At 71.3% G+C, this 53,632-nt stretch carries 41 protein-coding genes (1 of these 41 only partly in view); 23 read left to right on the top strand and 18 right to left on the bottom strand.

Annotation, left to right across the window (positions count from 1 at the left end):
* Positions 1–906: acyl-CoA carboxylase subunit beta (locus ACFYQA_RS22090; protein ID WP_388920353.1), on the bottom strand; the 906-nt coding region annotated here is incomplete at its 3' end.
* A 204-nt stretch (positions 907–1,110) separates the two neighbouring features.
* On the opposite strand from ACFYQA_RS22090, the gene ACFYQA_RS22085 reads away from it, so the two are divergent.
* Entirely contained in the window at positions 1,111–2,007 is an 897-nt protein-coding gene (locus tag ACFYQA_RS22085; RefSeq protein WP_388920350.1) for a biotin--[acetyl-CoA-carboxylase] ligase, read from the top strand.
* A gap of 211 nt (positions 2,008–2,218) precedes the next feature.
* Entirely contained in the window at positions 2,219–3,379 is a 1,161-nt protein-coding gene (locus ACFYQA_RS22080; RefSeq protein ID WP_388920347.1) for an adenylate/guanylate cyclase domain-containing protein, read from the top strand.
* A 34-nt stretch (positions 3,380–3,413) separates the two neighbouring features.
* On the opposite strand, the gene ACFYQA_RS22075 is transcribed toward ACFYQA_RS22080, so the two are convergent.
* Positions 3,414–4,115 (bottom strand): hypothetical protein, encoded by a 702-nt coding sequence (locus ACFYQA_RS22075; protein WP_388920344.1) that lies wholly within the window; start codon positions 4,113–4,115, stop codon positions 3,414–3,416.
* A gap of 213 nt (positions 4,116–4,328) precedes the next feature.
* Here ACFYQA_RS22075 and ACFYQA_RS22070 point away from each other — a divergent pair, with 213 nt between their 5' ends.
* The 3 genes from ACFYQA_RS22070 to hutH all read left to right on the top strand — a co-directional run bounded on the left by ACFYQA_RS22070 (position 4,329) and on the right by hutH (position 8,233).
* Positions 4,329–5,129 (top strand): enoyl-CoA hydratase/isomerase family protein, encoded by an 801-nt coding sequence (locus ACFYQA_RS22070; protein WP_388920341.1) that lies wholly within the window; start codon positions 4,329–4,331, stop codon positions 5,127–5,129.
* A 193-nt stretch (positions 5,130–5,322) separates the two neighbouring features.
* Positions 5,323–6,474: a diguanylate cyclase domain-containing protein gene (locus ACFYQA_RS22065; RefSeq protein ID WP_388920338.1), complete on the top strand. Its 1,152-nt coding sequence runs from the start codon at positions 5,323–5,325 to the stop codon at positions 6,472–6,474.
* A gap of 133 nt (positions 6,475–6,607) precedes the next feature.
* Positions 6,608–8,233: a histidine ammonia-lyase gene (gene hutH / locus ACFYQA_RS22060; protein ID WP_388920336.1), complete on the top strand. Its 1,626-nt coding sequence runs from the start codon at positions 6,608–6,610 to the stop codon at positions 8,231–8,233.
* 58 nt (positions 8,234–8,291) lie between these two features.
* On the opposite strand, the gene ACFYQA_RS22055 is transcribed toward hutH, so the two are convergent.
* Positions 8,292–8,630: an LAETG motif-containing sortase-dependent surface protein gene (locus ACFYQA_RS22055; protein ID WP_388920333.1), complete on the bottom strand. Its 339-nt coding sequence runs from the start codon at positions 8,628–8,630 to the stop codon at positions 8,292–8,294.
* A 108-nt stretch (positions 8,631–8,738) separates the two neighbouring features.
* On the opposite strand from ACFYQA_RS22055, the gene ACFYQA_RS22050 reads away from it, so the two are divergent.
* The 4 genes from ACFYQA_RS22050 (at position 8,739) to ACFYQA_RS22035 (ending at position 13,145) form a co-directional block, all read left to right on the top strand.
* Positions 8,739–9,197, top strand: a complete 459-nt coding sequence (locus tag ACFYQA_RS22050) for a hypothetical protein (protein WP_388920330.1) — start codon at positions 8,739–8,741, stop codon at positions 9,195–9,197.
* 333 nt (positions 9,198–9,530) lie between these two features.
* Complete coding sequence (locus ACFYQA_RS22045) at positions 9,531–10,784, top strand: Ig-like domain-containing protein (protein ID WP_388920327.1); 1,254 nt, start codon at positions 9,531–9,533, stop codon at positions 10,782–10,784.
* Between the two features lie 174 nt (positions 10,785–10,958).
* Complete coding sequence (locus tag ACFYQA_RS22040) at positions 10,959–12,422, top strand: ABC transporter permease (protein WP_388920324.1); 1,464 nt, start codon at positions 10,959–10,961, stop codon at positions 12,420–12,422.
* Between the two features lie 39 nt (positions 12,423–12,461).
* A complete protein-coding gene (locus ACFYQA_RS22035) occupies positions 12,462–13,145 on the top strand; it encodes an ABC transporter ATP-binding protein (protein WP_388920321.1) in 684 nt (227 codons plus the stop codon).
* A 345-nt stretch (positions 13,146–13,490) separates the two neighbouring features.
* On the opposite strand, the gene ACFYQA_RS22030 is transcribed toward ACFYQA_RS22035, so the two are convergent.
* The 5 genes from ACFYQA_RS22030 to ACFYQA_RS22010 all read right to left on the bottom strand — a co-directional run bounded on the left by ACFYQA_RS22030 (position 13,491) and on the right by ACFYQA_RS22010 (position 21,080).
* Positions 13,491–16,508, bottom strand: coding sequence for a hypothetical protein (locus tag ACFYQA_RS22030; RefSeq protein ID WP_388920319.1), 3,018 nt, complete (start codon positions 16,506–16,508; stop codon positions 13,491–13,493).
* Positions 16,505–17,626, bottom strand: a complete 1,122-nt coding sequence (locus ACFYQA_RS22025) for an AAA family ATPase (protein WP_388920316.1) — start codon at positions 17,624–17,626, stop codon at positions 16,505–16,507. Before ACFYQA_RS22025 ends, ACFYQA_RS22030 begins: the two co-directional genes overlap by 4 nt.
* 105 nt (positions 17,627–17,731) lie before the next feature.
* Complete coding sequence (locus tag ACFYQA_RS22020; protein WP_388920313.1) at positions 17,732–19,186, bottom strand: VWA domain-containing protein; 1,455 nt, start codon at positions 19,184–19,186, stop codon at positions 17,732–17,734.
* Positions 19,183–20,577 (bottom strand): hypothetical protein, encoded by a 1,395-nt coding sequence (locus ACFYQA_RS22015; protein WP_388920310.1) that lies wholly within the window; start codon positions 20,575–20,577, stop codon positions 19,183–19,185. Before ACFYQA_RS22015 ends, ACFYQA_RS22020 begins: the two co-directional genes overlap by 4 nt.
* The gene (locus ACFYQA_RS22010) at positions 20,577–21,080 is read right to left on the bottom strand and encodes a hypothetical protein (RefSeq protein ID WP_388920307.1); all 504 of its coding nucleotides are present in this window, start codon (positions 21,078–21,080) and stop codon (positions 20,577–20,579) included. The genes ACFYQA_RS22015 and ACFYQA_RS22010 overlap by 1 nt, the downstream gene beginning before the upstream one ends.
* Positions 21,081–21,506: 426 nt before the next feature.
* Here ACFYQA_RS22010 and ACFYQA_RS22005 point away from each other — a divergent pair, with 426 nt between their 5' ends.
* A complete protein-coding gene (locus tag ACFYQA_RS22005) occupies positions 21,507–24,809 on the top strand; it encodes a S8 family serine peptidase (RefSeq protein WP_388920304.1) in 3,303 nt (1,100 codons plus the stop codon).
* Between the two features lie 81 nt (positions 24,810–24,890).
* On the opposite strand, the gene ACFYQA_RS22000 is transcribed toward ACFYQA_RS22005, so the two are convergent.
* Complete coding sequence (locus ACFYQA_RS22000) at positions 24,891–26,009, bottom strand: hypothetical protein (RefSeq protein WP_388920301.1); 1,119 nt, start codon at positions 26,007–26,009, stop codon at positions 24,891–24,893.
* A 106-nt stretch (positions 26,010–26,115) separates the two neighbouring features.
* On the opposite strand from ACFYQA_RS22000, the gene ACFYQA_RS21995 reads away from it, so the two are divergent.
* On the top strand, positions 26,116–27,273 hold the full coding sequence (locus ACFYQA_RS21995; protein WP_388920298.1) for a cystathionine gamma-synthase: 1,158 nt from the start codon (positions 26,116–26,118) through the stop codon (positions 27,271–27,273).
* A gap of 113 nt (positions 27,274–27,386) precedes the next feature.
* Here the strand turns inward: ACFYQA_RS21995 and ACFYQA_RS21990 are convergent, their stop codons facing one another.
* The gene (locus ACFYQA_RS21990; protein WP_388920365.1) at positions 27,387–27,887 is read right to left on the bottom strand and encodes a MarR family winged helix-turn-helix transcriptional regulator; all 501 of its coding nucleotides are present in this window, start codon (positions 27,885–27,887) and stop codon (positions 27,387–27,389) included.
* Positions 27,888–28,055: 168 nt separating this feature from the next.
* On the opposite strand from ACFYQA_RS21990, the gene ilvA reads away from it, so the two are divergent.
* From ilvA to ACFYQA_RS21975, 3 genes are all read left to right on the top strand, one after another.
* Positions 28,056–29,285 (top strand): threonine ammonia-lyase, encoded by a 1,230-nt coding sequence (gene ilvA / locus ACFYQA_RS21985; RefSeq protein ID WP_388920295.1) that lies wholly within the window; start codon positions 28,056–28,058, stop codon positions 29,283–29,285.
* 200 nt (positions 29,286–29,485) lie between these two features.
* Entirely contained in the window at positions 29,486–30,541 is a 1,056-nt protein-coding gene (locus ACFYQA_RS21980; protein ID WP_388920292.1) for an ATP-binding cassette domain-containing protein, read from the top strand.
* Positions 30,538–31,383, top strand: coding sequence for an ABC transporter permease (locus tag ACFYQA_RS21975; protein WP_388920290.1), 846 nt, complete (start codon positions 30,538–30,540; stop codon positions 31,381–31,383). The genes ACFYQA_RS21980 and ACFYQA_RS21975 overlap by 4 nt, the downstream gene beginning before the upstream one ends.
* A 100-nt stretch (positions 31,384–31,483) precedes the next feature.
* On the opposite strand, the gene greA is transcribed toward ACFYQA_RS21975, so the two are convergent.
* Together greA and ACFYQA_RS21965 are read right to left on the bottom strand one after the other, a co-directional pair.
* Positions 31,484–31,981, bottom strand: a complete 498-nt coding sequence (gene greA / locus ACFYQA_RS21970) for a transcription elongation factor GreA (RefSeq protein WP_388920287.1) — start codon at positions 31,979–31,981, stop codon at positions 31,484–31,486.
* Between the two features lie 183 nt (positions 31,982–32,164).
* A complete protein-coding gene (locus tag ACFYQA_RS21965; protein ID WP_388920284.1) occupies positions 32,165–32,563 on the bottom strand; it encodes a DUF4307 domain-containing protein in 399 nt (132 codons plus the stop codon).
* Between the two features lie 207 nt (positions 32,564–32,770).
* On the opposite strand from ACFYQA_RS21965, the gene mca reads away from it, so the two are divergent.
* Both mca and ACFYQA_RS21955 read left to right on the top strand, forming a co-directional pair.
* The gene (mca, locus tag ACFYQA_RS21960) at positions 32,771–33,652 is read left to right on the top strand and encodes a mycothiol conjugate amidase Mca (protein WP_388920281.1); all 882 of its coding nucleotides are present in this window, start codon (positions 32,771–32,773) and stop codon (positions 33,650–33,652) included.
* Positions 33,645–33,905 carry a hypothetical protein gene (locus ACFYQA_RS21955; RefSeq protein WP_388920278.1) on the top strand — a complete coding sequence of 87 codons (261 nt, stop codon included), beginning with the start codon at positions 33,645–33,647 and terminating at the stop codon, positions 33,903–33,905. The genes mca and ACFYQA_RS21955 overlap by 8 nt, the downstream gene beginning before the upstream one ends.
* 53 nt (positions 33,906–33,958) lie before the next feature.
* On the opposite strand, the gene ACFYQA_RS21950 is transcribed toward ACFYQA_RS21955, so the two are convergent.
* Positions 33,959–37,177, bottom strand: a complete 3,219-nt coding sequence (locus tag ACFYQA_RS21950) for a tetratricopeptide repeat protein (protein WP_388920275.1) — start codon at positions 37,175–37,177, stop codon at positions 33,959–33,961.
* Between the two features lie 617 nt (positions 37,178–37,794).
* Here ACFYQA_RS21950 and ACFYQA_RS21945 point away from each other — a divergent pair.
* The 5 genes from ACFYQA_RS21945 to ACFYQA_RS21925 all read left to right on the top strand — a co-directional run bounded on the left by ACFYQA_RS21945 (position 37,795) and on the right by ACFYQA_RS21925 (position 46,936).
* Entirely contained in the window at positions 37,795–39,846 is a 2,052-nt protein-coding gene (locus ACFYQA_RS21945; protein ID WP_388920272.1) for a thioredoxin domain-containing protein, read from the top strand.
* A 265-nt stretch (positions 39,847–40,111) separates the two neighbouring features.
* Complete coding sequence (locus ACFYQA_RS21940) at positions 40,112–41,380, top strand: glycosyltransferase (RefSeq protein ID WP_388920269.1); 1,269 nt, start codon at positions 40,112–40,114, stop codon at positions 41,378–41,380.
* A 35-nt stretch (positions 41,381–41,415) separates the two neighbouring features.
* Positions 41,416–43,176 (top strand): glycosyltransferase family 39 protein, encoded by a 1,761-nt coding sequence (locus ACFYQA_RS21935; protein ID WP_388920362.1) that lies wholly within the window; start codon positions 41,416–41,418, stop codon positions 43,174–43,176.
* A complete protein-coding gene (locus tag ACFYQA_RS21930; RefSeq protein ID WP_388920266.1) occupies positions 43,173–44,492 on the top strand; it encodes a glycosyltransferase in 1,320 nt (439 codons plus the stop codon). Before ACFYQA_RS21935 ends, ACFYQA_RS21930 begins: the two co-directional genes overlap by 4 nt.
* Positions 44,489–46,936, top strand: coding sequence for a galactose oxidase-like domain-containing protein (locus ACFYQA_RS21925; RefSeq protein WP_388920263.1), 2,448 nt, complete (start codon positions 44,489–44,491; stop codon positions 46,934–46,936). The genes ACFYQA_RS21930 and ACFYQA_RS21925 overlap by 4 nt, the downstream gene beginning before the upstream one ends.
* 39 nt (positions 46,937–46,975) lie before the next feature.
* Here the strand turns inward: ACFYQA_RS21925 and ACFYQA_RS21920 are convergent, their stop codons facing one another.
* Both ACFYQA_RS21920 and ACFYQA_RS21915 read right to left on the bottom strand, forming a co-directional pair.
* Positions 46,976–47,707: a Mut7-C RNAse domain-containing protein gene (locus ACFYQA_RS21920; protein ID WP_388920260.1), complete on the bottom strand. Its 732-nt coding sequence runs from the start codon at positions 47,705–47,707 to the stop codon at positions 46,976–46,978.
* A gap of 81 nt (positions 47,708–47,788) precedes the next feature.
* The gene (locus ACFYQA_RS21915; protein WP_386395686.1) at positions 47,789–48,520 is read right to left on the bottom strand and encodes a hemolysin III family protein; all 732 of its coding nucleotides are present in this window, start codon (positions 48,518–48,520) and stop codon (positions 47,789–47,791) included.
* Positions 48,521–49,026: 506 nt separating this feature from the next.
* Here ACFYQA_RS21915 and ACFYQA_RS21910 point away from each other — a divergent pair.
* Entirely contained in the window at positions 49,027–50,847 is a 1,821-nt protein-coding gene (locus tag ACFYQA_RS21910) for a phosphoenolpyruvate carboxykinase (GTP) (RefSeq protein WP_388920256.1), read from the top strand.
* 370 nt (positions 50,848–51,217) lie between these two features.
* Here ACFYQA_RS21910 and ACFYQA_RS21905 read toward each other — a convergent pair whose 3' ends face one another.
* On the bottom strand, positions 51,218–51,583 hold the full coding sequence (locus ACFYQA_RS21905; protein WP_388920253.1) for a hypothetical protein: 366 nt from the start codon (positions 51,581–51,583) through the stop codon (positions 51,218–51,220).
* Positions 51,584–51,847: 264 nt separating this feature from the next.
* Here ACFYQA_RS21905 and ACFYQA_RS21900 point away from each other — a divergent pair, with 264 nt between their 5' ends.
* Positions 51,848–52,672: a DUF3152 domain-containing protein gene (locus ACFYQA_RS21900; RefSeq protein WP_388920250.1), complete on the top strand. Its 825-nt coding sequence runs from the start codon at positions 51,848–51,850 to the stop codon at positions 52,670–52,672.
* 295 nt (positions 52,673–52,967) lie between these two features.
* On the opposite strand, the gene ACFYQA_RS21895 is transcribed toward ACFYQA_RS21900, so the two are convergent.
* A complete protein-coding gene (locus ACFYQA_RS21895) occupies positions 52,968–53,390 on the bottom strand; it encodes a hypothetical protein (RefSeq protein ID WP_388920247.1) in 423 nt (140 codons plus the stop codon).
* A gap of 95 nt (positions 53,391–53,485) precedes the next feature.
* Positions 53,486–53,632: the 3' end of a pyridoxal phosphate-dependent aminotransferase gene (locus ACFYQA_RS21890; protein WP_386395693.1), read on the bottom strand. The gene runs 1,065 nt beyond the window's last position; 147 of the gene's 1,212 nt are visible here — the last part of the coding sequence; the start codon falls outside the window, past its right edge; its stop codon occupies positions 53,486–53,488.

Genomic DNA, 53,632 nt, shown 5'->3' with positions numbered 1-53,632 from the left:
GAGCACCGTGTGCATGTCGTAGGGCTGGTTCGCGCTGTCCGGGACGATTCCGTCCAGCTCGCGGTCCTCGTCGGTGACGGTGAGGTCCGCCTCCTGCGGGTACGCCGGGGGGTCGCAGAGGTTGTTGGACGGCAGGTAGGCCAGCAGCTGCCTGACGTACTCGATGGCGTCCTTCTCGTCCCCGGCCAGGTGGTGGGCCACGCCCGAGGCGGTGTTGTGGGTGCGGGCGCCGCCCAGCTCCTCGAAGCCGACGTCCTCGCCGGTGACCGTCTTGATGACGTCCGGGCCGGTGATGAACATGTGCGAGGTCTGGTCGACCATGACCGTGAAGTCGGTGATCGCGGGGGAGTAGACCGCGCCGCCCGCGCACGGGCCGACGACCAGGCTGATCTGCGGGATCACCCCGGAGGCGTGGGTGTTGCGGCGGAAGATCTCGCCGTAGGCGCCCAGCGAGGCCACGCCCTCCTGGATCCGGGCGCCGCCGGAGTCGTTGATCCCGATGACCGGGCAGCCGGTCTTCAGGGCGAAGTCCATGACCTTGACGATCTTCTGCCCGTACACCTCGCCCAGCGCCCCGCCGAAGACCGTGAAGTCCTGCGAGAACACGGCGACCGGACGGCCGTCGACCGTGCCGTACCCGGTGACGACGCCGTCGCCGTAGGGACGGTTGTCCTCCAGTCCGAAGCTGGTGGAACGGTGCCGGGCGAACTCGTCCAGCTCGGCGAACGACCCCTCGTCGAGCAGCAGATCGATCCGCTCACGGGCCGTCAGTTTGCCCTTGGCGTGCTGCTTCTCCACGGCACGCTCCGAACCGGCGTTCGTCGCCTCGTGAATGCGCCGCTGGAGGTCCGCGAGCTTGCCCGCGGTCGTACGAATATCGGGCTGCTGCACTTCCGGCTCGGACATCGGGATACGGCTCCCTGCCTGCTCAAAAGGGGGGACGGTTACTCATCCGTAGCGTAGTGGGGGCCCTGCGGATCGGCAGTGCGGTGTTTCCCACACCGCTTTCCCCTTCACAGATCGGGTAACGGACTCGGGCCCGCCCCGATGATCTGTTCTCCTGATCCGTCCCCGCTGCGGGACGGAGGATGTCGTACCTAGGCTGGCGGCATGACGAAGCCACCGGATGACGATGACCCGACCGGCCCGGCCCGCCCGCCGGCCTCGGGACGCTGGACCGACCTCGACCGCCCGCCGCTGAACACCGCCGGTCTGCGCAGAGGCCTGGTGCGCGACGGCGGGCTGTGGCGGCAGATCGACGTGGTGCAGCGCACCGGCTCCACCAACTCCGATCTGGTGGCCCGTGCCGGGAAGGGGACGGCCGACGAGGGGTCCGTGCTCGTCGCGGAGGAGCAGACCGCCGCGCGGGGCCGCCTGGACCGGCAGTGGACGGCCCCGGCCCGCTCCGGCCTCTTCTTCTCCGTCCTGCTCAGGCCCGCCGAGGTGCCGGTGGCCCGCTGGGGCTGGCTGCCCCTGCTCACCGGCGTCGCGGTGGCCACCGGACTGTCCCGGACGGCGGGCGTCGACACGGCCCTGAAGTGGCCCAACGACCTCCTCGTCACCGTCGGCGGCGAGGAGCGCAAGGCCGCCGGAATCCTCGCGGAGCGGGCCGGGGGCGACGGGGTGGTGATCGGCGTCGGCGTCAATGTCAGCCTGCGCGCCGACGAACTGCCGGTGCCCACCGCCGGGTCCCTGGCACTGGCGGGCGCGGTGACCACGGACCGGGACCCCCTGCTGCGGGGCGTGCTGCGGTCGCTGGAGGACTGGTACGGGCGCTGGCGGACGGCAGGCGGTGACCCGGCCGCGAGCGGCCTGCAGGAGACGTACACGGCGGGGTGCGCGACCCTCGGGCGGGCGGTGCGGGCCGAGCTGCCGGGCGACCGGGTGCTGGTGGGCGAGGCGGTCGCCGTCGACGGGGACGGGCGCCTGGTGCTGGCCACGGAGGAGGGGGTCCAGGAACCGGTGGGGGCGGGCGACATCGTGCACATACGCCCTGTCGTCCCGTAGGCCCCGTCGTCCCGTAGACCCTGTTGACCCGGGGGGCGGGTGAGGGGCGCACGCGGGCACGGGTGCGGATGCGTACGGTGGGTACCCCGATGCCGGGTGCGCCGGTCGTGCCTCCCGTCGGCGCGACCGAACGGAGTGAGCTGGGGCACACCTGCCGTAGAGTTGAGGCCGGTCGAGACATGGCCGTGGCAGATCGGAAGGGCAGCAACGCGTGACCGTCGACGACTCGGGCTCCGGAACGGAAGCGCAGGGCCGCGCGGAGCCTCCGCCACCCTCGGCCTCGCGCGAGCGGGGGGACGACTCCCGTCCCCCCGACAACGGCGAGGACCCGCTCGCTCTGCGTCTTGAACAGCTCATCCTGGGTGCCGAGCGCCGTTACACCCCCTTCCAGGCGGCCCGCAGCGCCAGCGTCACGGTGGAACTGGCCACGCGCTTCTGGCGGGCCATGGGGTTCGCCGACGTCGGACAGGCCAAGGCGTTCACCGAGGCCGACGTCCTGGCGCTGCGCCGACTGGCCGGTCTGGTGGAGGCGGGGCTGCTGAGCGAGGCCATGGCCGTGCAGGTGGCGCGGTCCACGGGACAGACCACCGCGCGACTGGCCGAGTGGCAGATCGACTCCTTCCTGGAAGGGCTGACCGAGCCGCCCGAGCTGGGCATGACCCGCACCGAGGTCACGTATCCCATCATCGAGCTGCTCCTGCCCGAGCTGGAGGAGTTCCTCGTCTACGTCTGGCGGCGGCAGCTCGCCGCCTCGGCCGGGCGGGTGCTCCAGGCCGCCGACGACGAGGAGATGGTGGACCGGCGGCTCGCCGTCGCGTTCGCCGACCTCGTCGGGTTCACGCGGCTGACCCGGCGGATGGAGGAGGAGGAGCTCGGCGAACTCGTCGAGGCCTTCGAGACGACCGCCGCCGACCTGGTGGCCGCGCGCGGCGGGCGGCTCATCAAGACCCTTGGTGACGAGGTGCTCTACGCCGCCGACGACGCGGGGACGGCCGCGGAGATCGCCCTGCGGCTGATCGAGACCATGGCGAACGACGAGACGATGCCGGAGCTCCGGGTCGGCATGGCCTTCGGCACCGTCACCACCCGGATGGGCGATGTCTTCGGTACGACGGTGAACCTGGCCTCCCGGCTCACCTCGATAGCTCCTCGGGACGCCGTACTCGTGGACACGGCCTTCGCCGAGGAACTGATCCGCACCGGTGACGCGCCCGCCTCCGAGGCCGCCGCTGCCGAGGCGGCGGCCACGGCGGAGAAGGAGGGCGAGGAGCCGCCGACGTACCGCTTCGGGCTGCAGCCGATGTGGCAACGGCCCGTGCGCGGTCTGGGCGTGGTGGAGCCGTGGCTGCTCACGCGCCGGGACAATCCCTAGAGGTTCCGGGAGTTCTCCGACTGACCTTGGGGGGTCAGCCCTTGAGATGGGGTCCGCCGCCCACGCACAGGCCGATGATCGGTACGCAGAGGACGGGGTCGTCGTCCGGTTCGCCCGGCCGGTCCGGCGGTGGGGGCGGGGTCTGCCGGTCCGGGGGCCGAGGCCGCGGCGGTGTGCGGTCCGGAGGCGTCGGCGGGGGAGTGGGGCCGTCCGGCGGGGCGCCGGTGGGGGCCGGCGGCTTCGGGGCCCCTGGCGTGTCCGGGGTGCTCGGGACGCCCGGAGTGGTGGGGGGCGAGGTCACGGCGGTCGGGGCGGCGTTGCTGCCCGGGGTGGCCGGGGTGAGCAGCGGCGCGCTCTGACCGCCCAGGGCGGTGGGCGAGGAGGGACCGGCCCTCGGGGCCGGGACGGCCGGAGCAGTGGCGCCGCCCGTGCCGCCCGTGCCGGGGCTCGTGGCGGTCGAGGGGTCCGGGACGACCGGGTGGGGGCCGGTCCCCGCGCCGATGTCCGCGGGCCCCGGGCCGGACGCCAGGCGTACGAGGCTCAGGGCGCCCGCGGTCAGCGCCAGCCCGCCGCCGGCCAGCAGGAGTTTCCGGGGGCGGGGTTTGCGGTGGCGGCCCCGGATGCGCGCGCTGAAGAGGCCGAATCCGGTGTGTACCGGCGCGCCCTCGGCCGTCTCCGGCCCGGTGGACCGCGGTTCGGCCGCTTCGGTCGTTCTGGTCGGCGTGTTCGTCGGCATGATGATTCCTCCCCCTGCGTACGCGCCCCCACGCGCCGCGGTGCATCGCACGCTAGGCCTTCCCGTACGGGACCGGACCCGAGTGGCCGGAATGTCACTCGAACGGGTGGACGGGGGGTGATGAGGGAACTGGACGTGCGCCCTTTTGCCGGGGGGTGTTCGACTGCGATGATCGGGACGACGGATGTTAGCCAGCGTTAACCGGAGGCTGTCGTGAGTGAGGAACGGTTCGGGGAGTTCGTGCTGGTGCGGCGGCATGAGCAAGGGCATGTCGCGGAGCTCGTCCTCGACCGGCCCAAGGCCATGAACGCCGTCTCGACCGGGATGGCCCGGTCCCTCGCCGGAGCCTGCGCGGCGCTGGGGAAGGACCCGGCCGTACGGGTGGTGGTGCTGACCTCGTCGCACGAGAGGGCCTTCTGCGTGGGGGCCGATCTGAAGGAGCGCAGTTCCTTCAGCGACGCCGATCTGGTGCGCCAGCGGCCGGTGGCGCGCGGGGCCTACACCGGCGTGCTGGAGTTGCCGGTGCCGACGGTGGCGGCGGTGCACGGGTTCGCGCTCGGCGGCGGATTCGAACTGGCCCTGTCCTGCGATGTGATCGTCGCCGACCGTACGGCCGTGGTGGGGCTGCCCGAGGTTTCCGTCGGGGTGATTCCGGGCGGCGGCGGTACCCAGCTGCTGCCCAGACGGGTGGGCGCGGCGCGGGCCGCCGAACTGATCTTCACGGCGCGCCGGGTGGAGGCCGACGAGGCCCGGGAGCTGGGACTCGTCGACGAACTGGTGGAGACGGGCCGGGACCGGGAGGAGGCGCTGGCCCTGGCCGCCCGGATCGCCGCCAACTCGCCGGTGGGGCTGCGGGCGGCCAAGCGGGCGCTGAGGCTCGGGCAGGGGCTGGACCTGCCCGCCGGCCTCGAGGTGGAGGACGCCGCCTGGCGGTCGGTGGCGTTCTCGGGCGACCGTGCGGAGGGCGTCGCCGCCTTCAACGAGAAGCGCAGGCCGAACTGGCCGGGAGAATAGAAGCGGCGCCGGGCCGCGAGAGCGGGGCACCCGCCACCGAGTGGAGCGTCGCCGGTCCGGGAGGGAGCGGCAGGAGAGGCAGGAGCGGGAGGAGAGGCAGGAGGGGCGGGGCGGCGAGGTCCGGGGCATGGTGATGCTTCCCGTTTGCTCATTAAATACCCCTGTTCACGCTGAATGTCCTTAGCCTGGAGGGATGGGTGAGGACAGCCGGCTGGCGGCGGTGGTGGCGCTGGCACAGGGCATGGCCGCCGCGCACAGTTCGCGGGAGGTCTGGCGGGCCGCGGCCCACGGGGCCCGCCGGGCGCTCGGTGGGGGTTTTGCCGCACTGTCGGTGTGGGAGCGCGAGCTGGGGCGGCTGCGGGTCCTGGTCAACGTCGGTGAGCTGGCCGAGGGTGAGGAGGAGTTCCCGGACGACGAGGCCTACCCCGTGCACCAGTTCGCCGAGATCGCCGAATTCCTGCATGAGCGGTGGGCGGCCGGTGGCGGCGAGCCGGACGCCTGGGTGGAGACCGCCCGGGGGCCGACGGAGGGGCAACCCGGCTACACCCACCAGAGGGTGGCGGCCCTGCGCCGGAGGGGGCGCGGCTGCTGCGTGGTCGCCCCGATCGTGCTGCACGGGCGGGCGTGGGGCGAGCTGTATGTGGCCCGGCCGGTCGGTGCCCCCGTCTTCGCGCGGGGTGACGCCGACTTCGCGACGGTGCTGGCCGCCGTCGTCGCCGCCGGGATCGCGCAGACAGAGCGGTTGGAGGAGGCGCGGCGGCTCGCGTACACGGACGCGCTCACCGGGCTGGCCAACCGCCGGGCCGTGGACGTGCGGCTCGACGAGGCGATCGAGCGGCACCGCCGGGACGGAGCCGTCGTCAGCCTCGTCGTGTGTGATCTGAACGGGCTCAAGCGGGTCAACGACACGCTGGGGCATGCCGTCGGCGACCGGCTCCTCGAGCGGTTCGGGACCGTGCTGTCCCTGTGCGGGGCCAGGCTGCCCGGTGCCCTGGCGGCGCGGCTGGGCGGGGACGAGTTCTGTCTGCTGGCGGTGGGGCCGTCCGCCGACGAGGCCGTCAAGGCGGCCGACGAAGTCTGCCGTCGCGCCGTGGAGTTGGAGATCGGGGACGGTGTGGCCTGCGGTGTGGCCTCCACCGGGGACGACATCGGGCCGGTGCGCTCCGCCCGGCGGCTCCTCCGGCTGGCCGACGCGGCGCAGTACCGCGCGAAGGCCGAGCGGGCGTCCCGTCCCGTCGTCGCCGGGCGAGAGGGCCCGGGTGACCCGGTCGTGAGCCTGGTGGACGAGCCGGTAGGGAGGCCGGACGGGGAGCGGCGCCGGTTCCGGGGGCGGCACTCGCCGTAGGGCCTGTCCGATATGCGCCCGTCGTTCGCCTGGAGGGCGGGCGTATCGGTGACAGGGGGGCGGGCGTGTCGGTAAGGGGTGACCGCGGTTCCCGGTGATGACATCATTGAATTCACTGCGTACGCTCCTGAATATGGATATGCACACCGTGGTGAACGGGGAAGACGTGAAGCGCGGCCTTGAAAGGGTGGTGGTGGGTGACGGACGGGCGTCCGGAGTGACCGTGTCCGACGTGCTCGCCGTGGCGCGCGGCGGTGCCCGCATCGAGCTCTCCGGCGAGGCGCTGACCGCCCTCGCCGCGTCCCGCAGGATCGTGGACGCCCTGGCCGCCGAGCCGAACCCCGTGTACGGGGTGAGCACCGGCTTCGGCGCCCTGGCGACCCGGCACATCGGCCCCGAGCTGCGTGCCCGGTTGCAGCGCAACATCGTCCGCTCGCACGCCGCGGGCATGGGGCCCCACGTCGAGCGCGAGGTCGTCCGCGCCCTGATGTTCCTGCGGCTGAAGACCCTCTGCTCCGGGCACACCGGCGTACGTCCCGAGGTCGCGCAGGCGATCGCCGACGTGCTGAACGCCGGGATCACCCCCGTGGTGCACGAGTACGGTTCCCTAGGCTGTTCCGGCGATCTGGCTCCGCTGTCCCACTGCGCGCTCACCCTGATGGGGGAGGGGGAGGCCGAGGGGCCCGACGGGGCACTGCGGCCCGCCGGCGACCTGCTCGCCGAGCACGGGATCCGGCCCGTCGAACTGCGCGAGAAGGAAGGACTCGCCCTCCTCAACGGCACCGACGGCATGCTCGGCATGCTGATCATGGCCCTCGCCGACCTCGACACCCTCTACCGGTCCGCCGACGTCACGGCCGCGATGAGCCTGGAGGCACTGCTCGGCACCGACAAGGTGCTCGCCCCCGAACTCCACGCCATCCGCCCCCACCCGGGCCAGGCCGCCAGCGCCGCCAACATGCTGGCCGTGCTCACCGGTTCGGGGATGACGGGGCATCACCAGGACGACGCCCCCCGCGTCCAGGACGCCTACTCGGTGCGCTGCGCCCCGCAGGTGGCGGGCGCCGGACGGGACACGATCGCGCACGCCCGGCTGGTCGCCGAGCGCGAACTCGCCGCTGCCATCGACAATCCGGTGGTGCTGCCCGGCGACACGGGTTCGGGGGCGTTCGGCTCCGAGGGCGGGCGGGTGGAGTCCAACGGCAACTTCCACGGTGCCCCGGTGGCCTATGTGCTGGACTTCCTCGCCATCGCCGTCGCCGATCTCGGCTCCATCGCCGAGCGCCGTACCGACCGGCTGCTGGACAAGAATCGCAGCCACGGGCTGCCGCCGTTCCTCGCCGACGATCCCGGTGTCGACTCCGGTCTGATGATCGCTCAGTACACGCAGGCCGCGCTGGTGAGCGAGTTGAAGCGGCTGGCCGTACCGGCGTCGGCGGACTCGATCCCGTCCTCCGCGATGCAGGAGGACCACGTCTCGATGGGCTGGTCGGCCGCGCGCAAGCTGCGTACCTCGGTCGACAGCCTCACCAGGGTCCTCGCCGTCGAGTTGTACACCGCCGCGCGCGCGGTGGAACTGCGCGAGGGGCTCACTCCGGCACCCGCGACCCGGGCCGTCGTCGAGGCCGCGCGACAGGCCGGTGTGGGCGGGCCCGGCCCGGACCGTCATCTCGCGCCCGACCTCGCCGCGGCGGAGGCGTTCGTACGGGACGGACGGTTGCTGACGGCGGTGGAAAAGATCACAGGCCCGCTGCGGTGACGTGCCGGGGCCGCCCGGGGATCACGGTCAAGGTCATCTCAAGGCAACGTCAAGCGAGTTAAAAGTCGAGGCGCTCCCGGCGTATCGAGTAGACGACGAAGCCCGCGCCGAGGGTGAGGCAGGCGGTGCCGCCGGCGACGTACGGCGTGCTGTTGAAGCTGCCGGTGTCGGCGAGCCGGACCTCACCGGCGGTGCCGGCGTACGACGCGGTCGAAGTGCTGGTCGAGGTACTGGAGATGACCCTCGCCTGCTCTGTGACCTGCGGAGACGGGCTTGCCGGAGTGCCCCCTTCAGCCGGGGTGTCCGAGGTCGCGTTGGCGGACGGGACGAACCACAGGGCGCACAGGAGGGTGCCTGCGGCGGTGGCGGTCAGCAACGGGCGGAGAGCGGATGACACGGAATATCGATCCCCTTGTGGCGCTGGCGAATTGGCCGTGTGGACTGATGTTAGTGAAAATCGCGGGTCACGGGAAAGTCACGGGAGCGGGAGCCGTACGCTCCGGGCATGAGTACTCCAGAGACATCGCGATTTGTACGGCTTCGGGTGGACCTCGTTCTCGAGGTCGATGACGTGGACGCCGTGATCGGCGCCGCGCTGGCCAGGGTCGCGGACGACGACGACCTGTCCGCGGAGGAGCGGGTGCCTGCTCGGGACGCGGTGGCCGCTGACACGGCCGAGGCGCTCGCGTACCTCGTCGACCCGTTCGGTCTGGTCGGCGACGTGCCGGGGGTGGAACTCCAGCAGGCATCGTGGAGCAGTGAGCGCATCGACTATGACCCGGACTCGCCCGAGTGGGACCTCGACGAGGACCTCGGCGAGGACCTCGACGGGGACGGCGACGAGGGCCTCGACGGGGACGGTGGCGAGTTCTACGGGAACGGACCCGATGAGGCATCAGATGATGACACGAGTGATGTTTCGAGCGAAAGCGACAAACGGGTCAAAGTCGGCATTGCACATTAATCCCTCAATGGTGATGAAGTGTTGAATATGGTGCAATACGCTCAAATCAGTGGCATGGAGGGCGGGTTGCGTCGAGCGGAGGTGACTGACCGGCACGGTTTGGGGAAATCGTGACCCCGGGCGGCAACCGTCGCCCGGGCTGTGACGTCTCAGGTGACGCACGGGCCGAACAACCCCTTGCCCGGCCGCGACGGACGTGGTGAGCCCCACATTCGCGGCCCATATGGAACGGGATCTACCGGTCGTAGCGTTGAAGTGTTTGACGGGGACTCTCAGCTTCGGGTGCGGGGGCCCGCGGGGTTCGGGGAAGCGGCGACGATGGAGAAGTGTGTGATGACGGACGGTAAGCGGCGCAGGGGTCTGATGGCTGCGTCCGCTCTGCTCGGTGGAGTGATGGTGCTCTCGGCGTGTTCCGGCGGCGGTGAGGACGCCGGTTCCGGTGGGGGCGGCAAGGGCACATCGCAGGCCCAGGTCGACGAGGCGGCGGCCAAGAAGACCTCCGAAGCCCAGATCAAGATCACGCCGAAGGGCGGCTCGACCAACGCCTCCATCAACAACTCCGCCGCGGTCGCCGTGACCAAGGGCACGCTCACCGAGGTCACGATGACGACCTCCGACGGCACCGCCGTCGAGGGTGAGATCGCCGCGGACAAGAAGAGCTGGAAGCCCACTGTTCAGCTGGAGCGCGCCACCGCCTACAAGCTGACGGCCACCGCCGAGGACTCCGAGGGACGCGCCGCCCACGAGAACGCCTCGTTCACCACGGTCTCCCCGGACAACAGCTTCATAGGCAACTTCACCCCGGACGACGGCTCGACCGTGGGCGTCGGCATGCCGGTGTCGATCAACTTCGACAAGGCGATCGCCAACAAGGCCGAGGTCCAGAAGGGCATCACCGTCTCCAGCAGCAGCGGCCAGGAGGTCGCCTGCCACTGGTTCAACGCCAACCGCATGGACTGCCGTCCCGAGGACTACTGGCAGGAGAACTCCACCGTCACCCTGAAGCTGGCGCTCGACGGGGTCGAGGGTGCCGAGGGCGTCTTCGGCGTCCAGCAGAAGACGGTCACCTTCAAGATCGGCCGCAACCAGGTCTCGACCGTCGACGCCGAGACCAAGCAGATGAAGGTCACTCAGGACGGCAAGACCGTCCGGACGATCCCGATCTCCGCCGGGTCGCCCGAGTACAAGACGTACGAGGGTCAGATGGTGATCTCCGAGAAGTTCAAGGAGACCCGGATGGACGGTGCGACGGTCGGCTTCACCGATGACGACGGCAAGGGCGAGTACGACATCAAGGACGTGCCCCACGCCATGCGCCTGAGCACCTCCGGCACCTTCCTCCACGGCAACTACTGGGGCGCCAAGTCCATCTTCGGCAGCGCCAACACCAGCCACGGCTGCGTGGGTCTGGCCGACACCCAGGGCGCCAACGACCCGAACACGCCGGGCGCCTGGTTCTACGACAACTCGATCGTGGGTGACGTCGTCGTCGTGAAGAACACCGGCGACAAGACCATCGCCCCGGACAACGGCCTCAACGGCTGGAACATGGACTGGGCCCAGTGGAAGGCGGGCTCGGCGGTCTGACACCGGCCGCCCGGCACGACCCGGTACCACTGCTCGCCCCATCCGACCGATGCCGCCGTCCGCCCTTCCCGGGCGGGCGGCGGCATCGGTCCGTTCCGACGGCCCGGTCCTCTTCTCATGCGTCTCTTATCCCGGGCTCAACACTTCATCACGAGGCGTCCCTAGCTTGCCCTCATGTACTTCACCTACCTGAGGCGCGAACTGCGCCGCCGCAGAAAAGTGGCCCTCGTCGTCGCCTCCGGTCTCGCACTCGGCATCGCGCTGGTCATCGTCGTCAGCTCCGTGTCCTCCGGGATGGGCAAGGCGCAGGAGAAGGTCCTGCAGTCGTTGTACGGACTGGGCACCGACATGACGGTCACCAAGGCCATGGAGTCGTCCGAAGAGGGCGGAGAACGCCCGGAGCGGCCACGCTTCAGCTTCGACGCCCGGGACGAGGACTCCGGCGAGGAGCAGAGCACCGACCGCGTCATGGTGCAGGGCTTCCAGAGCCTCGCCGGCTCGACCGTGGACAAGGTCGGCGAGCAGAGCGGTGTCGCCGACGCCGTGGGCGGGCTGAGCCTCCAGGTCGTCAAGGTCAGCGGCGAGTTCACCCGCGGCCAATTCCAGCAGGACGGACAGGGCGGCGGGCAGGGCGGGCCCGGCGGGGCCGAGCCGCCGGAGGGCGGCCGGGTCCAGGGCGGCGGCGCCGACTTCGACGTCAACAGCTACTCCGTCTACGGCACCGACGTCACCGAGCCGGAGCTCGGCCCGCTGACCTCCTCCAGGATCACCGACGGCCGTACCTTCAAGGCGAGCGAGACCGGCGCGAAGGTGGCCGTCGTCGACTCCGCCCACGCCAAGGAGAAGGAACTCGAGACCGGTGACACCGTCACGGTCAAGGGCACCGAATTCAAGATCATCGGCATTGCCACCGCCGAGAGCGGAGACGCCGCCGCCGACCTCTACCTCCCGCTGAAGCAGGCCCAGACCCTCGCCGACGCCAAGGACAAGGTCACCACGATCTACGTTCGCGCGACGGACTCACAACAGATCGACAGCGTCAAGTCCGCGATCCGGAAGAACGTTTCGGGGACGACCGTCACCACCTCCGCCGACCTCGCGGACACCGTCTCCGGCTCGCTGTCCACCGCCTCCTCCCTCGCCACCGGTGTGGGCAAGTGGCTGTCCGTCACGGTGCTCGTGGCCGCGTTCCTCGTCGCCGGGCTCCTCACCTCCTCGGCGGTGTCCCGCCGGGTGCGCGAGTTCGGCACCCTGAAGGCGCTGGGCTGGACGTCGGGCCGGGTGACCGGACAGGTCGTCGGCGAGGCGGTCGTGCACGGCCTGATCGGCGGCGTCCTCGGCATCGCGCTCGGCCTGGCGGGCGCGTACGCCGTCACCGCGATCAGCCCCACCCTGCAGGCCGAACTCGGCAGCGGCGGCACGGGCGGTCCCGGTGGTATCGGCGGCCCCGGCGGCGGTGGCCCCGGACAGGAAACGGCCGCCAAGACCCTCGAGGTCGCTCTCACCGCACCGGTCGGCCTCACCACCGTCGCCCTCGCGGTCGGCCTCGCGGTGGCCGGCGGTCTCGTCGCCGGCGCCTTCGGCGGCTGGCGTGCCTCCCGCCTCCGCCCGGCGGACGCGCTGCGCCGCGTCGCGTAGCGCCGCCCCCATCCTCGTACGCAATCCAGGAGTTGAGCCATGTACGAACTCAAAGGCGTCACCCGGCGCTACCCCCGGGGCAAGGAAACCGTTCACGCCCTCGACGGCGTCGACCTGACGATCCCCGACGGCGACCGGCTCGTCATCCAGGGCCCCACCGGCGGCGGCAAGTCCACCCTGCTGCAGATGCTCGGCGGACTTGACCGTCCCAGCTCCGGCGAGATCCTTCTCGACGGCACCGACCTGGCCAGGCTGCCCGAGGCCCGGCTCACCCGGGTGCGCAGCGAGAGCATCGGCTTCGTCTTCCAGTCCTTCAACCTGATCCCGACCCTCACCGCACAGGAGAACGTCGAGACCGCGCTGGTCCCGCTCGGGGTGAGGACGAAGGAGCGGCGTGAGAAGGCGGCCGAGGCGCTGGCCGCGGTCGGACTCGGCGAGCGGCTCGGGCACCTGCCCGCCGAGATGTCCGGCGGCCAGCAGCAGCGGGTGGCCATCGCGCGGGCGCTGGTGAAGGAGCCGAAGGTGCTGCTCGCCGACGAACCCACCGGAAACCTCGACGAGTCGATGCGCGACGAGGTCATGGAGGTCCTGATCCGGATGTGGAAGGAACTCGGGCTCACCTTCGTCATGGTCACCCACGACTCGACCCTGGCGAAGCAGGCCCCGCGCGTGGCGACCATCCGCAAGGGCCGCATCACGGTCAAGGAGAACCCGGGCGCCTGACCGCCACCGCCGCGCAGCAGCGTGGACGTACGCGGAATGCACGGGGAACGACGCCCGCTCCCGGTCCGGGGTATGAGCCCCGCGGCCGGGAGCGTGTGGCCGCCCGTCACCGTCCTGCGGGGAGCTGTTCGTTCGCCGTCGCGGGGTCCGGGCATGGGGCGCAGGGTTCGCGCGTTCCGGCGCGACGGCCGGCGGCCGTGCCTGCGTGCGGTCGTCGGCCGTGTCGGACACGGGGGCCGCGTGCGCGGGAGGCCCGAGCGGGTGGGTCGGCACGCGGGGCGCCGACAGTGCGCCCCCGGCCGGGGTGGAACCCGGTGGCCGGGGGCGCGTCGTCGCCGGTGTCGGTCAGCCGCCGGCGAGGAGGGACTCCAGCGCCGTCGCCGAGTCCGGATGACGGGCGGTCAGGGCCGCGCCCGCCAAAACCGTCGGCGGGCCGGCCGGGGCCCAGCCCTCCGTGCAGCCGAGCAGGTCCGCCACCGCGTCGCAGGTCGCCGGATGCGCGGTCAGCAGCGCCGTGCCCGTCGTGTCCGCCGGGGCGGTGGCCGGTGCCCACCCTTCCGCGCAGCCCAGCAGCTCCGCCAGCGCGTCGAACGCGGCGGGATGAGCCGGTGCCAGCGCGACACCCCGGCGGACGTCGGCCGCCTGCCCTGTCGCCTGTGCCGCGCGGCGTACAGGGACCGGAGCCGGTGCGCGCCAGGGCGGCACCCACGCGTCCAGCGCCGCGAGCCGGGCCGGGAAGATCCGTCCGGCCTCGCGGATCAGCAGCGGGGCGAGGTCCGCAGCGCCCGCCCGCAGCGTGCCGATCAGCGTCGGGAGCCACGGCAGCAGCACCGCGTCGGGCAGCCGGCCGAACGCGTTCGACACCGCCTCCACGACCACGTCCGCCAGACCCGGCACCGGCTCCAGCGCGTGCACGAAGCCGCTCAGGTAGCGCGGATACGCGGGCACCACCAGCGGGTTGGCCAGCAGTTCGTCGCACCGCGCCCGCAACCGCTGGCGGGAGAGCGTGCCGAGCTGCACCTGCGCCGCCCACAGCAGTGCCGTCTTCGACGGGTCCTCGGGGTGGGACTGCGCGACCGACAGCTCCAACTGCGCCCTGTCGCAGCCCAGCGAAAGCGCCAGGCTCTCCATGCCGAACAGGAAACCCAGCATCGCCGCGACCTGACCCGTCGTCGCGTCCTCGTCCGTGAACGCGGTCGGCAGCAGGGTGCAGTAGTGCGCGTAACCGGCCTTGACGAAGGACTCGATCCACGGCGGCAGCACCGGCTCGCTCGTCCGGTAGTACGCGAGCAGCCGGCGCACCCGGCGCAGCACCTCCGGCGCCCCGTCGACACTGCGCTCGGACGTCAGGACCGCCAGCGCGCGCGTGCCCAGCTCGTCGGCGAGACGCCGGCCGCCGCCCAGGTACAACGCCGCGTCCTCGACGGCTTCCAGGACCGCCGCCGCCGTTGCCTGCGGAGCGTAGGCGGCACGGCGCAGGCGCTGCTCCAGGACCTGCTCGATGCTGACGCCCTCGTAGCCGAGCTCGATGAGGGCCCGCTGGTGGGTGCCGAGCGCCAGGTCCCACGACTCCTGGATCGACCGCTCGCCCAGCGCGCGCTCACCCATGACGGTCCGGGCCGCGCCCTGCGGCAGCAGCCGGCGCAGCATCCACAGCACGTCGGAGCAGTCCCGCAGCTCCGGCCGGGACGCCATGTCCAGCAGGGCCCGCCGCACGCCCCGCTGCTGGAGTTTCAGCCCCAGCGGCTCCAGCCGGTCGTGCACGTCGCGGGCCAGGGGCGGCAGCGAGTCGTAGCCGACCTGGCCGACCCGGTCGCCGCCCATCATGATCTCGACGAGCCGCCGGACGTCCCGCCGGCCCGGCACCGCGTCCTTCTCGATGCAGGTGACCGCCGCGTCCTGGAAGTCGTACGGCGTGGGCTTGGCCCGGTCCCGCATCCCGGCGAGCAGGATCGACGTCTCGAAGACGGCGATCGCGTCGGCGGTGGAGGCGAGATAGCCGCTTCGCCGGGCCGAGCTCACGATGTCCACGGACCAGCCGACGAGTTCGGCCTCGTCCAGCGCGTCCAGGACCGGCGGGCGGCCCAGGAAGCCGGACAGCCTGTCCGTCGCCGCGGGCTGCCCCGTCCCCGCCGCCGGTACGGCGGTCTGCTGGGCCCGGGACTTCTTCGTACCGGCCTGACCCGCCAGCCGGTACGGCCGGACCCGGGTGCGCTTGAGGCTCTTCGCCCACTCGGTCGCCGCGATGGACACCGAGCCGGCGGCGAGACCGAACTGCGCCTCGATCGCCGCGTGACCGGACGGGATGAGCCCGTGCTGCCAGGTGGTGGCGGAGCGCGGCGAGATCTCGTACGTGGCGGAGCCGGCCACGCCGAACTCCTCCACCCTGCTGGCCGCGTGGAACGCGCCGCAGACGTACAGGCAGTCCTCGGGGGCGGTGCCGGTCGCGGCCAGGTGCTCCCGCATCCGGGTCCACATGTACCGCTCGCGGTCCTCGTCGATCCGCACCCGTGACGGGTCGCCGGGAGCGAGCCGCCGGAACAGGCTGCCGATGAGGAACATGACCTGGCGGTAGGTGTCGTGGTCGCCGTCGCCGAGCGGCAGCTCGACGTACTGGTGCCACCACTCCGACCAGTGCCGCACCTTGCCGTGCCGCAGCAGGTGCTCCTCCAGTTCGGCGAAACGCGGCCGCAGGTCGCCGATCTCCACACCGACGGCCTCGCCGTGCAGCGCGGCCTCCGTCGCGTCCTCGCCCGCGGCGGTCGCGTCCGCGGCGGTCCTGTCCTCGTCCGGCCCGTCCCCGGCCGTCTCCGGGGTGTTGCGGCCCCGGCTGTCCCACTGGAAGACGTGGTCGGAGGATCGGTCGACGAGGACCAGCTCGACGTCCGGCGTGTCCAGCGCGTACGCGATCGCCTGGTACTCGGCGGACGCCTCGGTGATCGGTGCGACCACCGACAGCGGCGCCCACTCGGGCGGGAAGCCGTCCACCTCGCTCGCGAACGCCTGGACGGCCACCGGGAGACGGCAGTTGCGCAGCTCGGTGAGGAGCGGCGCCATGTCCTCGCACAGCTCCAGGTACACCACCTTGGGCTGCTTCTCGCGCAGCCGGCGGGCCATCGCGAGGGCGGAGGCGGGCGAGTGGTGGCAGACGGGGAAGATCTCCAGCGGCTCGCGCACCGCGCGGTCCACGTCGTCGACCATGCCGAGGAGGATGCCCTCCAGGGCGTCCGGCCCGCCGGCGAACGTGGCCGCGGCCTCGTGGAGCTGTCCGCGCAGCCCCGCGAACGTGCTCTCCCGCGCCGCGCGCGTACTCTCCCGCACGACGGGCGCGCTCTTGAGTGCGCTCTCGGGTGCGGCGCTCATGACAGCGTCGCGATCGCGTCCCGGCCGCCCTCCAGGAACTCGGGCCACGAGCCGCCCTGCTCCTTGCTGCGCGGCTCGACGACACCGTGCAGGTACTTGTTGAGGATGGCCAGGTCCTCCGGCTCACGGCGGGCGAGGGAGCCGACGAGCGAGGAGGCGAGGGAACGGGCGGTCAGGGTGCGCTCACCGAAGAAGTTGCTGTGCAGGACCGCGTCCTCCAGCACACCGATCTGCTCGGCCGTCGACAGCGCGGACTCCAGCTTCTCGTCGTCGCTGCCGGCCGCGGCGGCGGAGGCGCGCAGGTCGGCGAAGCTCTGGAGCAGCACGTCGAGCAGGGTCGGCGGCACCTCCAGCTCTATCGAGTGACGGCGCAGCAGTTCCTCGGTGCGGAAGCGGACGATCTCGGCCTCGCTCTTCTTGTCCGTCATGACCGGGATGCGGACGAAGTTGAAGCGGCGCTTCAGCGCGGACGAGAGGTCGTTGACCCCGCGGTCGCGGCTGTTGGCGGTGGCGATGACCGAGAAGCCGGGCCTGGCGAAGACGATGTTGTCGCTGCCGCCGCTCTCCAGCTCCGGCACCGAGATGTACTTCTCGGAGAGGATGGAGATCAGCGCGTCCTGGACGTCGCTGGTGGAACGCGTCAACTCCTCGAAACGGCCGATCGACCCGGTCTCCATCGCGGTCATGATCGGCGAGGGGATCATCGACTCCCTGGACTGGCCCTTGGCGATGACCATGGACACGTTCCAGGAGTACTTGATGTGGTCCTCGGTGGTGCCGGCCGTGCCCTGCACCACGAGGGTGGAGTTGCGGCTGATCGCGGCGGACAGCAGCTCGGCCAGCCAGCTCTTGCCGGTGCCGGGGTCGCCGATCAGGAGCAGGCCGCGGTCGGAGGCGAGGGTGACGATGGAACGCTCGACGAAGCTCCGGTCGCCGAACCACTTCTGGGAGATCTCCCGGTCCAGGCCGTCGGAGCGCTCGGAGCCGAGAACGAACAGCCGGACCATCTTGGGCGACAGCCGCCAGGAGAAAGGCTTGGGGCCGTCGTCGACCGACTCCAGCCAGTCCAGCTCCTCGGCGTACTTGATCTCGGCGGGTGCGCGCAGCAGGTCGGACATCAGGGGAGGGCCTTTCCGTTCAGGGCTCGAAAAAGAGAAGTCGGGAGAAGCTGGGAAAAAGCTGGGAGAAGTGGAGAGAAGTCCGGGCGGGAGGGAGCGGACGGATCAGGTGAGAAACGTCTTGAGCTCGTGCACGAGCTTCTTGATGTGACCGGAGATCACCGGCGTGCCGAGGTCCTTGAAGCGCTCCCGGAACCACGGGTTGACGCTGCCGCGCCCGGCGCTGGTCACCGAGCCGACCGGGATGAACTTCGCGCCCGAGCGATGGATGGCGGACATGCTCTCGAACAGCTCGTCGGTGCGCCATTCGTAGAAGTCGGAGATCCACACCACGACGGTGTTGCGCGGTTCGGCGATCTTCGGCTGGGCGAGCGCCATGGCCACGGTGCCGTCCGTGCCGCCGCCGAGCTTGGTGCGCAGCAGGGTCTCGAACGGGTCGTGCGCCCAGGGCGTGAGGTCCAGCGCCTGGGTGTCGTAGGCGATCAGGTGGACGTCCACCTTCGGCAGACCGGCGAAAATGGAGGCCAGGATGGTGCAGTTGACCATCGAGTCGACCATGGAGCCCGACTGGTCCACGACGACGATCAGCCGCTGCGGTGTCGTCTTGCGGCTGGTGTGCCGGTAGTAGAGGCGGTCGACGTAGAGCCGCTCCTCCTCCGGACTCCAGTTGGTGAGGTTCTTCCAGATGGTCCGGTCGATGTCGAGGTTGCGGAAGACCCGCTTCGGCGGGACGGACCGGTCGATGTCGCCGACCGTGGCCTTCTCCACCTGGGTGCGCAGGACCGCGGAGACCTCGTCCACATAGCGGCGGATCAGCGACTTGGCGTTCGCCAGGGCCACACCGGAGAGGTTGTTCTTGTCCCGCAGCAGCTGCTCGATCAGGGACATGCTCGGGGTCAGCCGCGCGGCCAGTTGCGGGTCGGCCAGCACCTCGCGCAGCCGCATCCGCTTGACCAGACCGGCCTCGAGGGAGCCGAGTTCCGGCCCGATGGCGGGGATCAGCCGACTGAGGTCGGGTGTGCGCCCGCCACCGCCGGTGCCGGTGGGGCTGACACCCCGGCCGCCCGTGCCGGCGCGTCCGCCCCGCAGGTCGCCGGGCCGGCAGCCGAGCGCCCGCTCCAGCCAGCCCGCGTCGGACTGCCAGCGGGACAGCTGTTCGGCGGTGACGGCGCCGGAGCCGGTGGAGAAGACGTTCAGCAGGACCTTGGAGACGAGGGCCGCGCGCCGTACCTCGGCGGCCCGGTCACGGGCGTCGCCCTCCTCCGGCTCGGGGGCCATCAGCCCGTCGAACTCGGCGGCCAGTTCCGGGTGCCGCTGCACCACGGAGTCGACGGAGGCGCCCGGGTCGAGCAGCGCGGACGGCAGCCCGATGTCCTCGACCACGGCCAGGCTCGCCGACTCCAGCGAGGCCTGCTCCTCGGGGTCGAACAGCCGGGCCAGCAGCCGCCAGTAGAGCACCTGGCGCCGGTTGTCGTTCGGGTCGGGCGCGGCGGAATCCGCAGGTGCGGAGGTCCGGTCCGGGCCGGGCACAGCGGTCGGTGTGGTGGTGGGGTCGGTCATTTCCGCAGCAGCCTTCCGGCTCGTTCGCGGAGCGCGTCGACGGCACCGGTGGCGGCCTTCTCCGCGCGGACGCCGGCCTTGTCGGTGGTGCCCCCGGCCCACGCCCCGGCGTGCACGGCGACGGCCTTCTTCCGTACGGTCCGCTCCACGGCCAGCGGCTGGGCGTGGAACTCCCCGGCGTCCCACCGGAGCAGCGCGATGCACGTGCCGGACGTGGCGACGGCCTCGGCGGTGAGCGGTCCGGCGGCCGGTATCCGGTCGGTGTCGACGGGCAGGCGGTGTCCGGCGATCCGGAACGCGACCCCGTCGTCGTCCTGTTCCGCCTCGTACCCCTCCAGCAGGACGGGGACGGCGATCCGGGCCGGGTGCCGGTCCAACGGCGCGGTCGCCGCCGCGACGGCGGTGGGCAGGGCCACGCGCGCGGTGGCGAGGGAGTCGGCCGGCTCGCCCATGCGGGCGTGCGCGTCGTCCCAGATCAGGTCGCCCTCGGCGGTGACGGGCATCGCGTCGAGGTCCATCGCGCGGCCCTCGCCCACCGCGGTCAGCAGGGACAGGTGCGGGCGCAGCAGCTGCCACAGGCCCGCCCCGACGACGGTGTCGGGCTTCGGGGCGGACGCGGCGGCCCGCACCAGCCGGGGCGCGCCGCCGTCGGCGGGCTCGAACACCGCGTGGACCTGGGCCTGTACGGCGGTCGCGTGTTCCTGCACGTCGATCCCGAGCGGCAGCAGGCGGCCGGTGGCCGTCTCCGCCGCGGGGGTGCCGGTCGCGCCCGGCAGCGTCAGGAGCAGGGCCCGGGACCAGAGGTCCGCCCACCGGCGTACCGGAATCCGCTCCAGGGTGGCCCCCGGGCAGGACGCGGCGAGTTCGGCGGCGAATCCGTCCAGCAGCGTGGCCTGCCGGCGCAGCGCGGGGTCGGGCAGCATCGCGGAGACGACGGGCGCGGCGCCGCCGACCAGCTCGTGGTCGATGCCCTGCCAGCCGGCGCGCGCGAGGTCGCTCAGCCAACTGCGGGCGGCGGCGAGGAGGTTCGCCGCGTGGTCCGCGCCGCCGGCCCCGCCCGGGGCGGCCTCCTCGGCGACGGGCCGGCCGACGACCTCCGTCACACGGGCGGTCAGCGCGTCGTGCACCGAGCCGAGCAGGGCGGCCCGGGCGGCGGCGAGCGCGACGAAGTGGTCCTCGCCCGCGGCCCCGGCGACCGTCTTGTCGGCGGCCTCGGCGACGCGCGCGGCGAGCGGGGTGCCGGCGACGGCGTCGGCCAGCTCCACCACACCGGCGGCCCGGCCGGGCTGCGGGCGGAGCAGGCCGCCGACGAGCGCCGCGTCGAAGGCGTCCACGGCCGCGAGGGCCTCGTCGAGACCGTCGGCGGGATCGAACAGCAGATCGGCACGCATCAGGCCACCGCCCCCGTGGTCGGGAACCACTGCATCTCGGGCAGCGGCGCGGTGCTCGCAGCGAGCTCCAGGTACGCCAGGTGCCGCAGGAACCGGCTGAACACGGGCGCCGCGGCCGAGGTGTCGCCCTGCGCGGGCCGCGTGTGCGTCATGGCGGTGGTGACGGAGTCCGCGTCGAGCTCGCCGTCCGCCACCTCGACCTTCAGGTACCGGGCCACGCGCTCGGCGCCGTACTGCAGCACGGCCTCGTCGACCAGTGCCCGGATGTGGTTGCAGAACATGCCGCGCGCGCCGCCGCAGGGGCGGTTGTTGTTGGTGCTGCACGCGAACGCGTAGGTCCCGGCGGCGACGGACGACACGTATACGCGCCCGATGTCCGACCCGCTGGAGACCACCCCCTGCAGTCGGCCGTCCGCCAGCTCCACGAACGGCACCTTGGACAGCTTCCGCGGCCGTGCGGGCGGCACCACCCGTGCCGTGCTCGACTTCTCCCAGACGGACAACGCACCATCTCCCATGCATGCGAAAGGGGACGTCAACGCCACTGTGGCGCAACACGATCGAAGCTATCCCCGACCACTGACAACGAGGTTGCGCTGGGTGGAACCCGGGCCGCGACCGCCCGGACGCGAGCCTCGCGCACTCACCCGTGCGCCCGCCGGCGCACCGCCTGTCCGTCGATCCGGTAACGGAGTTGCGGCGGTGATGTCACAGACACCCGGCGACTACGCGTCGACTCCGCGATCTCCCCCGTAACCCCTTGAGGCGCTTGTTCACCCTTGGGCATACTGCGCAACCAGGGGGCTACGCACATGCGTACGAGACCACCCCCGGCCGGGTGATGGGGAATCAACCCGGCACATCCGCTAGGGGGAACCTTGCGCAAACAAGTCAAGAGAGCGCGCACGACGGGCGCGGCAACGGTCGCCATGGCAGCAGCCGTGGCGCTCGTGGCGGGCATGACCGGCCCGGCGTCGGCGAACGGGGGGACGGCCGCGGACACCGCTGCCGGTACCGGGGCACGGACGTCGTCCTCGCTGAAGGCCAAGCACCGCATCACTCTCATCACCGGCGACCGGGTCGCCGTGGACGCCAAGGGCCGCGTCGTCGGCCTGGAGCGGGCCAAGGGCCGGGAACACATACCCGTCCAGATCCGCAGGTCCGGCGGCCACACCTACGTCCTGCCGGCGGACGCCGCCCGGCTGATCACCGGAGGCCGGCTCGACCGGCGGCTCTTCGACATCACCGAACTCGGCAAGGACTCCACCCGGCGCTCCCAGCAGCGCGGTCCGAAGGTCATCGTCGGGTACCAGGGCCGCGCGGCCGCCGCCGCGAAGTCCGACGTCCGCGAGGCGGCCACGCTCCGCCGGAGCCTCGGCGCCCTGAACGCCGACGCCGTGCAGACCCCGCACGAGGACGCGCCCGACCTGTGGAAGGCGGTCACCGACGGCGACCGGACCGCGTCCGGCATCGCCCACGTCTGGCTCGACGGCGTCCGCGAGGCGTCCCTCGACAAGTCCGTCCCGCAGATCGGCACCCCCAAGGCATGGGCCGCCGGCTACGACGGCAAGGGCGTGAAGATCGCCGTCCTGGACACCGGTGTCGACACGGCCCACGCGGACCTGAAGGGCCAGGTGACCGCGTCCAAGAACTTCACCAGCTCGTCGAACACCGGCGACAAGGTCGGCCACGGCACCCACGTCGCCTCGATCGCGGCCGGTACCGGCGCCAAGGGCGGCAGCAAGTACAAGGGTGTCGCCCCCGGTGCCAAGATCCTCAACGGCAAGGTCCTCGACGACTCCGGCTTCGGTGACGACTCCGGCATCCTGGCCGGCATGGAGTGGGCCGTCGCGCAGGGCGCCGACGTCATCAACATGAGCCTGGGCGGCCGGGACACGGCCGAGATCGACCCGCTGGAGGCGGCGGTCAACAAGCTCTCCGCCGAGAAGGGCGTCCTGTTCGCCATCGCGGCCGGAAACGAGGGCCCCCGGTCGATCGGTTCGCCCGGCAGCGCCGACGCCGCCCTCACCGTGGGCGCCGTCGACGACAAGGACAAGCTCGCCGACTTCTCCTCCACCGGCCCCCGCCTCGGCGACGGCGCCGTCAAGCCGGACGTCACCGCGCCCGGCGTCGACATCACGGCCGCCTCGGCGAAGGGGAACGCGATCGCCAAGGAGGTCGGCGAGAAGCCGGCCGGCTACATGTCCATCTCGGGCACGTCGATGGCGACCCCGCACGTCGCGGGAGCGGCCGCGCTCCTGAAGCAGCAGCACCCCGACTGGACCTTCGCGGAGCTGAAGGGCGCGCTCACCAGCTCCACCAAGGGCGGCGCGTACACGCCGTTCGAGCAGGGCACCGGGCGGATCCAGATCGACAAGGCCGTCAAGCAGACGGTGATCGCCGAGCCGGCCTCGGTGAGCTTCGGCGTCCAGCAGTGGCCGCACACCGACGACAAGCCGGTCACCGAGCCGCTGACCTACCGCAACCTCGGCACCACGGACGTCACCCTGAAGCTGACGTCCACCGCCACCGGCCCCAAGGGCAAGGCGGCCCCGGCCGGCTTCTTCACCCTGGGCGCCACCACGGTGACGGTCCCCGCGGGCGGCACGGCCTCCGTCGACCTCACGGTCAACACCAAGCTCGGCGGCACCACCGACGGCGCGTACTCGGCCTACGTCGTCGCGACCGGTGGCGGCCAGAGCGTCCGCACGGCCGCGGGCGTGGAGCGGGAGGCCGAGTCCTACGACGTGACGCTGAAGGTCCTCGGCCGCGACGGCAAGGCCACGGCCGCCTATTACGCGGACCTGATAGGCACCTCCGGCGCGGCCGCCGACGAGTGGTACCAGCCCTACGACGCCGACGGCACCGTCACCATCCGGGTGCCCAAGGGCAACTACGTCCTGGACAGCTCGGTGTACGCCGGCACCGACCCGGAGAAGTTCAACGGCGCCGACTGGCTCTCCCAGCCGAAGCTGAGCGTCACCAAGAAGACGACGGTCACGCTGGACGCCCGCAAGGCCAAGCCGGTGAAGGTCACCGTGCCGGACGCGGCGGCCAAGTCGCAGCTCGCCTCGGCCGACTACACCGTGGAGACGAAGAACAGTTCCTACGGCTTCGGCTGGTGGCTGGAGTCGTTCAAGAACTTCCGCACCGCCCACCTCGGCCCGCAGATCACCGACGGCTCGCTGATCCAGCAGTGGGACGCCCACTGGAGCAAGGGAAGCAAGGCGCAGTACGGCACCGTCGCCGGCGGCAAGGTCAAGCAGCTCGCCACGGGCTACACCCGCGCCTACAAGGCGTCCGAACTGGCCACGGTGAAGGTCGCCATGGGCGCCGCGGCGAGCGGTAAGAAGGGCGCGATCAGCGCCATGGGCTTCCTGCCGGACAGCTACTCCGGCTCCTCGGTCGGCATCCCGCAGACCCTGCCCGGCACCCGCACCCTGTACCTGTCCACCAAGAACGGGGTGAAGTGGGGCCTCGACTTCGAGCAGCAGAACGGCGTCGACGCCGAGGGCTGGCCGATCGTCGAGGCCAACTACACCCTCGGTGACGCCTTCACCTTCAAGGCCGGCAAGAAGTACTCCAAGACCGTGAACACGGCGGTCTTCGGGCCGCGTGTCACCTCGGACTACGGCCTCTTCCGCGAGGGCAACCACATCTACGGGGTCCTCCCGCTGTTCGCCGACGGCAAGGGCAACCTCGGCTTCCCGAAGGTCACCTCGGCCACCACCAGCCTGTACCGCAACGGCACCAAGGTCGGCTCCCACGGCGACCCGCTGTTCGGTGAGGAAGCGTTCAAGGTGCCCTCCGCCGACGCCTCCTACCGGCTGACGACCTCAGTCAAGCGCAGTGCCAAGGTCGCCGCCGCGTCCACCCGCATCGACGCGAGCTGGACCTTCCGCTCCAAGAAGACCTCCGACATGAAGCAGCTGCCCGCCTCCACGGCCCGCTTCCAGGCGGTCACCGGACTGGACAGCAAGGTCACGGCGGGCAAGAAGGTCACCTTCCCGGTCACCGTCGAGGGCGCGGCCAAGGGCAAGAACCTCAAGTCGCTCACGGTGTGGGTCTCCTACGACTCCGGGAAGACCTGGAAGAAGACCACCGTCACGAAGAGCAAGATCACCGTCAAGAACCCCGCGAAGAAGAAGTCGATCTCCTTCCGCGCCAAGATCACCGACAAGAAGGGCAACACGTCGACGATCTCGATCCACAACGCCTACTACGGCAAGTGAGCCGGCCACCGGCCCACTGCTGAGCACGTACGGGGGCCCGCCGGAAGCCATGCTTCCGGCGGGCCCCGCCTGTATCGCCCCTCAGTGCGGCAGCGTCGCCGGGCTGCCGCCGTTGGCCTCGTAGCCCGCGACCGCCAGGGCCCGGTAGACCGCGAACTCCGCGGCGGGGTCGGGGGACAGGGTCCAGGGGAGCGCGCCGACATGGCCGTCGATGTGCGGCAGCTGGGTCATGGCCTCCGCCCAGCGCTCACCGCGGACCAGGAAGAAGACCAGCAGATGCCTCACGTGCGCGGCCATCGGGTCGTCGGGGCGGGCCGCGTGCACCGCGTGCAGCGCGCCGTGGACCGCCTTCGTCACCACCTGGCTCTGGTAGAAACCGCTGACCAGGTTCACCTCCGGCAGGTGCTCGAACACCGCGAACAGCGGCAGCGCGGCCAGCAGCGAACCCTGCGGTGCCCGCACGGCCGCGGCCTCCGCGAACGAGTACGCCAGCTCCCGCGAGCCGTGCCACTTCTCGCACCAGTAGTGCAGAGCGGCCAGATGCGCACCCATGTGGGCCGGCGCACGGTCCAGGACCTTCAGCCAGACCTGCTCGAAGTCCTTCCGCTCGTAGGCCAGTCCACGGGCCACCGAGAGCTCCACGATGTACGGGACCGGGTCACCGGGGGCCAGCAGTGCCGCCTCGCCGCACGCCGCCTTCGCCTCCTCCATGATGATCCGGAACTCGTCCGTCCCGCGCGTCGCCGTACGCCATGCCTGCTGCACCAGGAACTCGGCGTGCACCGCCGCGCCCCCCGCGTCCTTGGGCACCTCCGCACGCCACACCCGCAGCCACTGCCCGCCCGGCGACTCGCCGGCCCCGCCGGGCCGCGCGGCGAGCTCCAGCGAGGCGGCGCCCGCGAAGGCCTGCACGCGCTGCCAGCGCAGCTCGCTCGTCGCGTCGGTGCCGGCCAGCAGCTGCCGGGCCCCGCGGTAGTCCTGGGTGCGCTGCACCAGGTCCAGCACGTCCAGCAGGTCCTGGTCGGGGCCGGGCATCCGGACGTCCAGCTCCTCCTCGAGGGCGAAGCCGTACCCGGCCGGGTCCGCCGCGTCGGGGTGGCCGGCCGGCACCTGCGTGATCCCGCCGCGCACGCGCCTCAGGAACGGCAGCACCACGAAGCCGATCATGACCACTGCGAGCAGGACCAAGAGAATCTCCATGTCTCAAGCGAACCAGATCGCGTCGGCACTTGGCCAACGTGGTGCCAAACCTGTGGACGACCCGGCTGCCGTCATCGGGTGCGCGGGCGGACTACCCTCGGTGCACATGAGCGACACGCACATCAGTCAGCACTTCGAGACCCTCGCGATCCACGCGGGCAACACGGCCGACCCCCTCACCGGCGCGGTCGTGCCGCCGATCTACCAGGTCTCCACCTACAAGCAGGACGGTGTCGGCGGCCTGCGCGGCGGCTACGAGTACAGCCGCAGCGCCAACCCGACCAGGACCGCGCTGGAGGAGAACCTCGCGGCCCTGGAGGGCGGCCGCCGCGGCCTCGCGTTCGCGTCCGGGCTGGCGGCCGAGGACTGCCTGCTGCGCACGCTGCTCGCCCCCGGCGACCACGTGGTGATCCCGAACGACGCGTACGGCGGCACGTTCCGCCTGTTCGCCAAGGTCGTCGCCCGCTGGGGCGTGGAGTGGTCGGTGGCCGACACCAGCGACCCGGCCGCCGTCCGGGCCGCCCTCACCCCGAAGACCAAGGTGGTGTGGGTGGAGACCCCCTCCAACCCGCTGCTGGGCATCACCGACATCGCCGCCGTCGCCCAGATCGCCCGGGACGCGGGCGCCCGCCTCGTCGTCGACAACACCTTCGCCACGCCGTACCTCCAGCAGCCGATCGCGCTCGGCGCGGACGTCGTCGTGCACTCCCTGACCAAGTACATGGGCGGCCACTCGGACGTCGTCGGCGGTGCCCTGGTCACCGGTGACACGGAGCTCGGGGAGGAGCTGGCCTACCACCAGAACGCGATGGGCGCGGTCGCCGGGCCGTTCGACTCCTGGCTGGTGCTGCGCGGCGCCAAGACCCTCTCCGTGCGCATGGACCGGCACAGCGAGAACGCCACCAAGGTCGCCGACATGCTCAGCCGGCACGCGCGCGTGACCAGCGTCCTCTACCCGGGGCTGCCCGAGCACCCCGGCCACGAGGTCGCCGCCAAGCAGATGCGGTCCTTCGGCGGCATGATCTCCTTCCGCGTGGAGGGCGGCGAGGAAGCGGCCGTCGAGGTCTGCAACCGGGCCAAGGTCTTCACGCTCGGCGAGTCCCTGGGCGGTGTCGAGTCGCTGATCGAGCACCCCGGACGCATGACGCACGCGTCCGTCGTGGGCTCCGCGCTCGAGGTCCCCGCCGACCTGGTGCGCCTCTCCGTCGGCATCGAGAACATCGACGACCTGCTCGAGGACCTCCAGCAGGCGCTCGCCCGTTAGGAACAGGCCCCAGGGGCCGTCGAAGCCCGTACGCACGGGGTGGAGCCGTACCCGACGGCGGCTCCGCCCCTGCCGTACCCGGCTCGGAGTGAGGGGGCCGTACGCGGAGGGGCTCAGGAGGAGGGCTGTTCCTCCTGCCCCGGTGTGTCCGGCGCCGACATCCGAGCGGACAGCGCGCCGTTGAAGCGCGTGAGGAGCGCACAGAAGGCCTCGCGCTCCTCCTGCTCCCAGTCCTGCGTCAGTTCGGCCATCAACTGACGCCGTGAGGAACGGACTTCCTCCAGGCGTGCGTGCCCGCGCGGAGACAGCTGGAGCACCACCGCCCGGCCGTCCTCGGGGTGCGAGGTGCGTTTCACCAGGCCGGTGTCGACCAGCGGGGCCACCTGACGGGTGACCGTCGACGAGTCGATGCCCATGCTCGCGGCGAGCGCCTTGACCCCCATCGGGCCTTCGTTGTCGAGGCGGTTGAGCAGCAGATAGGCGGCGCGGTCCATGAAGCTGCGCGCCTGGCCGACGCCGCCGAGCCGGGTCTGTTCGGCGCGGCGGGCGAACAGCGCCACCTCGTGCTGCAGCGTGTCGAGGAGGCCGGTGTCACCGACGGTCGTCGTGTCCATCGACATGTCAGGTGTTGTGGGCATGGCCGGAGGCTCACTTCGTGAAGGGCTGCTAATTGGGGGACAGGGTACGCGGCCGGGAGGCGGCCCGTACCGGCGCTGCGCAAAGCCGGGTCCGCCCGCCGGCCACCGCGCACGTCCGCGCCCGTGAACTGCGATGCTGGAGTCATGGGCCACGGCACGGCTGACTCCTTGCGCACCGTCACCCTCGACGATGTGCGCGGTGCCCGGAAGATGCTCCAGGGTGTCGCGCGGGTGACCGCGATGGAGAGCAGCAGGCATCTGTCCCGCACGGTGGGCACCCCGGTGCACCTGAAGTGCGAGAACCTCCAGCGCACGGGTTCGTTCAAGCTGCGCGGCGCGTACGTCCGGATCGCCGGGCTGCTGCCGGAGCAGCGCGCCGCCGGTGTCGTCGCCGCGAGCGCCGGAAACCACGCACAGGGCGTCGCGCTCGCGTCCTCGCTGCTGGGGGTGGGCTCGACGGTGTTCATGCCGAAGGGCGCCCCGCTGCCGAAGATCAGCGCCACCCGGGAGTACGGCGCCGAGGTGCGCCTGCACGGCCAGGTGGTCGACGAGGCACTGGCCGCCGCCCAGGAGTACGCGGCCGGGACGGGCGCCGTGCTCATCCATCCCTTCGACCACCCCGACATCATCGCGGGCCAGGGCACCGTGGGCCTGGAGATCCTGGAGCAGTGCCCGGAGGTGCGCACGATCGTCGTCGGTACCGGCGGCGGTGGGCTGGTCGCCGGGATCGCGGTCGCGGTGAAGGCACTGCGGCCGGACGTACGGATCATCGGGGTGCAGGCGGAGGGCGCGGCCGCGTATCCGCTCTCGCTGGCGGCCGGGTACCCGGTGTCGGTGCGCAACCCGGCGACGATGGCCGACGGCATCAAGGTGGGGCGGCCCGGGGACGTGCCGTTCGGGATCGTCGGCGAGCTGGTGGACGAGGTCCGCACCGTCACCGAGGGCGAGCTGTCGGCCGCGCTGCTGCTGTGCCTGGAGCGGGCCAAGCTGGTCGTGGAGCCGGCCGGCGCGAGCCCGGTCGCGGCGCTGCTGAGCCGTCCCGACTCCTTCGAGGGACCGGTCGTGGCGGTGCTGTCCGGCGGCAACGTCGACCCGGTGCTGATGGAGCGGGTGCTGCGGCACGGGATGGCGGCACAGGGCCGCTATCTGGCCGTTCGGCTGCGGCTGACGGACCGGCCGGGCGCCCTCGCGACGCTTCTCGGGGCACTGTCAGTGGCCGACGCTAACGTTCTCGACGTGAGCCATGTACGGACCGACCCTCGGCTCGGGCTCACGGAGGTGGAGGTCGAAGTGCACCTCGAGACGAAGGGTCCGGCGCACTGCGCCGAGGTCGACCGGATCCTGCGTGACGCGGGCTACACGGTCATCGACTGACCCCGCTGTCACCCTTCGTCACTCGTTCGTGTCAATGCATTGAGAGACGCGATACATCGCGTTATGGTGTGTGTCGCGTGTCCCGCCCCGGCGTGACAGGGGTGCTCGAGGGCGACAAGGTACGGCATGGCACGACAAGGCGTGGCACAGCGCACATTCCTAGGCTTCTCAGAAGAATCCCCGACGACGTGGAGACTCATATGCCAGGCGCCATCTATGCCGAAGGCCTGGTGAAGACCTTCGGCGACGTAAAGGCACTGGACGGCGTCGACCTCGATGTCCCCGAGGGCACCGTCCTGGGCCTGCTCGGGCCGAACGGCGCGGGCAAGACCACCTCCGTCCGCTGCCTGACCACCCTGCTGCGCCCCGACCGCGGAAAGGCGGTGGTCGCCGGTATCGACGTGCTCAAGCACCCTGACGCCGTGCGCCGCTCCATCGGCCTGTCCGGCCAGTTCGCGGCGGTCGACGAGTATCTGACCGGCCGCGAGAACCTGCAGATGGTCGGGCAGCTCTACCAGATGCGGGCCAAGGCGGCGAAGGCGCGCGCGGACGAACTGCTGGAGCAGTTCCACCTCGCGGACGCCGCCGACCGCACCGCGAAGACCTACTCCGGCGGCATGCGCCGACGGCTCGACCTCGCGGCGGCCCTCGTCGTCTCACCGCCCGTGATGTTCATGGACGAGCCGACCACCGGCCTCGACCCGCGCAACCGCCAGCAGCTGTGGGAGGTGATCAAGCAACTCGTCTCCGGCGGTACGACACTGCTGCTGACCACCCAGTACCTGGAGGAGGCCGACCACCTCGCGCACGACATCGCGGTGGTCGACCGGGGCCGGGTCATCGCCCAGGGCACCTCCGACCAGCTCAAGGCCCGTACCGGTGGAGAGCGCGTCGAGGTCGTGGTGCACGAGCGGGAGCACATCCAGGCCGCCTCCGCCCTCCTGGACAGGTTCAGCCTGCGCGGCTCGGACCAGGGCGACACCAAGGTCGAGGAGCACATGCGCAAGATCACCACACCGGTCTCCGGCGGCGCGAAGCTCCTGGCCGAGATCATCCGCGAACTCGACGTCCGCGGCATCGAGATCGACGACATCGGTCTGCGCCGCCCGACCCTCGACGACGTCTTCCTCTCCCTCACCGGTCATGTCGCGGAGGCAGGGGGAGAGGACGGCGGGCGACCCGGCGCCGGACGGGGCGGCACCGAACGGGGCGGCACCGGACAGGAACACTCGCACAGGAAGGAGGCCGCCAAGTGAGCGCCGTCACCGACGCCGTGCGGATCGCGGCACCCGGCAACCCCCTCGCCCAGTCGATCCGGGACTCCCTGATCGTGGCCAAGCGCAACCTGATCAGGATGGCCAGGATTCCCGAAGTGGTCATCTTCGGGCTCATCCAGCCGATCATGTTCGTGGTGCTGTTCTCCTACGTGTTCGGCGGGTCCATGAACATCGGGGGCACCACGAGCCCGCAGGTCTACCGCGAGTTCCTGATGGCCGGCATCTTCGCCCAGACCGTGACCTTCGCCACCGCCGGAGCCGGTGCGGGTATCGCGGAGGACATGCACAAGGGGCTCATCGACCGCTTCCGTTCCCTGCCCATGGCCCGCGGCGCGGTGCTCACCGGCCGTACCCTCGCCGACCTGGTGCAGACGGCGCTCACCCTGCTGGTGCTCGCCGTGGTCGCCCTGCTGGTCGGCTGGCGCACCCACACCGGCGCCGGCGAGGTGCTCGCCGCCTTCGGGCTGCTGCTGCTCACCGGATACGCGTTCACCTGGATCGGCGCGGTCATCGGCCTGTCGGTCCGCTCCCCGGAGGCGGCCACCTCCGGCGGCCTGGTGTGGCTCTTCCCGGTCACCTTCGTGTCGAACGCGTTCGTGGACACCGATCAGATGACCCCCTGGCTGCGGCACATCGCGGAGTGGAATCCGTTCAGTGCCACCGTCCAGGCCTGCAGGGAGCTCTTCGGCAACCCCGGAGTCTCCACCTCGGACGCCTGGCCCATGCAGCACCCGGTGTGGGCCTCGCTGATCTGGTCGGTCCTGATCATCCTCGTCTTCAGGACGCTCGCCGTACGCAAGTACCGTTCGGCGACGGCATGACGAAACCCCCGGCAGCTTCCCGTAAGGGAGGGCCGCCGGGGGCCCGGTCATGGACCCGCGAGTGCGGAACGCAGGGGGAGCCGACTGGAGTCGGCGCAGGTCAGCCCTTGTACGGCTCGGCCTTGAGGATCTTCACCGAGGCCTTCTTGCCGTTCGGCAGCTCGTATTCTGCTTCCTCGCCGACCTTGTGGCCGTTCACTCCGGTACCCAGCGGGGACTGCGGTGAGTACGTCTCGATGTCCGAACTCGCGTATTCGCGCGAGGCGAGGAGGAAGGTCAGCGTGTCGTCCTCGTCGCCGTCGAAGGCGATCGTGACGACCATGCCGGGCCCCACCGTGCCGTCGGCCGCCAGCGCCTCACCGACCTTGGCGTCCTCGAGGAGCTGGGTGAGCTGCCGCACGCGGAGCTCCTGCTTGCCCTGCTCCTCCTTGGCCGCGTGGTACCCGCCGTTCTCCCGCAGGTCGCCCTCCTCGCGTGCGGCGGCGATCTTCGCGGAGATCTCCGTACGCGCGGGACCAGTAAGGTACTCAAGCTCGTTCTTGAGCTTGTTGTACGCCTCCTGGGTCAGCCAGGTGACGTTCTCGCTGGTCTGGGTCACTGGTGCTCCTCGTAGGTACGTGGGAATACAAAGCATCGCCCTCCCTGAAGGATGTTCCTCCACGGATGGGCGAAACCACGAGCCTAACAATTCCACGACGGAAGGGGGAGGACATAAGCCACCAGAGTCATGTTTCCGCAGGCCGAAGAGGGTTCGATACCCGCGGGACCGGTCGGGTCGGGCTCAGTCCGCGTGGCACCCGAGGAGCTCGGCCGAGTTGCCCGGAGAGGTCGTGCGGAGCGTGACGACCTTGTCGATGCGGGTGTCGTCCCCGCCGAAGCGGAAGTCGGCGCGGCCCACCTCGGCGCCGTCCGCGGCCTGGGACCGCACCGTGCAGTAGCCCTCGACCCCGGCGTCCTTGTGGACCTCCAGGCGTACCTGCACCGCGGTCTTCGAGGTGTCGAAGCCGATCAGCTCACCGCTGATCTCGTTCTTGACGACGTAGTGGTAGCCGAACCAGCCGAACAGGGCGAGCATGACCACGGCCAGGGCCGCGCCGACGATCTTGAGGACGCGGTCGGCACGTTCGTCCGAAGAGCGGCCGTAACGGCCCTCGGGCGGTCGCGTGCTCGCCGTACTCATGATCGTCTCCTCGGCAGGAACGGGACGCGTGCCCCCCCGGAAAGGCCCGGAACCGGGCTCCCGGAATTATTCATCCCCGGCTTCGGTCACTATAGAAGCCTTCCGTCCACCGCCCGCCCGCCACCCCACCGCGACGTCCCACGGGACGGCCGCCGGGGGAAGCGTGTGCCGGGTGCGCGGGGCGCCTACCGACTTGAGGAATGAGTCTTGACTGATCAGTTGCGACTGATGGCCGTGCACGCCCACCCCGACGACGAGTCGAGCAAGGGCGCGGCCACCATGGCGAAGTACGTGTCCGAGGGGGTGGACGTGTTGGTCGTGACCTGCACGGGCGGGGAGCGCGGCTCCATCCTCAACCCCAGACTGCAGGGTGATCCGTACATCGAGGAGAACATCCACGAGGTCCGCAGGAAGGAGATGGACGAGGCCCGGGAGATTCTCGGGGTGAAGCAGGAATGGCTCGGCTTCGTCGACTCCGGTCTGCCCGAGGGCGACCCGTTGCCCCCGCTGCCCGAGGGCTGCTTCGCCCTTCAGGACGTGGACAAGGCGGCCGGTGAGCTGGTGCGGAAGATCCGCGCGTTCCGTCCCCAGGTGATCACCACCTACGACGAGAACGGCGGCTATCCGCACCCCGACCACATCATGACCCACAAGATCACGATGGTGGCGTTCGAGGGCGCGGCGGACACCGGGACGTACCCGGAGGACGAGTTCGGCCCGGCCTTCCAGCCGCTGAAGGTCTATTACAACCAGGGTTTCAACCGCCCCCGCACCGAGACGCTGCACCAGGCGCTGCTGGACCGCGGCCTGGAGTCGCCTTACGGGGACTGGCTCAAGCGCTGGGCGGAGTTCGAGCGCAAGGAGCGCACGCTCACCACGCACATTCCGTGTGCGGACTTCTTCGAGATCCGTGACAAGGCGCTGATCGCGCACGCCACACAGATCGACCCCGACGGGGGCTGGTTCCGGATCCCGATGGAGATCCAGAAGGAGGTCTGGCCCACCGAGGAGTACGAGCTGGCGAAGTCCCTCGTGGACACCTCCCTCCCCGAGGGCGACCTCTTCGCGGGCATCCGCGACAATGCCTGATATGAGCGCAAGCGCAAACCTGGCAATGAGCCACCTGGTCACCCTCGCCGAGTTCGACAAGGACAAGGTCACCCCCGGTGTCCTCGGCTTCATCGTGTTCGCGGTGATGGCCCTGGCGGTCTGGGGCCTGATGAAGTCGATGAGCCGGCACATGAACCGGGTCGACTTCGCCGAGCCGGGATCCCGGGCGGCCGAATCCGAGAACGCCGGGCAGCCGGCAGCGGGCGCGGCAGGGGAGAAGAAGCAGGGCTGATCCGCGTGGCCTTCCGACGGCCCCGGAAGGCTACGCGGCGTCACCCCACGGCGTCACCCCACGGGGCCGCCCTGGGTGTGCGACCCCACGGCCACCCCCATCACCTCGCGCGCGTGGCGGCTGGGGACCATGCCCAGGCGCCAGGCCTGCCAGCCCGCCTCCAGGCTCGCCCCCCGCTCCAGCAGCAGCTGGTAGGCGTCCACGTAGTCGCCCAGCTTCTCGTCGCGGGTGGCGTGCGTGGTCCGGCCGAGCTGGGCCAGCTCTTCCTGGGCCACCGCCGTGCCGACCTCCGTACCGCCCGGGGCCGCGTACGGGAGCAGGGTGCAGCGCAGGAACCGCGCCCAGTCCTCGCCGCGCCGGTCCCCGTAGGACGCGAACAGCGCCGCCGCCTCGTCGCACAGGGCCAGCGCCTGCTGGGTGCGGGCGTTGCCCGCGTCGACGACCGCCAGCTCCAGGCAGGTCCACGCCTCGCCGTGGGCCACCCCGATGCGCTGGAAGTCCGCGCGGGCGTCGACCAGCAGCTGACGGGCGAAGCCGGAGTTGCGCAGCGAACCGGTCTGCGCGGCCCGCTGGTCGCGGGTGACGCGGGCCGAGTGGTGCCGGGCGCAGGCCAGCCCGTACACGTCCCGCATCCGGGAGAACATGGTGCGGGACCGCTCCAGTTCGCGCACCGCTCGGTCCAGGTCGCCGGTCTCCTCCAGTGCCTGGCCCAGGTAGTACAGCGTCCACGCCTCCCCGCGCGCGTCCTCGTTGTCCCGGTGCCGGGCGGCGGCCCGCCGCAGGTCCTCCACGGCCGGCGAGGCGTCCCCCTCGATCAGCCGGGCACGGGCCAGCTGGGTCAGCGCCCACGCCTCGCCGCGGGCGTCGCGGGTGCGGCCGTACAGCTCGAGCGCGGTGCGCAGTTCCGTCTCGGCGCGGGGGACGTCACCCATCCGCAGGTTCAGCTGCCCGAGCTGGAAGTGCGCCCACGCCTGGCCGTGCACGGACTCGCCCGCCCGGTGCAGCACCAGCGACTCGGTGAGCAGGTCCAGGGCCTCGGACAGCCGGGCCCGGTCGCGTTCCACCGCGGCCAGCGCGTGCATCGTCCACGCCCGGTCGGTGGCCAGCTGGGGCGCGGACTGCAGGTCCATCGCCTCCCGCAGCCGCGCCGAGGCCTCCGTCAGATTGCCCTGGTGGTGCAGCGTGATGCCCAGTGAGGTCAGGGCCCGCGCGGCGCCCGCGTCGTGGTGTGCCTCCCGGTACAGGTCGACCACCGACGTCAGGGTCGTCCGCGCCTTGTCCAGTTCGCCCAGCTGTCGGGCCGCGATACCGGTGCGCCACTGCACCGAACGCACCAGCAGCCCCTCGTCCACGGTCTGCGCCAGCTCGTTGATCTCCCCGAGCCGGTACAGGTCGCCGCGCAGCAGGCAGTAGTCGCACAGGGCGCCCAGGAGGTTCAGCACCGCCCTCTGGTCGACGCCCTCCGCGTGCCGCAGTGCCGCCGTGATGAAGCTCGACTCGTCGTCCAGCCAGCGCAGCGCCTCGTCCAGGGACGTGAAGCCGTACGGGCCGAAGCGGTCCGAGCGGGTCGACATGTTCCCGTCGACCAGCCGCAGCACCGAGTCGGCCAGCTCGGCGTAGTTCACGATCAGCCGCTCCTGCGCCGCCGCCCGCTCGGCCGGGTCCTCCTCGTCGAGGAGACGGGCCAGCGCGAAGGCGCGGACGAGGTCGTGCAGCCGGTAGCGGCCCTGCCGCACCGGGGTGATCAGACCGGCCCGGGACAGCGCCTCCAGATGCCGCCGGCCCTCGGCCTCGTCGGTGCCGAGCACCGCGGCCGCCGCTGCCGCGCCCAGCGAGACCCGGCCCGCCAGCGCCAGCCGCCGCAGCAGCCGCCGCAAGGTCTCCGGCTGGTCGGTGTAGCGCAGCCACAGGGCGCGCTCGACCGGGTCGACCGGTCCGTAGGCGCTCAGGTCCGAGGCCAGCGCGCGCGGTGAGCGCGCACCCAGCGAGGAGCCGGCGATCCGCAGCGCCAGCGGCAGCCCGCCGCACAGTTCCCGGACCCGGTCGGCGGACTCGGCGTCGTAGGGCTCGGACGAGTCCTGCGCGGCGGCGGTCAGGAGCTCTTCCGAGCCCGCCGGGTCCAGCGCCTCCACCGGCAGCTGGTGCACCCGTGCCGGCAGGTCGTCCGGCAGGCCGAGCGGTGCCCGGGAGGTCACCAGGACCAGGCTGTCGGAACGCTCCGGTAGCAGGGTGCGGACCTGCTGCGGGTCCGCGGCGTCGTCGAGGACGATCGTCACCGGCATGCCCGTCACATGCTGGTGGTACAGCTCGCTCAGCCGTCTGACCTGCTGGTCGGGCGAGGACCGCTCACGGAACAGCAACTGTTCGCGGGGCGCCCCCAGCCGGTTCAGCAGGTGCAGCAGCGCGTCCCGGGTGGGCAGCGGCGCCTCGCCGGGGCTGTCGGCGCGCAGATCGACCACGCAGGCGCCGCGGAAGTAGTCCTTCAGGTCGTGCGTGGCGCGCACCGCGAGCGTGGTCCGGCCGCTGCCGGGCGCCCCGTACAGCACCACCACCGTGGGCAGTGTCTCCGTGGTCGCGCGTGCGGCCTGCGCCCACTGCCGGATCTGCGCCATCTCCCGCCGCCGTCCCGCGAACGTCCCCACCGGCTCGGGCAGTTGGCCGAACGACTGCTCGAGGACGTTGCGCCCGCGGGCCGCCGCGCTCTTGTCGGCGCCGCGCAGCCGCGGTCCCGTCCGCTGGGGCCCGGTGGACGCGGCGAGCATCCGCTGCTGGTCCAGGAACGGCCGGATGCCGCGCACCTCCAGCGCCGTCAGCCACTGCAGCCGCAGTTGCTCCGGTCCGCCCGGCTGGCTCACCGCGCCGGCCCGGTGGTGGGCGGCGGGCACATGCGCGCCCACGACCTTCACCACGGTCGCCGCCGCCCCGGCCACTCCGACGGCCACGCCCGCGCCGAGCGCCGTCCCGGTGCCGGTGCCGAGGAAGAGGTCGGCGACCACGGCCGTCGCCCCGGCCACCCCGGCCACCAGTAACGGCGTCCCGGCGCCCTCGCGGGCGTACCGCTGGCGGAGGGTGAGCTGCCCGGCCGCCGCGTCGTCCAGGGCACGGGTGTACGCCTCGTACTCCTCGGCCGCCGTCCGCGCCATCGAGTCCAGCGCGCCGCGTGCCCGGGACACCAGCACCTTCCCGTCGGTGCGCCCGCCCGACCGGCGCACCTCTTCCTCCACAGCCCGTGCCAACAACCGCTCGGCGTCCGCACGATGACTGTCCCGCATGTCACGTCCCCCTCCGGGGGCCCCGGTCGCACCCGGTGTGCCCAGGTGTCCAGGGGTCCCTCCCGTCCCCTCCCCGAGACCCTTTCGGGTTATGCGTGAAATTGATGTCCTGTACACGCCATATCTCGAGGGGGAGGGGCCGGGGCGCCTTCCGGAGAGACGCCCTCCAGTCGGGGTGGACGCTACCGGTGTGCGGTCCGGCAGACGCGGGGCAAGTCGATCTGCGAGGGAGCAGTGCCTCTCGCCGACCGCATCGACCACGCGGTGGGCCAGGCTTGGGTGCACCACATCACGGCTCTTGAGCCCGGTGACCCGGTGGTCATCGAGGTAGCCCCCCGGTGGCTCGCTTTCGTGGACCCCGGAGAAGCCGGCCGAGCCGAACAAAGTGACACCCGCCCGCCTCCGCAGGGCGTTCAGGAACCTGCACGCGAAGACCGGCTCACCAGCCGGTGCACCGAAACCGTCCCGACCCGGACCAGGTCGGCCACCAGGAAGGTGTGCATGAAACCGCGTCGAATCGGATGGATGACAAACTGAGCCGGAAGCCTTCCGCCCCGTTTGCGTGTTGTCTCTGTGGCGTATGGGCGGGACGGAGGCGGGTGCGCGAGGATGGGGGTATGTCCAACCGACTCGCGCAGGCCACTTCTCCGTATCTCCTTCAGCACGCGGACAACCCCGTCGACTGGTGGCCGTGGGCGACCGAGGCGTTCGAAGAAGCCCGGCGGCGTGACGTCCCCGTGTTCCTGAGCGTCGGATACAGCGCCTGTCACTGGTGCCATGTCATGGCACACGAGTCCTTCGAGGACGACGACACCGCCGTGTACATGAACGAGCACTTCGTGTCCGTCAAGGTGGACCGTGAGGAGCGGCCCGACGTGGACGCCGTCTACATGGAGGCCGTACAAGCCGCCACTGGGCAGGGCGGGTGGCCCATGTCCGTGTTCATGACGCCGGACGGGGAGCCCTTCTACTTCGGTACCTACTTCCCGCCGGAAGCTCGCCACGGCATGCCGTCCTTCCGGCAGGTGCTTGAAGGTGTACACAACGCCTGGACGAGCCGACGGGACGAGGTGGGAGAAGTCGCGGGGAAGATCACTCAGGACCTTGCCGGGCGGGAGCTGAGCACCGGGGATGCCGGGACACCCACCGAGGAGACCCAGGCCCGCGCACTCCTCCAGTTGACCCGGGACATCGATCCCGCGAGCGGCTGGTTCAAGGGAGACACCAAGTTTCCGCCGTCGATGGTGATCGAGTTCCTGTTGCGCCACCACGTTCGGGCCGGTTCCGTGGCGGCGCTGGAGATGGCGGAAGGGCTGTGCGGTGCGATGGCTCGTTCGAGTCTGTACGACCAAGTGGGAGGCGGGTTCCACCGGTACGTACTCACACCTGGAATTGGTGGGCCTTTGGTGCCACATTTTGAAAAAATGCTCTACGACAACGCTCTGCTGTGCCGTGTCTACGCCCACCTGTGGCGGTCCACCGGTTCCGAGCTCGCGCGCCGGGTCGCGCTGGAGACCGCCGATTTCATGGTCCGCGAACTGCGCACGCCGGAGGGCGGGTTCGCCTCCGCGCTGGATGCCGACAGCGATGACGGCGCCGGACGGCACGTAGAGGGGGCGTACTACGTCTGGACGCCCGCGCAACTGCGGGAGGCGCTCGGTGAGCAGGACGCCGAACTCGCCGTGCGGTACTTCGGGGTGACCGAGGAGGGCACCTTCGAGGAAGGCGCTTCCGTGCTCCAGCTGCCCCAGCAGGACGAGGTGTTCGACGCCGAACGGATCGCCGGCCCCGGCGGGATCAAGGAGCGGCTGCTCGCGGCGCGCGGCGCCCGTCCCGCTCCCGGCCGGGACGACAAGGCCGTCGCCGCCTGGAACGGGCTGGCCATCGCCGCGCTCGCCGAGACCGGTGCCTACTTCGACCGGCCGGATCTGACCGAGGCCGCCGTCGCCGCCGCCGATCTCCTGGTCAGGGTGCACTTCGACGACCACGCCCGGATCGCTCGGACCAGCAAGGACGGCCGGGTCGGCGGCAATGCCGGCGTTCTGGAGGACTACGCCGACGTCGCCGAGGGCTTCCTCGCGCTGGCCTCGGTGACCGGGGAGGGGGTGTGGCTGGAATTCGCCGGGCTGCTGCTCGACCATGTGCTGGTCCGCTTCGCCGACCCCGAGTCGGGCGCCCTGTACGACACGGCGTCCGATGCCGAGCGGCTCATCCGGCGCCCGCAGGACCCGATGGACAACGCCGTTCCGTCCGGCTGGACGGCCGCCGCCGGCGCGCTGCTCGGGTACGCGGCGCAGACCGGTTCCGCGGCGCATCGCACCGCCGCGGAAAGGGCGTTGGGCGTGGTGAAGGCGCTCGGCCCGCGGGTGCCGCGGTTCGTCGGCTGGGGGCTCGCGGTCGCCGAGGCGGCGCTGGACGGGCCGCGGGAGGTCGCGGTGGTCGGCCCGGCGCTCGACGACCCGGCGACGAAATCCTTGCACCGTACGGCACTTCTGGGCACCGCCCCGGGCGCGGTGGTCGCCGTCGGGGTGCCGGAGAGCGACGAGTTCCCGCTGCTGGCCGACCGGCCCCTGGTGGGCGGTGAACCGGCCGCGTACGTCTGCCGCAACTTCACCTGTGACGTGCCGACGACCGATCCCGACCGGTTGAGCGCGGCCCTGGGCGGCTGAGGCGGTGCAGAGGGCAGGCGGCAGCTGGGTTCAACCAGGCTTCCTGGCCGCCGAGTTGTCCGGCAACTGAAGAAATCGGCCACAGGATGGCCGATTCGGACGCAACCGGTCGCTTGAAGCAACGACAGGCAACAGGTTCTTTATCCGAACACCTCCCGGATTTCACAACTCCCCCTTAATGTCTGCACGGTGACGTGACAGGCGTATCGCCGTGTGAGTGATGCGCCGTCACGTGTCGGGGGATATGGGATCTGGGGGGATCTTTTTGCTCACGTCTGTGTTCATCTCTGTCGTTTCGCTGGCCTTGTTCTGGATGGCCGCGTTCACTCTGTGGTGGCAGATGCATGCCTGGCGCACGCCGGAAGTGCTGGCCTCCACCCGCTTCAGCAGTCCGGACGGCGGGGAGCACCGGTCCTTCTCGCTGCTGTTACCCGCCCGGCACGAGCAGGCGGTGCTCGACCACACCATCCAGCGGCTGCTGGAATCGAGCCACACCGACTTCGAGATCATCGTGATCGTCGGCCACGACGACCCGGAGACCGCCGCGGTCGCCGAGGCGGCGGCCGACCGCGACCCACGCGTCCGGGTCGTCGTCGACACGCACGAGAAGAAGAACAAACCGAAGGCCATGAACACGGCGCTGCCGCACTGCCGCGGCGATGTCGTCGGGGTCTTCGACGCCGAGGACCAGGTCCATCCGGAACTGCTCGCCCATGTCGACCACGCCTTCCGCTCCACGGGCGCGGACGTCGTCCAGGGCGGAGTGCAGCTGATCAACTTCCACTCCAGCTGGTACAGCCTGCGCAACTGCCTGGAGTACTTCTTCTGGTTCCGCTCGAGGCTCCATCTGCACGCGCAGAAAGGTTTCATTCCGCTGGGCGGCAACACCGTCTTCGTCCGCACCGACGTGCTGCGGGCGGCGGACGGCTGGGACCCCGACTGCCTCGCCGAGGACTGCGACCTCGGCGTCCGGCTCTCCAGTGTGGGCAAGCGGGTCGTCGTCGCGTACGACTCCGACATGGTGACCCGTGAGGAGACCCCCGGCTCACTGATGTCGCTGCTGAAACAGCGCACGCGGTGGAACCAGGGTTTCCTCCAGGTGTACCGGAAGAAGGACTGGAAGCAACTGCCCACGTTCGGGCAGCGGATGCTGGCCCGCTACACCCTGATGACGCCTTTCCTGCAGGCCTTCACCGGAGTGATCATCCCGCTGAACGTGGCGATCGCGCTGTTCCTCGACGTGCCCGTCGGCATCGCCTTCGTCACCTTCCTGCCGGCCGTCACCGCCCTGGTCACCTTCGTGTTCGAGGTGGTCGGGCTGCACGACTTCGGCAAGCAGTACGGGCTCCGGGTCCGCTTCACGCACTACCTCAAGCTCGTCGTCGGCGGCCCCTTCTACCAGGTACTCCTCGCCGGCGCCGCGATCCGTGCCGTCTGGCGCGAGCAACGCGGTCGCAACGACTGGGAGTTGACCACTCATGTCGGCGCGCACCTCGCTGCGGACGACGTGACCCGAGAGGACGTTCCCGCGTGACCTCCACCCTCCCCGCGGCGAACGCCGCGGAAGCGATGACCGCTGCCCGAAGCCGGACCGCAGGGGCCACCGGGGCTGACGGGACCACCAGGACTGCCGGGGCTGACGGGACCACCAGGACCTCGGAGGCCGCCGGGACCACCGGGACCGCCAAGACCGCCGAGCCGCCCCCGAAGGTCCCCGCCCAGCGCGGCCCCGCGCCCGGGACCGGCCCCACCCGCACCCGCCGGCCGCCGGAACCGCCGAGCCGCCTGCGCTCCTCCCGCTCCGACCTCCTCCTGTGCGGTGTCCTCCTGGTGGCGATCCTCGTCGTCCAGGGCTGGAACATCGGCTCCTATCCGACCCTCAGCGACGACGAGGGCACCTACCTCGCCCAGGCCTGGGCCGTCCAGGAGGGCAGGGGCCTCGCCCACTACACCTACTGGTACGACCACCCGCCCCTCGGCTGGATCCAGCTCGCCGTACTGACCTGGATCCCCGCGATGATCAGCCCCGAGTCGATGACCGTCGGCACCATGCGCGGTGTGATGCTGCTGATCAGCGGTATCAGCGCGGTCCTCGTCTACGTCCTCGGGCGGCGGTTCTCGCTGCCCCGCTGGGCGGCCGGCCTCGGCATGCTCCTGTTCGGGCTGTCACCGCTGTCGGTGGTGCTCCAGCGCGAGATCTTCCTCGACAACCTCGCGGTGATGTGGACGCTGCTCGCGTTCACCCTCGCCGCCTCCCCGAACCGTCACCTCTGGCACCACTTCGGCGCCGGGATCGCCGCCGCCACGGCGGTGCTCACCAAGGAGACGATGCTCGTCGTCCTGCCCGCCCTGTTCGTCACCGCGTGGCTGCACAGCCACCGGGACACCCGCAAGTTCGCGCTGACCGGCGCCGTCACGGCCTGCACACTGATCGGGTTCTCGTATCCGCTGTTCGCGCTGCTCAAGGGCGAGCTGTTCCCGGGCGGCGGGCACGTCTCCCTGTGGGAGGGCGTCCAGTACCAGCTGACCAGACCCGGTTCGGGGTTCATCCTCGACCAGGGCTCCGGCTCGTGGGGCGTCCTGCAGTCCTGGCTGTACTACGACCGGGTACTGCCGTTGGGCGGTCTGGCCGGCGCACTGCTGCTGCTCGCCACCTGGCGCTGGTCGGTCACCGCCCGCGCGCTCGCCGGACCGGCGCTCACCGTGGCGATCCTCGCCGCGCTCGCCCTGCGCCCGAGCGGCTATCTGCCCGCCATGTACGTGATCCAGGCGCTGCCGTTCCTCGCGCTCGTCCTCGCCGGCGGCACCGCGAGCGTCGCCCACGCCGTACTGCGCCGGTGGCGGTCCGGCGCCGAGCACCGGGCCGTCGGGTACGCCCGGTACGCGCTCGCCGCCACCCTGGCGTTCGCCGCCTGCGCCTACGTCGTGCCCCGCTGGTACGACGGTGCCCGCACCGCCGTCACCGCCGACGCCAACGCCCCCTACGAGGCCGCGTCGCACTGGATGGCCACCGAGGTGGCCGACCCGGGCGGCACCCGGGTGCTGGTGGACGACGCGATGTGGCTGGACCTGGTGCACGCCGGGTACCGGCCGGGGCTCGGCGTCATCTGGTTCTACAAGGCGGACCTGGACCCGGCGGTGACGAAGACGATGCCGCGCGGCTGGCGGGACCTCGACTACGTGGTCGCCTCGCCGACCGTACGGCGCGACGCGGTGGACCTGCCCAACGTCAAGGCGGCCATCGAGCATTCGGAGCCGGTCGCCGTGTTCGGCACCGGCGCGGACCGTGTCGAGATCCGTCAGGTCGTCGCCACCGGAGGTACCCGATGAGCCAGGAGTCCACGGCCCCCGGCGAGCTGGAGGCCCCCGCCGCCCCGGCCACCGCGGGCGTGCCGGAGCCCGGCGCGGTCACGATCGTCGTGCCGACGTTCAACGAGTCGGCGAACGTACGGCAGTTGCTGCGGCTGATCACCGAGTCGGTGCCGGCCCGGCTGCCCTGCGAGGTCCTCTTCGTGGACGACTCCACCGACGACACCCCCGACGTCGTCCGCGAGGCGGCCCGCGACTGCCCCTTTCCGGTGACCGTGCTGCACCGGGAGGAGGCGGTGGGCGGCCTCGGCGGTGCCGTCGTGGAGGGCATCGGGGCGGCCTCCTCGGACTGGGTCGTCGTCATGGACGGCGACTGCCAGCACCCGCCCTCCCTGGTGCCGGAGCTGGTGGCGGCGGGGGAGCGGGTGCAGGCCCAACTGGTCGTCGCCTCCCGGTACATCGAGGGAGGCAGCCGCGCCGGTCTGGCCGGAGGGTACCGGGTGGCCGTCTCGCGCGGGGCGACCTGGCTGGCCAAGTCCCTGTTCCCGCGGCGGCTGCACGGCATCAGCGACCCGATGAGCGGCTTCTTCGCCGTCCGCCGCAGCGCCGTCACGGCCGACGTCCTCAAGCCCCTCGGCTACAAGATCCTCCTCGAACTGGCCGTCCGCAGCCGCCCCCGCACGGTCGGCGAGGTGCCGTTCGTCTTCCGGGACCGGTTCGCCGGGGAGTCCAAGTCGACCGCCAGGGAGGGGCTGCGTTTCCTGCGGCACCTCGCCGGGCTGCGCATGGCGTCCTCGCCGGCCCGCATGATCGCCTTCGGACTGATCGGGCTGACCGGTTTCGTGCCCAACCTGCTGGCACTGTGGGCGCTGACCGGGGCGGGCCTGCACTACCTGCCGGCCGAGATCGTCGCCAACCAGTTCGGCGTGGCCTGGAACTTCCTGCTGATCGAGACAGTGCTGTTCCGCGAGCGGCGGTGGCACCGGCACTGGGCCGACCGCACGGCACGGTTCGCGCTGCTGGCCAACGCCGATCTGCTGCTGCGGCTGCCGCTGATCGCCCTGCTGGTCGGCCCGTTCGGGATGTCCGTCCTGCCGGCCACCGCGCTGGCCCTCGTCACCACCTTCGTCCTGCGCTTCGCGGCCACCGAGGCACTGGTGTACCTGCCCCGCAAGAGCCGCCCCGGCCGGAGCCGCCCCGCGAAGGGCCGTACCGCAAGGCGTCGTCCAAAAGAGAACCGCACGGAAGAGAACCGCACGGAAGAGAACCGCACGGAAGAGAACCGCACCGAAGAGAACCGCACCGAAGAGAGCCGTACCGCGAGGAGTACCGCATGAGATCGAGAACGATCCGTACGAGAACACCTGCGAGACCCGGACGCCGTACCGCGCTGCTGGCCGTCGGCGCCCTGACCACCGGTCTTCTCCTCACCGCCCCGCAGTCCGCCTCGGCCGCCAACCTGATCACGAACCCCGGGTTCGAGACCGCAGGCGCGGGCGACATGCCGTACTGCTGGGAGAAGTCCGGCTGGGGCGACAACGACTTCTCCTTCACCACCACCTCCGACGCCCACTCCGGCGACAGGGCGATGAAGGTCGAGCTGACCCGCCGCATCGAGGGCGACCGCAAGGCGTTGATCACCGAGTCCGCCGCGTGCGCGCCGGTCGTGACGCCGGGCAAGCAGTACGACCTGGGCCTCTGGTACAAGTCGACGACCCCGGACGCGTCCCTCACTCTGTTCCGGCACGACGAGACGGCGGGCTGGCAGTACTGGACGGATCTGAAGACGCTGGACATGCGGCCCGCCGCCTGGACCGAGGCCACCGTCCGCACCCCGGAGGTCCCGGCCGGCACCGACCGCATCTCCTGGGGCGTCTCCGTCTACGGCACCGGTGCGGCCACCACCGACGACTACACGATGGAGCAGGTCACCGAGCCGGTCCCGGAGCCGGGCTGCACCGGCACGGCCCGGGAGTGCGCCGACGGCCTGTGGGAGGTGCTGCCCACGCAGAACCCGGTCCGCTCGATGCACTCCGTGGTGCTGCACAACGGCAAGGTGCTGCTGATCGCGGGATCCGGCAACAGCGAGGAGCTGTTCGAGGCCGGCACCTTCACCAGCGCCGTCTACGACCCCGAGGACGGCACGTACGAGGTCGTCCCCACACCGGACGACATGTTCTGCGCCGGGCATGTGCAGCTCCAGGACGGCCGGGTGCTGGTGATGAGCGGCAACAAGGGCTACCCGTCCGCCGACGGCACGATCGGCTACCAGGGCTACAAGGACTCGTACGTCTTCGACCCGGAGACCGAGACCTACAGCAGGACCAACGACATGAACGACGGCCACTGGTACCCGTCGGCGACGATCCTCGGCAGCGGTGACGTGATCAGCTTCGGCGGTCTGCGCGAGGACTCCACCGGTTCGGTCACCGCCGACCTGTGGTCCGACGCCGAGCAGCGGTGGCTGCCGATGAACCGGGTCAACCAGACCTGGTCGTACTGGGGCCTGTACCCGTCGATGATCCTGATGCAGGACGGGCGCCTGTTCTACTCGGGCAGCCATGTCTTCGGCAACAACATCCCGGGCACCGGCTCCGCGATCTACGACTACGACGCCAACACGGTCACCGAGGTTCCGGGCCTGCGGAACAAGGACGAGCGGGACCAGTCGGCGAGCGTGCTGCTGCCCCCGGCGCAGGACCAGAAGGTGCTCACCCTGGGCGGCGGCAACATCGACTCCAACCCGGACGCGAACCGGCTGACCGACATCATCGACCTCAAGGAGGCGAACCCCTCCTACGTCGCCGGGCCGCCGATCCCGCAGGGCACCGTCGACCACGGTGACGGCCCGGTGCCGCAGACCGGCGACCAGGGCAAGATGTACGTCTCCGCGGTCCTGCTGCCCGACGGCAAGGTGCTGGAGACCGGCGGCGCGCTGCACAACCGGGCCGACCCGGTCTTCGAGACGTCGATCTTCGACCCGGCGTCGGAGACCTTCGACCCGGTGGCCGTCGATCCGGAGGCGCGCGGCTACCACTCCTCGGCGTTCCTGCTGCCCGACGGCCGGGTCATGACCACGGGCGACAATCCGGGCAACGGCAGCTGGAACCACAACGTGTCGGTCTACAGCCCGCCCTACCTGTTCAAGGGCGGGCGGCCGGTGATCACCTCGCTGATCGACGGCGAGTGGACCTACGGCGACACCCAGCGGATCACCGTCGACCGGCCCATCGCCAAGGCCGAGTTGATCCGCCCGGCGGCCGTCACCCATTCCTCCGACCCCAACCAGCGGTTCGTCGACCTGCCCCTGTCCGTCGACGGGAACGACGGGACCACCGTCGACCTGAATGTGACGAGCAATCCCGACCTGGCGCCGCCCGGCTGGTACATGCTGTTCGCGGTGGACGCCAACGGCGTGCCCTCGGTCGCCGAGTGGGTGCATCTGCAGGGACCGGCGGCGCTGACCGCCAAGGACGCCGGCGCCCATGTGCACGACTTCGCCGAGGCTCCGGAGGGCAAGGTCACCGGGCCCGGGAGGAAGCGCGCCGCGGAGCCGCTCCCGCCGACCGTCTCGGGCTGCGACCGGCACTACGGTTCGGCCAACGTCTGCGTACCGACCGCCTTCCCGGCCGAGGTCGGGGCGACGGCCGCCGCCCGCTGCGCCTGGCTGAAGCAGAACGAGTACGGCACGCTCGAGCTCAACGGCAAGGACGACCCGCTGCGGCTGGACAGGAACCGCGACGGCGTCGCCTGCGGCAAGGGCGACGTCCGGCGAGGCTGAGCACGGGCCGCGCGGCGGAAGACCGGCCGGCCGGGTCGCTCAGTCCCCCTGGGCGACTTGGCTCAGCGCGCGTTCCACGATCGCCTCCAGCTGGTCGTGGTGCGCGCCCCGCCAGTAGGCGCGGCCGCAGTCGGCGCACTGGGCGAACACGTCGTACGAGCGGTGCGTGCCGCTCTTCAGCTGGTCGGCGACCTCGTCCTTGGTGGCGGCGCGGAGCAGGCCGTTGCAGGCGGTGCAGCGGGTCCAGGGGCGCAGCTCGGGCCGGAACCGGTCCAGGACGTACGGGAGCTGCTCGTCGGGCCCGGTGCTGTAGACGAACGCGCCGGCCCACAGTTCCCGGCGGCGCAGCAGCCCGCGGTCGCGGCTGAGCATCACCCGCTTCTCGGCCGCCGACCGGGCGGCCAGGGCGGGGTCGCCGATGTCCGCCGACTCGTACGCCGTGTCCACGCCCAGCAGCCGCAACCGGCGGGCCAGGGTGCCGAGGTGGACGTCGAGGAGGAAGCGGAGCGGGGCGCCGGGTACGTGCTGGGGGTGGGCGACGGGGCGGACGGCGACCGACTCGCCCGCGGCCGGGAGGTGCGAGACGGGTACCTCGCGGCCGTCCACGAGCAGTGCGCCGACCTCGGTCAGCGGAACGCCGAGGGACTCGACGACGTGACCGAGGCTGGAGACGCCGTCGGCCGGGGCCACCGCGCCGCCGGTGGTGCGTGCCCGGGGGACGAAGACGAGCAGGTCGGGGGCGAACTCGACGTGGATCTCGGGACCGTTCACCGGATCAGGATGTCATGTGCGCGGTCCGTGGTTCCGGGATTTCAGGGCGCCCCGGTCCGGTGGTCCGGGGCGCCCCACGGCTCATCCGTGCTGGGAGGCCACCAGGAAGATGCCCACGTAGTGGGCGATGAAGGCGGCCAGGGTGAGGGAGTGGAAGACCTCGTGGAAACCGAACCAGCGCGGTGACGGGTTGGGCTTCTTGAGGCCGTAGATCACCCCGCCCGCGCTGTAGAGCAACCCACCCACGATCACCAGGACCAGGACGGCGATGCCGCCGGTACGCATGAAGTCGGGGAGGTAGAAGACGGCGGCCCAGCCCATCGCGATGTAGCAGGGGGTGTAGAGCCAGCGCGGGGCTCCCACCCAGAACACGCGGAAGGCGATCCCGGCGAGGGCGGCCGCCCAGATGCCCCACAGCAGCCATTGGCCCTTGGCGTCCGGCAGGAGCAGCAGGGTGAGCGGCGTGTAGGTGCCGGCGATGATCAGGAAGATGTTGGCGTGATCGAGGCGGCGGAGCACTCCGTCCATGCGCGGACTCCAGTCGCCCCGGTGGTACAGGGCGCTCACGCCGAACAACAGGCAGGCCGTCAGCGCGAAGACCGCGCAGGCGACACGGCCCCGGGTCGAGTCGGCGAGGGCGACGAGCACCAGTCCGGCGACCAGGGCGGCGGGGAACATGCCCAGGTGCAGCCAGCCGCGGAGCTTGGGTTTGACCGGATGGGGGAGCGAGATCGGGACCGGGCCGCGGCCTTCGGCCGGCTGTCCTGTGGGTGCGTCAGGCGCGTCGGGGGCGTCGGGAGCGAACGCTGTCATAACCGCCATCGTACCTACGGAACCGTAAGTTACGGGTCGGTGCACCGGGATCGATCTTGCCGGAGTGGTCATCCTCTCACGTGACGTACTCGCGAGTACGCCCCATGGCGTATCCCGGGTCGGCGGGGAGGTCGTGCAGGGGAGTCGCACGCGGAGGCCGCCCGGCGAGGCCGTTCGGGGAAGCCGAGGGGGAGGTCGAGAGGGGAGGTCGAGAGGGGGCGTCCCCGGGTGGCCGGGAAGGGGGTCGGGGCGAGGCGGTAAAGGGATGGTCGGGTGAACGCAACGTGCCCGTAAAGAAACCCAGCGTGCGTGCCCGCTTTCCCGGGAAATCGTGGCCAGCGTCACTCTGCTCACATGTGAGACCCCCTGGACAGATGGGCACTCGCATCAGAGGATCAAATGAGTGCGGTCGGCACCGGATGAGCGCCCAAGATCCCACCGTGAAGCATCCGGGCCGCAGCCCCCACGGGGCCCTCCAGTCAAAGAACCCTCACTTAGGAGCAATCGTGGCGCGCGACATCGTGGCTCCCAGCGTCCCCACCACCCACCAGGGACTCATCTCCTGGGTCAACGAGATCGCCGAGCTGACCCAGCCGGACCACGTGGTCTGGTGCGACGGCTCCGAGGCCGAGTACCAGCGGCTGAGTGAAGAGCTGGTCGACAAGGGCACGTTCCGCAAACTCGACCCGATCAAGCGCCCCAACTCCTACTACGCGGCCTCCGACCCCAGTGACGTCGCCCGCGTCGAGGACCGCACCTTCATCTGCTCCGAGAAGGAGGAGGACGCCGGGCCCACCAACCACTGGAAGGCCCCCGGCGAGATGCGGGAGATCTTCACCGGTGAGAAGGGCGTCTTCCGCGGCTCCATGAAGGGCCGCACCATGTACGTCGTGCCCTTCTGCATGGGCCCCCTCGGCTCGCCGCTCTCCGCGATCGGTGTCGAGATCACCGACTCCGCGTACGTCGCCGTCTCCATGCGCACCATGACCCGCATGGGCCAGGACGTCTTGGACGAACTCGGCGACGACGGCTTCTTCGTCAAGGCCGTGCACTCCGTCGGCGCCCCCCTGGAGCCCGGCCAGGAGGACGTGCCCTGGCCCTGCAACCGGACCAAGTACATCTCGCACTTCCCCGAGGACCGCGAGATCTGGTCCTACGGCTCCGGCTACGGCGGCAACGCCCTGCTCGGCAAGAAGTGCTACGCCCTGCGCATCGCCTCCGTCATGGCCCGCGACGAGGGCTGGCTCGCCGAACACATGCTGATCCTCAAACTCACCCCGCCCACCGGGGAGTCCAAGTACGTCGCCGCGGCCTTCCCGAGCGCCTGCGGCAAGACCAACCTCGCCATGCTGGAGCCCACGATCTCCGGCTGGACCGTCGAGACGATCGGTGACGACATCGCCTGGATGCGGTTCGGCGAGGACGGCCGCCTCTACGCGATCAACCCCGAGGCCGGCTTCTTCGGCGTCGCGCCCGGCACCGGCGAACACACCAACGCCAACGCGATGAAGACCCTGTGGGGCAACTCGATCTTCACCAACGTCGCCCTCACCGACGACGGCGACGTGTGGTGGGAGGGCATGACCGAGGAGATCCCGGCCCACCTGACCGACTGGAAGGGCAACGACTGGACGCCCGAGTCGGGCACGCCCGCCGCCCACCCCAACGCCCGCTTCACCACGCCCGCCGCCCAGTGCCCGATCATCGCGCCCGAGTGGGAGGACCCCAAGGGCGTGCCGATCTCCGCGATCCTCTTCGGCGGGCGCCGCGCCACCGCCGTACCGCTGGTCACCGAGTCCTTCGACTGGAACCACGGCGTCTTCCTCGGGGCGAACGTGGCCTCCGAGAAGACCGCCGCCGCCGAGGGCAAGGTCGGCGAGCTGCGCCGCGACCCGTTCGCCATGCTGCCGTTCTGCGGCTACAACATGGGCGACTACATGGGCCACTGGATCGACGTGGCGAAGGACAAGGACCAGTCCAAACTGCCGAAGATCTACTACGTCAACTGGTTCCGCAAGAACGGCGAGGGAACGTTCGTCTGGCCCGGCTTCGGTGAGAACAGCCGCGTCCTGAAGTGGATCGTGGAGCGCCTGGCGGGCAAGGCGGACGGCGTCGAGACCCCGATCGGCGTCCTGCCGACCAAGGAGTCCCTCGACACGGACGGTCTCGAACTGGCCGACGCGGACCTGGACTTCCTGCTCAGCGTCGACAAGGAGGTGTGGCGCGAGGAGGCCGCCCTGGTCCCCGATCACCTCAACACCTTCGGCGACCACACGCCCACCGAGCTGTGGGACGAGTACCGCGCCCTGGTGCAGCGCCTGGGCTGATCACGCCCGCTTCCCCGAGCAGGGGAACCAAGACGCCGCGGCCGGCTCCGATCGCGCCCTGACCAGCACCATCGTCACGGCCGGCCGCGGTGAACGCACCACAGACCGGCGAGGCCCCGCACAATGGCGTGGGGGGCCCTGGGCCTGTCGTCACCCTCCCGTCCGCCCCGACGGGAACGGGCGGCGACGGGCCTTCGCCCTTTCCCGGACCGCTCACCGGTCCTCGGCCGCTTCGACCGGTCCTCGGCCCCTTCGACCGGCCCTCCAGGCACTGCGAGAGCGTCCGCCTCCGCTGTTCCTCCTCCTTGCCCACGCTCTCGACCAGTTGCCGTGCCTCCTCGTGGAGCAGCCCGAGCCGGCGCTCGAGACGTCACTCCGGAGGTTCCCGGCCCGGTGTAAGCCGCGCCCACCAGCGGGTCCGTAGGAACGAGTCGACGGCTTCCGGGGTGTCCTGCCGCACCGCCCGGGGCAGGGAGTGGACAGCCTCCGGGGCCTGGGCGAGGATCTCGGGCGTCCGGTCGGGGGCGAGCGGCGCCCGCAGCAGCCCGGCAGGCTCGCCGAGCCGCGCGGACGGGTCCGGGAAGTCCGGTGGGCCCGGCCGCTCCGGCGGGGCGAGCAGGGGGTCGGCGGGCGGCGCCGCCCGGCGGGCGAACGCCTCACCGCACTGGGGCGGTGTCCCGTCATGGGCCAGGTGCCGCGGGTCCCCCTCTGCTGTGGCACCGGGCGGCGGCGGCATGGATCCCGTCGCATGACACCATGTCAAGGGCCGTGCTTGGTCCATCAGTTTGACCATCGCGTGCTTGTTCTTATCGGTCTGTCCTGGTCAGGGCGGCCTGCCCGGCGCACGCTGTCGCGCAGTTCCGCATCGTCAAGAGGAAGGTCTGCCGTGAGTCGGCCAGCACCCCGTCGGCGTCGGCGAACCTCGTCCGTTGCTCCGAACCGCAGACGCCTCCCCCGTTCCCGAACAGGCACCGGTGGACGGCGTGCGGGACGGGGGTGGGTGACAGGTCTGTTCATCTGTGCCGTGCTGGGCGGGGGCGTCGCCTTCACACAGTGGCCGGCGGATCGCTCCGGGGCGGCGGCGGCCGACGACACGGCGGACATCACCGCTCCGCCGACGGCCGAGCCGGGTGGAGCCGGCGGAACGTCGCCGGGCAGCAGTGCCGGTCCGTCCGGCACGAGCAGTCCGCCCCCGGAGGCCGAGGGGTCCCCGTCGCCGTCCTCGCCGGCCTCGGACGACGACCGGGTCATCGCCGTCCCCGCCGTCGGCCCCGGTACGTTCACGACGGCCCGCACCGACGGGGCGACCGTCGGCAGCGGCAGCCGGGTAGTGCGCTACAAGGTGATGGTCGAGGACGGCATCGACATCCCGGCGGCCGCGGCCGCGGCCGAGGTCTCAGCCGTCCTGGCCGACGAGCGGGGCTGGACCCGCGGCGGTACGCACGCCTTCCAGCTGGTGAGTTCGGGGACGTACGACCTCGCGGTGAAGATCGCGACGCCGGGCACGGTGGACCGGATCTGCGGCGAGGCCGGCCTGCTGACCAGGGGTGAGGTGAACTGCCGGGTCGGGGAAAACGTTGTCGTGAACCTCAAGCGGTGGGTGCGGGGTTCGCCGGAGTTCGACGGGCCGATCGGCGACTACCGGGCGCTGATCGTCAACCACGAGGTCGGCCACGGCATCGGCCGGGGCCACGAGACCTGCCCCGGGCCGGGCAAGCCCGCCCCGGCGATGATGCAGCAGATCAAGGGCCTGCAGGGCTGCGTCGCCAACGCCTGGCCCTACGACCGTTCCGGTGACTATCTCGGCGGCCCTTCGGTCCCGTGACCGGAGACCGTTTCACCCCGGACATGATCTGCCCCGTGCTCAGGAACAAGCCCGCACAGCCGATCATCCGGGCCGAGGCGGAAGGCAGGCGCACCGATATCGCCGCTCGGCCCCGCACGGTGGGCTGTGAGGGTGATCCCCGCGGGTGGCCTCTGCGGGGAAACGGTGACGGGGCACCCCGGGTGGCGTGCCCGGAATGCCCCGTCGACTGTGTGCGCGGTGCGTGGCGCCCGGTCCGCGTGTCCTGTGGATGCGCGCGGACCGGGGCCGTCGGGGGAGCCCCGGGGGGCGGGGCTCAGCGGGACGCGAGTTCGCGTGACTCGAGGGCCGTGGTGTGTGCGTCCATCCGCTCGGCGGCCAGGATCGCGGCCACCGTGTCGGCGCGGGACGCGGCGACGACCAGGGCGCGGCCCGCGAGGGCGTGCGCCTGACGGTGCAGGGCGGTGACGCAGGGCGCGCTCCCGCTCGTGGTCGCCGGCGCACGGGCCGGCTCACGTCCTCCCCGTAGGCGGGTCACCTGCTCGGCGAGCCGCTCGGCCGCCGTGTCCAGATCGGCCGAGGGGGCCGCGAGGCGCAGCTCGTCGGTGACGGCGAGCAGTGCGGCGAGATGGCCCGCGAGCTGGATGTCCAGTTCCGCCTCGCGGGAGCGGCCGGGGAAGTCGTCGGGAGCGCCGGCCATCGTGCGGTGGACCGACTTGGTGCGGATCGGTTCGTACATGGATGGCCTCCAGAATACTGTCAGGAAGCCATCCTAGCTTAGAATTCGTCTAAAGTTGACCGAATGACAGAACCGGACGAGTTGAACACGCAGCGTCAGGGCTGGTGATAGCCGTCCAGGAAGCGGGCGATCCGGCCCACCGCGTCCCGCAGGGCGTCGGCCGACGGCAGGGTCACCACCCGGAAGTGGTCGGGCTCGGACCAGTTGAAGCCCGTGCCGTGCACGACCATGATCTTCTCTCT

The organism is Streptomyces sp. NPDC005774 (genome assembly GCF_042871645.1).
GTDB classification, from domain to species: domain Bacteria; phylum Actinomycetota; class Actinomycetes; order Streptomycetales; family Streptomycetaceae; genus Streptomyces; species Streptomyces pratens.
This window is presented reverse-complemented; position numbering and strand designations above follow the sequence as displayed.

Excerpts from the sequence above, each read along its gene's own strand:
- ACFYQA_RS22085 (WP_388920350.1), top strand. The coding sequence starts at position 1,111 with ATGACGAAGCCACCGGATGACGATGACCCGACCGGCCCGGCCCGCCCG.
- ACFYQA_RS22075 (WP_388920344.1), bottom strand. The coding sequence starts at position 4,115 with ATGCCGACGAACACGCCGACCAGAACGACCGAAGCGGCCGAACCGCGG.
- ACFYQA_RS22065 (WP_388920338.1), top strand. The coding sequence starts at position 5,323 with ATGGGTGAGGACAGCCGGCTGGCGGCGGTGGTGGCGCTGGCACAGGGC.
- hutH (WP_388920336.1), top strand. The coding sequence starts at position 6,608 with ATGGATATGCACACCGTGGTGAACGGGGAAGACGTGAAGCGCGGCCTT.
- ACFYQA_RS22050 (WP_388920330.1), top strand. The coding sequence starts at position 8,739 with ATGAGTACTCCAGAGACATCGCGATTTGTACGGCTTCGGGTGGACCTC.
- ACFYQA_RS22045 (WP_388920327.1), top strand. The coding sequence starts at position 9,531 with ATGACGGACGGTAAGCGGCGCAGGGGTCTGATGGCTGCGTCCGCTCTG.
- ACFYQA_RS22040 (WP_388920324.1), top strand. The coding sequence starts at position 10,959 with ATGTACTTCACCTACCTGAGGCGCGAACTGCGCCGCCGCAGAAAAGTG.
- ACFYQA_RS22035 (WP_388920321.1), top strand. The coding sequence starts at position 12,462 with ATGTACGAACTCAAAGGCGTCACCCGGCGCTACCCCCGGGGCAAGGAA.
- ACFYQA_RS22030 (WP_388920319.1), bottom strand. The coding sequence starts at position 16,508 with ATGAGCGCCGCACCCGAGAGCGCACTCAAGAGCGCGCCCGTCGTGCGG.
- ACFYQA_RS22025 (WP_388920316.1), bottom strand. The coding sequence starts at position 17,626 with ATGTCCGACCTGCTGCGCGCACCCGCCGAGATCAAGTACGCCGAGGAG.
- ACFYQA_RS22020 (WP_388920313.1), bottom strand. The coding sequence starts at position 19,186 with ATGACCGACCCCACCACCACACCGACCGCTGTGCCCGGCCCGGACCGG.
- ACFYQA_RS22015 (WP_388920310.1), bottom strand. The coding sequence starts at position 20,577 with ATGCGTGCCGATCTGCTGTTCGATCCCGCCGACGGTCTCGACGAGGCC.
- ACFYQA_RS22005 (WP_388920304.1), top strand. The coding sequence starts at position 21,507 with ATGGCAGCAGCCGTGGCGCTCGTGGCGGGCATGACCGGCCCGGCGTCG.
- ACFYQA_RS22000 (WP_388920301.1), bottom strand. The coding sequence starts at position 26,009 with ATGGAGATTCTCTTGGTCCTGCTCGCAGTGGTCATGATCGGCTTCGTG.
- ACFYQA_RS21995 (WP_388920298.1), top strand. The coding sequence starts at position 26,116 with ATGAGCGACACGCACATCAGTCAGCACTTCGAGACCCTCGCGATCCAC.
- ACFYQA_RS21990 (WP_388920365.1), bottom strand. The coding sequence starts at position 27,887 with ATGGACACGACGACCGTCGGTGACACCGGCCTCCTCGACACGCTGCAG.
- ilvA (WP_388920295.1), top strand. The coding sequence starts at position 28,056 with ATGGGCCACGGCACGGCTGACTCCTTGCGCACCGTCACCCTCGACGAT.
- ACFYQA_RS21980 (WP_388920292.1), top strand. The coding sequence starts at position 29,486 with ATGCCAGGCGCCATCTATGCCGAAGGCCTGGTGAAGACCTTCGGCGAC.
- ACFYQA_RS21965 (WP_388920284.1), bottom strand. The coding sequence starts at position 32,563 with ATGAGTACGGCGAGCACGCGACCGCCCGAGGGCCGTTACGGCCGCTCT.
- ACFYQA_RS21955 (WP_388920278.1), top strand. The coding sequence starts at position 33,645 with ATGCCTGATATGAGCGCAAGCGCAAACCTGGCAATGAGCCACCTGGTC.
- ACFYQA_RS21950 (WP_388920275.1), bottom strand. The coding sequence starts at position 37,177 with ATGCGGGACAGTCATCGTGCGGACGCCGAGCGGTTGTTGGCACGGGCT.
- ACFYQA_RS21945 (WP_388920272.1), top strand. The coding sequence starts at position 37,795 with ATGTCCAACCGACTCGCGCAGGCCACTTCTCCGTATCTCCTTCAGCAC.
- ACFYQA_RS21935 (WP_388920362.1), top strand. The coding sequence starts at position 41,416 with ATGACCGCTGCCCGAAGCCGGACCGCAGGGGCCACCGGGGCTGACGGG.
- ACFYQA_RS21930 (WP_388920266.1), top strand. The coding sequence starts at position 43,173 with ATGAGCCAGGAGTCCACGGCCCCCGGCGAGCTGGAGGCCCCCGCCGCC.
- ACFYQA_RS21925 (WP_388920263.1), top strand. The coding sequence starts at position 44,489 with ATGAGATCGAGAACGATCCGTACGAGAACACCTGCGAGACCCGGACGC.
- ACFYQA_RS21915 (WP_386395686.1), bottom strand. The coding sequence starts at position 48,520 with ATGACAGCGTTCGCTCCCGACGCCCCCGACGCGCCTGACGCACCCACA.
- ACFYQA_RS21905 (WP_388920253.1), bottom strand. The coding sequence starts at position 51,583 with ATGCCGCCGCCGCCCGGTGCCACAGCAGAGGGGGACCCGCGGCACCTG.
- ACFYQA_RS21895 (WP_388920247.1), bottom strand. The coding sequence starts at position 53,390 with ATGTACGAACCGATCCGCACCAAGTCGGTCCACCGCACGATGGCCGGC.